The sequence below is a fragment of the Kitasatospora sp. NPDC004272 genome, assembly GCF_053603035.1.
Genome location: NZ_JBSGET010000068.1, coordinates 1 through 42,185, shown reverse-complemented (window position 1 = coordinate 42,185; position 42,185 = coordinate 1). Strand labels below are relative to the sequence as shown.

General features: G+C 75.5%; 42 protein-coding genes. 21 read left to right on the top strand and 21 right to left on the bottom strand.

Features of this window, described 5'->3' with window-relative positions; genetic code table 11:
• Positions 1–390 precede the first annotated feature (390 nt).
• The 3 genes from ctaD (at position 391) to ACWEO5_RS21540 (ending at position 3,617) form a co-directional block, all read left to right on the top strand.
• Positions 391–2,148, top strand: a complete 1,758-nt coding sequence (ctaD, locus tag ACWEO5_RS21550) for an aa3-type cytochrome oxidase subunit I (protein WP_452163904.1) — start codon at positions 391–393, stop codon at positions 2,146–2,148.
• Positions 2,149–2,276: 128 nt separating this feature from the next.
• Positions 2,277–2,858, top strand: coding sequence for a hypothetical protein (locus ACWEO5_RS21545; RefSeq protein ID WP_452163903.1), 582 nt, complete (start codon positions 2,277–2,279; stop codon positions 2,856–2,858).
• Between the two features lie 54 nt (positions 2,859–2,912).
• Positions 2,913–3,617: a sigma 54 modulation/S30EA ribosomal C-terminal domain-containing protein gene (locus ACWEO5_RS21540; protein WP_452163902.1), complete on the top strand. Its 705-nt coding sequence runs from the start codon at positions 2,913–2,915 to the stop codon at positions 3,615–3,617.
• A 31-nt stretch (positions 3,618–3,648) separates the two neighbouring features.
• Here the strand turns inward: ACWEO5_RS21540 and ACWEO5_RS21535 are convergent, their stop codons facing one another.
• Complete coding sequence (locus ACWEO5_RS21535; RefSeq protein ID WP_452163901.1) at positions 3,649–4,824, bottom strand: magnesium and cobalt transport protein CorA; 1,176 nt, start codon at positions 4,822–4,824, stop codon at positions 3,649–3,651.
• 390 nt (positions 4,825–5,214) lie between these two features.
• Here ACWEO5_RS21535 and ACWEO5_RS21530 point away from each other — a divergent pair, with 390 nt between their 5' ends.
• Together ACWEO5_RS21530 and ACWEO5_RS21525 are read left to right on the top strand one after the other, a co-directional pair.
• Complete coding sequence (locus ACWEO5_RS21530) at positions 5,215–8,139, top strand: FAD-binding and (Fe-S)-binding domain-containing protein (RefSeq protein WP_452163900.1); 2,925 nt, start codon at positions 5,215–5,217, stop codon at positions 8,137–8,139.
• A gap of 54 nt (positions 8,140–8,193) precedes the next feature.
• Complete coding sequence (locus tag ACWEO5_RS21525) at positions 8,194–9,141, top strand: HEAT repeat domain-containing protein (RefSeq protein WP_452163898.1); 948 nt, start codon at positions 8,194–8,196, stop codon at positions 9,139–9,141.
• A 67-nt stretch (positions 9,142–9,208) separates the two neighbouring features.
• Here ACWEO5_RS21525 and ACWEO5_RS21520 read toward each other — a convergent pair whose 3' ends face one another.
• Complete coding sequence (locus ACWEO5_RS21520; protein WP_452163897.1) at positions 9,209–10,129, bottom strand: LLM class flavin-dependent oxidoreductase; 921 nt, start codon at positions 10,127–10,129, stop codon at positions 9,209–9,211.
• Positions 10,130–10,209: 80 nt separating this feature from the next.
• Here ACWEO5_RS21520 and ACWEO5_RS21515 point away from each other — a divergent pair, with 80 nt between their 5' ends.
• Both ACWEO5_RS21515 and ACWEO5_RS21510 read left to right on the top strand, forming a co-directional pair.
• The gene (locus tag ACWEO5_RS21515) at positions 10,210–10,662 is read left to right on the top strand and encodes a MarR family winged helix-turn-helix transcriptional regulator (RefSeq protein ID WP_452163896.1); all 453 of its coding nucleotides are present in this window, start codon (positions 10,210–10,212) and stop codon (positions 10,660–10,662) included.
• A gap of 140 nt (positions 10,663–10,802) precedes the next feature.
• Complete coding sequence (locus ACWEO5_RS21510) at positions 10,803–11,525, top strand: beta-glucanase (RefSeq protein ID WP_344555475.1); 723 nt, start codon at positions 10,803–10,805, stop codon at positions 11,523–11,525.
• Between the two features lie 69 nt (positions 11,526–11,594).
• On the opposite strand, the gene asnB is transcribed toward ACWEO5_RS21510, so the two are convergent.
• From asnB to ACWEO5_RS21470, 8 genes are all read right to left on the bottom strand, one after another.
• A complete protein-coding gene (gene asnB, locus ACWEO5_RS21505; RefSeq protein ID WP_452163895.1) occupies positions 11,595–13,448 on the bottom strand; it encodes an asparagine synthase (glutamine-hydrolyzing) in 1,854 nt (617 codons plus the stop codon).
• Positions 13,449–13,645: 197 nt separating this feature from the next.
• On the bottom strand, positions 13,646–14,641 hold the full coding sequence (locus ACWEO5_RS21500; RefSeq protein ID WP_452163894.1) for an ATP-grasp domain-containing protein: 996 nt from the start codon (positions 14,639–14,641) through the stop codon (positions 13,646–13,648).
• Positions 14,638–15,231, bottom strand: coding sequence for a hypothetical protein (locus tag ACWEO5_RS21495; protein WP_452163893.1), 594 nt, complete (start codon positions 15,229–15,231; stop codon positions 14,638–14,640). The genes ACWEO5_RS21500 and ACWEO5_RS21495 overlap by 4 nt, the downstream gene beginning before the upstream one ends.
• Positions 15,228–16,529: a glycosyltransferase gene (locus tag ACWEO5_RS21490; RefSeq protein WP_452163892.1), complete on the bottom strand. Its 1,302-nt coding sequence runs from the start codon at positions 16,527–16,529 to the stop codon at positions 15,228–15,230. The genes ACWEO5_RS21495 and ACWEO5_RS21490 overlap by 4 nt, the downstream gene beginning before the upstream one ends.
• Positions 16,526–17,212 carry an HAD family hydrolase gene (locus ACWEO5_RS21485; RefSeq protein ID WP_452163891.1) on the bottom strand — a complete coding sequence of 229 codons (687 nt, stop codon included), beginning with the start codon at positions 17,210–17,212 and terminating at the stop codon, positions 16,526–16,528. The genes ACWEO5_RS21490 and ACWEO5_RS21485 overlap by 4 nt, the downstream gene beginning before the upstream one ends.
• A complete protein-coding gene (locus ACWEO5_RS21480; RefSeq protein ID WP_452163890.1) occupies positions 17,209–17,853 on the bottom strand; it encodes a PIG-L deacetylase family protein in 645 nt (214 codons plus the stop codon). Before ACWEO5_RS21480 ends, ACWEO5_RS21485 begins: the two co-directional genes overlap by 4 nt.
• Positions 17,853–19,016 (bottom strand): non-hydrolyzing UDP-N-acetylglucosamine 2-epimerase, encoded by a 1,164-nt coding sequence (gene wecB, locus ACWEO5_RS21475; protein WP_452163889.1) that lies wholly within the window; start codon positions 19,014–19,016, stop codon positions 17,853–17,855. The genes ACWEO5_RS21480 and wecB overlap by 1 nt, the downstream gene beginning before the upstream one ends.
• Positions 19,017–19,051: 35 nt before the next feature.
• Complete coding sequence (locus tag ACWEO5_RS21470; RefSeq protein WP_452163888.1) at positions 19,052–20,734, bottom strand: purple acid phosphatase family protein; 1,683 nt, start codon at positions 20,732–20,734, stop codon at positions 19,052–19,054.
• A gap of 277 nt (positions 20,735–21,011) precedes the next feature.
• On the opposite strand from ACWEO5_RS21470, the gene ACWEO5_RS21465 reads away from it, so the two are divergent.
• Positions 21,012–21,218: a DUF6011 domain-containing protein gene (locus ACWEO5_RS21465; protein ID WP_452163887.1), complete on the top strand. Its 207-nt coding sequence runs from the start codon at positions 21,012–21,014 to the stop codon at positions 21,216–21,218.
• Between the two features lie 7 nt (positions 21,219–21,225).
• Here ACWEO5_RS21465 and ACWEO5_RS21460 read toward each other — a convergent pair whose 3' ends face one another.
• A complete protein-coding gene (locus ACWEO5_RS21460; RefSeq protein ID WP_452163886.1) occupies positions 21,226–21,978 on the bottom strand; it encodes an adenosylcobinamide amidohydrolase in 753 nt (250 codons plus the stop codon).
• A 71-nt stretch (positions 21,979–22,049) separates the two neighbouring features.
• Between ACWEO5_RS21460 and ACWEO5_RS21455 the strand changes: the two genes are divergently transcribed.
• The 3 genes from ACWEO5_RS21455 to ACWEO5_RS21445 all read left to right on the top strand — a co-directional run bounded on the left by ACWEO5_RS21455 (position 22,050) and on the right by ACWEO5_RS21445 (position 23,871).
• Positions 22,050–22,760, top strand: a complete 711-nt coding sequence (locus tag ACWEO5_RS21455; RefSeq protein ID WP_452163885.1) for a TetR family transcriptional regulator — start codon at positions 22,050–22,052, stop codon at positions 22,758–22,760.
• Positions 22,761–22,870: 110 nt separating this feature from the next.
• The gene (locus tag ACWEO5_RS21450) at positions 22,871–23,071 is read left to right on the top strand and encodes a DUF1918 domain-containing protein (RefSeq protein WP_285740487.1); all 201 of its coding nucleotides are present in this window, start codon (positions 22,871–22,873) and stop codon (positions 23,069–23,071) included.
• Between the two features lie 41 nt (positions 23,072–23,112).
• Complete coding sequence (locus tag ACWEO5_RS21445) at positions 23,113–23,871, top strand: DedA family protein (protein ID WP_452163884.1); 759 nt, start codon at positions 23,113–23,115, stop codon at positions 23,869–23,871.
• A 79-nt stretch (positions 23,872–23,950) separates the two neighbouring features.
• Here the strand turns inward: ACWEO5_RS21445 and ACWEO5_RS21440 are convergent, their stop codons facing one another.
• From ACWEO5_RS21440 to ACWEO5_RS21420, 5 genes are all read right to left on the bottom strand, one after another.
• A complete protein-coding gene (locus tag ACWEO5_RS21440) occupies positions 23,951–24,697 on the bottom strand; it encodes an SAM-dependent methyltransferase (RefSeq protein WP_452163883.1) in 747 nt (248 codons plus the stop codon).
• Positions 24,698–24,714: 17 nt separating this feature from the next.
• Complete coding sequence (gene rsgA, locus ACWEO5_RS21435) at positions 24,715–25,776, bottom strand: ribosome small subunit-dependent GTPase A (RefSeq protein WP_452163906.1); 1,062 nt, start codon at positions 25,774–25,776, stop codon at positions 24,715–24,717.
• Between the two features lie 709 nt (positions 25,777–26,485).
• Positions 26,486–27,235: a PIG-L deacetylase family protein gene (locus tag ACWEO5_RS21430; protein WP_344555448.1), complete on the bottom strand. Its 750-nt coding sequence runs from the start codon at positions 27,233–27,235 to the stop codon at positions 26,486–26,488.
• Positions 27,236–27,282: 47 nt separating this feature from the next.
• Positions 27,283–27,939 carry an NADPH-dependent F420 reductase gene (locus tag ACWEO5_RS21425; protein ID WP_452163882.1) on the bottom strand — a complete coding sequence of 219 codons (657 nt, stop codon included), beginning with the start codon at positions 27,937–27,939 and terminating at the stop codon, positions 27,283–27,285.
• 150 nt (positions 27,940–28,089) lie between these two features.
• Positions 28,090–29,562 carry an MFS transporter gene (locus ACWEO5_RS21420; RefSeq protein WP_452163881.1) on the bottom strand — a complete coding sequence of 491 codons (1,473 nt, stop codon included), beginning with the start codon at positions 29,560–29,562 and terminating at the stop codon, positions 28,090–28,092.
• 175 nt (positions 29,563–29,737) lie between these two features.
• Here ACWEO5_RS21420 and ACWEO5_RS21415 point away from each other — a divergent pair, with 175 nt between their 5' ends.
• A complete protein-coding gene (locus ACWEO5_RS21415) occupies positions 29,738–30,418 on the top strand; it encodes a TetR/AcrR family transcriptional regulator (RefSeq protein WP_452163905.1) in 681 nt (226 codons plus the stop codon).
• 12 nt (positions 30,419–30,430) lie between these two features.
• On the opposite strand, the gene ACWEO5_RS21410 is transcribed toward ACWEO5_RS21415, so the two are convergent.
• Positions 30,431–31,069: a MarR family winged helix-turn-helix transcriptional regulator gene (locus tag ACWEO5_RS21410; protein ID WP_452163880.1), complete on the bottom strand. Its 639-nt coding sequence runs from the start codon at positions 31,067–31,069 to the stop codon at positions 30,431–30,433.
• A 59-nt stretch (positions 31,070–31,128) separates the two neighbouring features.
• Between ACWEO5_RS21410 and ACWEO5_RS21405 the strand changes: the two genes are divergently transcribed.
• Both ACWEO5_RS21405 and ACWEO5_RS21400 read left to right on the top strand, forming a co-directional pair.
• Positions 31,129–31,518, top strand: a complete 390-nt coding sequence (locus ACWEO5_RS21405) for a VOC family protein (RefSeq protein ID WP_452163879.1) — start codon at positions 31,129–31,131, stop codon at positions 31,516–31,518.
• Between the two features lie 27 nt (positions 31,519–31,545).
• Entirely contained in the window at positions 31,546–32,187 is a 642-nt protein-coding gene (locus ACWEO5_RS21400) for a DUF6629 family protein (protein ID WP_452163878.1), read from the top strand.
• On the opposite strand, the gene ACWEO5_RS21395 is transcribed toward ACWEO5_RS21400, so the two are convergent.
• A complete protein-coding gene (locus tag ACWEO5_RS21395; RefSeq protein WP_452163877.1) occupies positions 32,109–33,008 on the bottom strand; it encodes a winged helix-turn-helix transcriptional regulator in 900 nt (299 codons plus the stop codon). The two genes, ACWEO5_RS21400 and ACWEO5_RS21395, sit on opposite strands and share 79 nt — an antisense overlap.
• Before the next feature lie 86 nt (positions 33,009–33,094).
• Here ACWEO5_RS21395 and ACWEO5_RS21390 point away from each other — a divergent pair, with 86 nt between their 5' ends.
• From ACWEO5_RS21390 to ACWEO5_RS21370, 5 genes are all read left to right on the top strand, one after another.
• Positions 33,095–34,372, top strand: a complete 1,278-nt coding sequence (locus tag ACWEO5_RS21390) for an MFS transporter (protein ID WP_452163876.1) — start codon at positions 33,095–33,097, stop codon at positions 34,370–34,372.
• Positions 34,373–34,469: 97 nt separating this feature from the next.
• Positions 34,470–34,679, top strand: coding sequence for a hypothetical protein (locus tag ACWEO5_RS21385; protein WP_452163875.1), 210 nt, complete (start codon positions 34,470–34,472; stop codon positions 34,677–34,679).
• Between the two features lie 73 nt (positions 34,680–34,752).
• Complete coding sequence (locus ACWEO5_RS21380) at positions 34,753–35,466, top strand: hypothetical protein (RefSeq protein WP_452163874.1); 714 nt, start codon at positions 34,753–34,755, stop codon at positions 35,464–35,466.
• 73 nt (positions 35,467–35,539) lie between these two features.
• Positions 35,540–36,469 (top strand): DUF6895 family protein, encoded by a 930-nt coding sequence (locus ACWEO5_RS21375; RefSeq protein ID WP_452163873.1) that lies wholly within the window; start codon positions 35,540–35,542, stop codon positions 36,467–36,469.
• A complete protein-coding gene (locus tag ACWEO5_RS21370; protein WP_452163872.1) occupies positions 36,466–37,503 on the top strand; it encodes a serine hydrolase domain-containing protein in 1,038 nt (345 codons plus the stop codon). Before ACWEO5_RS21375 ends, ACWEO5_RS21370 begins: the two co-directional genes overlap by 4 nt.
• Here the strand turns inward: ACWEO5_RS21370 and ACWEO5_RS21365 are convergent.
• Complete coding sequence (locus ACWEO5_RS21365) at positions 37,500–38,174, bottom strand: polysaccharide deacetylase family protein (protein WP_452163871.1); 675 nt, start codon at positions 38,172–38,174, stop codon at positions 37,500–37,502. The genes ACWEO5_RS21370 and ACWEO5_RS21365 overlap by 4 nt on opposite strands.
• A gap of 290 nt (positions 38,175–38,464) precedes the next feature.
• On the opposite strand from ACWEO5_RS21365, the gene ACWEO5_RS21360 reads away from it, so the two are divergent.
• Positions 38,465–39,568 (top strand): calcium:proton antiporter, encoded by a 1,104-nt coding sequence (locus ACWEO5_RS21360; protein ID WP_452163870.1) that lies wholly within the window; start codon positions 38,465–38,467, stop codon positions 39,566–39,568.
• 57 nt (positions 39,569–39,625) lie between these two features.
• Here ACWEO5_RS21360 and ACWEO5_RS21355 read toward each other — a convergent pair whose 3' ends face one another.
• Positions 39,626–40,987 (bottom strand): SGNH/GDSL hydrolase family protein, encoded by a 1,362-nt coding sequence (locus ACWEO5_RS21355; RefSeq protein ID WP_452163869.1) that lies wholly within the window; start codon positions 40,985–40,987, stop codon positions 39,626–39,628.
• Positions 40,988–41,245: 258 nt separating this feature from the next.
• Positions 41,246–41,623, bottom strand: coding sequence for a PRC-barrel domain-containing protein (locus tag ACWEO5_RS21350; protein ID WP_344555420.1), 378 nt, complete (start codon positions 41,621–41,623; stop codon positions 41,246–41,248).
• A gap of 219 nt (positions 41,624–41,842) precedes the next feature.
• On the opposite strand from ACWEO5_RS21350, the gene ACWEO5_RS21345 reads away from it, so the two are divergent.
• Positions 41,843–42,103: a GlsB/YeaQ/YmgE family stress response membrane protein gene (locus ACWEO5_RS21345; protein ID WP_452163868.1), complete on the top strand. Its 261-nt coding sequence runs from the start codon at positions 41,843–41,845 to the stop codon at positions 42,101–42,103.
• Positions 42,104–42,185: the final 82 nt, after the last annotated feature.

Sequence of the window (42,185 nt, the reverse complement as noted above, 5' to 3'; positions counted from 1 at the left end):
TCGAGCCACGCGGCCCCATCGAGACCGAAGCAGCACGCCGCCTCGCCGACGACCTCAACGATCAGTAATCAGCTAATTACCCCACACTTTCTGAGCCGTCCCCCCGCTGCCCGAACCGGCCGCCGCCGCCCGGCGGAGCACCGGCTCCCGGCGGGCCGTCAGTCCCCGTCCGACCAGGGCCTTTCGGCGCGGGACCGCTCCGGGAGGCGGGCCCTCGGGCCGCCGCCGGCGGGACCATCGGCCCTGGGGCGGCGGGTCGGCCGCGGACGAGCATGGAGCGCCGCCGCTCGGCGGGGTCGCGCCGCTCCCCGGACGCCCCGCCGGGTGGTGCGGCGCATCCCGGGCCCCGACGGGCCCGGCCCCCGGACGCGGCACGAAGGAGGGCGGCCGATGGCTGCCATCGAGGCGAGTCGGGGTACGGCCGAGGCCGCACCCCGACGCACACCGGGCAGCACGCTGGTGCGGCTGCTCACCACCACCGATCACAAGACGATCGGCACCATGTACCTGGTCACGGCGTTCGCGTTCTTCCTGGTCGGCGGCGTGCTCGCCCTGGTCATGCGCGCCGAACTCGCCCGTCCGGGAACGCAGTTGCTCTCGAACGAGCAGTTCAACCAGGCGTTCACCATGCACGGCTCGATCATGCTGCTGCTGTTCGCGATGCCGCTGTTCACCGGCTTCGCGAACTGGATGATGCCGCTGCAGATCGGCGCCCCGGACGTCGCGTTCCCGCGGCTGAACGCGCTGGCGTACTGGATGTTCCTGTTCGGTTCGCTGATCGCCGCCGCCGGTTTCCTCACCCCGCAGGGCGCGGCGGACTTCGGCTGGTTCGCCTACGCGCCGCTGAGCGACGCGGTGCACTCCCCGGGGATCGGCGCCGACATGTGGATCATGGGCGTGGCGTTCGGCGGGTTCGGCAGCGTGCTGGGCGCGGTCAACTTCATCACCACGATCATCTGCATGCGCGCGCCGGGCCTGACCATGTTCCGGATGTCGATCTTCGTATGGAACGTGCTGCTGACCGCCGTGCTGATCCTGATGATCTTCCCGGTGCTGGCCGCCGCGCTGTTCGCGCTCGAAGCCGACCGCAAGTTCGGCGCGCACGTCTTCGACCCGGCCAACGGCGGGGCGATGCTCTGGCAGCACCTGTTCTGGTTCTTCGGCCACCCCGAGGTGTACGTCCTGGCGCTGCCGTTCTTCGGCATCGTCTCGGAGGTCATCCCGGTGTTCTCCCGCAAGCCGATGTTCGGCTACTCCGGCCTGATCGCGGCCACCATCGCCATCGCCGGCCTGTCCGTCACCGTCTGGGCCCACCACATGTACGTGACGGGGCAGGTGCTGCTGCCGTTCTTCTCCTTCATGACCTTCCTGATCGCGGTGCCGACCGGCGTGAAGTTCTTCAACTGGGTCGGCACCATGTGGAAGGGCTCGCTGAGCTTCGAGACCCCGATGCTGTGGGCCACCGGCTTCCTGGTCACCTTCCTGTTCGGCGGCCTGACCGGCGTGCTGCTGGCCGCCCCGCCGCTGGACTTCCACGTCTCCGACTCGTACTTCGTGGTCGCGCACTTCCACTACACGCTGTTCGGCACGGTGGTGTACGCGATGATGGCGGGCTTCCACTTCTGGTGGCCGAAGATGACCGGGCGGATGCTGGACGAGCGCCTCGGCAAGATCTGCTTCTGGACGCTCACCGTCGGCTTCCACGCCACCTTCCTGGTCCAGCACTGGCTGGGCGCCGAGGGCATGCCGCGCCGCTACGCGGACTACCTGGCCTCGGACGGCTTCACGGCCCTGAACACCGTCTCCACCATCGGCTCGTTCCTGCTCGGCCTGTCGATCCTGCCGTTCCTCTACAACGTCTGGCGGACCGCCAAGTACGCGCCCAGGGTCGAGGCCGACGACCCGTGGGGCTGGGGCCGCTCGCTGGAGTGGGCCACCTCCTGCCCGCCGCCGCGGCACAACTTCACCACCCTGCCGCGGATCCGCTCCGAATCCCCGGCCTTCGACCTGCACCACCCGGACGTCGCCGCCGCCGACTACCTCGACAACCACGGCACCCCGGCCCCGCACCTGGACGGGACCGCCCCGGCCCACTACGACCGGCCCGCCCGGGGAACGCGCCGCCTCCCCGCCCCGCCCGCCGACTGACGGGCCCCAGCCGCCGTCCGCGGTCGCCTCCCCTCCCCGGCCACGGAGGCGACCGCGGACGGCACCCCTCCTTCCCTCTCCGCCCCGCCCCTCCCTCCCGCCCCGGACGTCCTGGAGGTCGAACCGCCGTGGCCCACCCCGTCCTCGCCCTCGGCACCGCCGCACTGACCACCGCCGGCAGCGCCTGGTACCTGCCCGCGCTGCTCGACCTGCGGGCCGGGCCCGACCGTCCGCGCGCCGCACGCCTCGCGGCCGCCGCCTGCCTGGCCTGGTGGTCCGCACTGGCCGTGACCGCGCTGCTGCTCACCACCCCGCTGCCCTGGTACGCCCCGCTCGGCGCGGCCCTGACCGGCGCCCTCACCGGCACCGCGCTGCGCTGGGCGGCGGCCGCCGAACACCGCGCCGAGCAGCGCGAACAGGCCCGCACCTGGGACGCCCTGCTCCGCCCCGACCCCCCGCACCTCCCCGCCCGACCCCCGGCCGCCCCGCCCGCCCCCACCACCGCCGTCCGCCTCACCGCGGCCCTGACCGCGATCGCGGCCGCCGCCTCGGCCGCCGCCACCCTGCTCGCGGGACGGCCCGGCCCGACCGCCCCGGCCGTCCTGACGGTCGCCGCCTCGGTGGGGCTCTGCCTGCTGATCCTGCTGGTCTCCCTGCACCGCCCCCACCCGCACCGGCCCGCCCGCTCGAACCACCCGACGACGGACTGACCCGCCGTCCCGCTCGCCCCTCCCCTCCCCTCCCTCCCGGAAGGAGCACCCGCCGTGTCCACCTCCTCCCTCCCCCTGCCCCTGCCCCTGCCCGGTGACGCGCTCGCCCTGGCCCGGGCCCGGATCACCGCCGCCGGCCGGGACGCCTCCGCCCTGGTCGAGGCCGTCCGGGTCCGGCTCACCGCGGGGCCGGAACGGGTGCTCGCCCAGGTCAACGCGGAGGTCGACGGGCGCCGGGTCCGGGTCCAGCTCGCCGCCCGGACCGCGGGCGAGGCCGCCGAACGGCTCGCGGAGGGCCTGCGCCAGCGGGTCCGCTCCGTCTCCGCGAGCTGGCGCCCCCGCCCTTGGCCGGCCGCCGCGCCCACCCCGCCGGCGTCCTTCTCCACCCGCATCGTCCGCGTCAAGTCGCCCGTCCTGGTGTGGTGTTCACCCGACGCGGCGGTCCGCACCCTGGACGCGATGGACTACGACATCCACCTGTTCACCGACCCGGCCACCGAGACCGACGCCGTCGTCCACCGGATCGGCCCCACCGGCTACCGCCTGGCCCGCACCCTCCCCGCCGGCCCGCCCCGCCACCGCGCCACCCCGCTCACCCTCAGCCCGCACCCCGCCCCGCCGCTCACCGACCGGCAGGCCGCCACCCGCCTGACCACCGCCGACCTGCCCTACCTCTTCTACACCGACCCGGCCACCCACCGCGGCCGCGTCCTCTACCGCCGCCTCGACGGCCACCTCACCCTCCTCACCCCGGCCTGAAAACCCGCACGCCGCACTCCGCCGGTGTCGGCTACAGCCAGTTGCGGCGCTTGAAGATCAGGTAGAGGCTGACGCAGACCACGCCCATCAGGCCGATCGCGAAGGGGTAGCCGAAGACCCAGTGGAGTTCCGGCATCTCCTCGAAGTTCATGCCGTAGACGGTGCCGATGAGGGTGGGGGCGAAGAGGATGGCGGCCCAGGAGGAGATCTTCTTGATCTCGTCGTTCTGGGCGTGGCCGGCTTCGGCGAGTTGCTTCATCTCCTCGTTCTGGCGCTGGGAGACGAGGGTGGCGTTGACGGTGAGGATGTTCTGGAGCATCTGGCGGAAGCCGTCGACGCGTTCGGCGGCGTAGGTGGCGTGGTCGGCGACGTCGCGCAGGTAGCGCTGGAGTTCCTCGTCGGTGCCGTACTTCTGGAAACCGCCTTCGAGGGCGCGCAGGATCTCCAGCAGGGGGCCGGTGGCGCGCTGGAACTCGATGACCTCGCGGGAGAGTTCGTAGATGCGGCGGGAGACTTCGGGGTCGCCGCCGAAGACTTCGGTCTCGATCTCGTCGATGTCGTGCTGGAGGCCGGCGATGACGGGGGCGTAGCCGTCGACGACGGCGTCGAGGACGGCGTAGAGGACGGCTTCGGGGCCGAGGGCGAGCAGGTCGGGGTCGGCTTCGAGGCGGCTGCGGACCATGGAGATGTCGGGCGACTGGGAGTGCCGGACGGTGAGGACGAAGTCGGGGCCGACGAAGAGGTGGATCTCGCCGAAGTCGACCTCCTCGACGTCGTCGAGGTAGCGGGCGGCGCGCAGCACCACGAACAGGGTGTCGCCGTAGCGTTCCAGTTTGGGGCGCTGGTGGGCGACGATGGCGTCTTCCAGGGCGAGTTCGTGCAGGTCGAACTGTTCGGCGGCTTCGATGAGTTGGGCTTCGGCGGGGCGGTAGAGGCCGATCCAGGCCATGGTGCCGGGCTTGCCGGGGAGTTCGCGGTAGATCTCGGCGAGGCCGGCGGGGGCCTCTATCCGGTGGCCGTCGCGGTAGACGGCGGCGTCGACCACGGAGCGTTCCAGGGCGCCGGGCTGGTCGGTGTCGTGGCCCTGGTCGGAGCGCGGGTCCATGGAGTGTTCGGGGGCCGCGGCGCGGTCGGCGGGGCGCCGGGCGGGGGTGCGGCTGAAGGGTCGCTTGCTCGCGCGCACGGCGCGCACACGCCAGTCGGACACGGCGGTACCTCCACGGGTCTGTGTCGCCGGTCCCGGGCCGAGGAGCGGGGCGGAGCGGGACGGGCGGCGGGCCCCGGTGGCGGACGCGGCGCGGGGCGGTGCCGGTGCGGAACGCGGGGTTCAGCGGGCGGCGCGGCGCGGGCGGTGCTGCCGGGGGCCGGGAACGGGTGGGAACTTCCCGGAGCGGGGCCGACTTCGGCCCGGACTACTGCACTCCACCGCTCTCACCTCCTGCGCCTCCCGGACGCCCGGGGGGCGTCGTGACCGCGGCCCAGTCTAGCCCCGCGCGTCGTGCGGCCGTTCCGGCCGGTCGGGGTGCCAGGCTGGGCGCGGCGGGTCGACGGACCGTCCCCGCCCCTCCCCCGGACCTCCGCGAGAAGGACCTGCGCCGTGCCGCTCTTCGTCCCGTCCCCGCAACTGCTGCGCCCCGCCGAGCTGTTGGACTCGCCGGACAAGGTCCCGGACGCGCGGGCGGCCGGGACGCCGGAGCCGCTGCGGGCGGGTCTGACGGAGCTGCTGGGCGGGGCGAAGGTGCTGAGCAAGGTGTCGGACCTGGTGAAGTACGCCTCCGACGCGAGCCCGTACCGCTTCGTGCCGCAGGTGGTGGTGCTCGCCGAGACGGTCCAGGACGTGGCGGCCGTGTTCGGGTACGCGCACCGCAACGGCCGCACCCTGGTGTTCCGGGCCGCGGGGACGTCGTTGAACGGGCAGGCGCAGGGCGAGGACGTCCTGGTGGACGTCCGCCGCGCGTGGACCGGTGTCCGGCTGCTGCCGGACGGGGTGCGGGCCCGGATCGCACCGGGCACCACGGTGCTGCGGGCGAACGCGGCGCTGGCCCGGCACGGGCGGCTGCTGGGGCCGGACCCGGCGAGCGGGCGGGTGGCCACGGTGGGCGGGGTGGTGGCGAACAACGCGTGCGGGATGACGGCGGGCACCACCCGCAACTCGTACCGGCTGCTGTCCGAGGTGACGTTCGTGCTGCCGTCCGGCACCGTGGTGGACACCGGCGCGGCGGACGCCGACGAGCGGCTGCGGGAGGCCGAACCGGCGCTCTGCGAGGGCCTGTTGGCGCTGAAGCGGGAGGTCGAGGCGGACCCCGCGCTGGTGGCCAGGATCCGGGCCAAGTACGAGCTGAAGAACACCAACGGCTACCGGTTGGACGCGCTGCTGGACGGCGACACCCCGGCGGCGATCCTGCGCGGCCTGGTGGTCGGCTCCCAGGGCACCCTCGGCTTCATCGCGGACACGGTGTTCGAGACGGTGCCGCTGGAGCGCCGCACCTCCACCGCGCTGCTGTTCTTCCCGTCGCTGGCGGCCGCGGCGGCCGCCGTGCCGGACTTCACCGGCCTGGGCGCCCGCGCGGTGGAGCTGATGGACGGCAACACGCTGCGCGCGCTGGCCGCCGTCCGGGGCGTCCCGGCCGACTGGGCCGGGGTCCCGCGCGAGGTGACGGCCCTGCTGGTGGAGTTCCGCGCCCCGGACGACGAGACCCTCGACGGGTACGAGCGGGCCGCCCGCCGGGTCGTGCGGGGACTGGACCTGGTCCGCCCGGTGGCCTCCGCCGACAACGAGTTCACCCGCGACCGGGCCGTGGCCGCCGGGTACTGGCACGCCCGGGAGGCGTTCGTGACGGCCGTCGGCGGGTCCCGCCCGTCCGGCACCACGCTGATCACCGAGGACTTCGCCGTCCCGCCCGCCCGGCTGGCCGAGGCGTGCACGGCGCTGCTCGAACTGCAGGCCGCGCACGGCTTCGACGCGGCGGTCTCCGGGCACGCCGCGCACGGCAACCTGCACTTCCTGCTGACCTTCGACGCCGCCCGCCCCGAGGACGTCCGCCGCTACGCCGCCTTCATGGACGCGTTCTGCACGATGACCGTCGAGCGCTTCGACGGCGCGCTGAAGGCCGAGCACGCCACCGGGCGCAACCTCGCGCCGTACCTGGCGCTGGAGTGGGGCGAGCGGGCGACCGCGCTGATGTGGCGGATCAAGGAGCTGTTCGACCCGCACGGCATCCTCGCCCCGGGGGTGGTGCTCAGCCGCGACCCGGAGATCCACCTCAAGGGCCTCAAGTCGATCCCGACGGTCGAGGCGATCGCCGACCCGTGCATCGAGTGCGGCTTCTGCGAGGCGGTCTGCCCCAGCCACGACCTGACCACCTCGCCGCGCCAGCGGATCGTGCTGCGCCGCGAGATGACCCGGCAGCAGGAGGGCTCGAAGGTGCTGGACGAGCTGCTCGACTCGTACGGCTACGACGCCGTGGACACCTGCGCGGGCGACTCCACCTGCAAGCTGGCCTGCCCGGTCGGCATCGACACCGGCGCGCTGATGAAGGAGTTCCGGCACCGGCGGCACTCCGCCTTCGAGGAGCGGAACGCCGCGACGGCCGCGGACCGCTTCGCGCTGCTGGAGGCCGCCGCCCGCACCGGGCTGACCGCGGCCGCCCACCTGCCCGACCGGCTGCTGGCCGGCGCCACCGGCCTGGCCCGCGCCGCCGTCCGGCCCGACCTCGTCCCGGCCTGGCTGCCGGAGATCCCGTCCGGCGCGGCGAAGGCGCTGCCGCCCACCGGGCCGCGCGCGGAGGCGGCGGCCGTCTACTACGTGGCCTGCGTGAACCGGATCTTCGACTCCACCGGCGGCGGGCGGCACGCCTCGCTGCCGCAGGCGGTGGTGGACGTCTCCCGGCGGGCCGGGAAGCCGGTGTGGATCCCCGCCGACCTGCCGGGGACGTGCTGCGCGACCATCTGGCACTCCAAGGGGTACGACGACGGCAACGCGCTGATGGCGAACCGGATCGTCGAACGGGCCTGGGAGTGGACCGGCCACGGCGAGCTGCCGCTGGTGGTCGACGCCTCCTCGTGCACGCTCGGCATCGCCGAGGAGGTGCTGCCGTACCTGACGGCGGAGAACCGCGAGCGCCACGCCGGGCTGACCGTCGTCGACTCCACCAGCTGGGCGGCCGGCCTGCTGCCGCAGCTGACCGTCACCGCCCCGCTGGCCAGTGCCGTGCTGCACCCCACCTGCTCGATGCGCCACCTGGACGTGGTCGGCGACCTGGCCGCCGTCGCCGGGGCGGTCAGCGGCGAGGTGGTGACCCCGGTGTACGCCGAGTGCTGCGGCTTCGCGGGCGACCGCGGCCTGCTGCACGAGGAGCTGACCGCCTCGGCGACCCGGCAGGAGGCCGCCGAGGTGCTCGCCCGGAACTTCGACGACCACCTGAGCGCCAACCGGACGTGCGAGATCGGCATGGACCACGCCACCGGCCGCACGTACCGCTCCGTCCTGATCGCCCTGGAGGCGGCCACCCGCCCGGCCTGACCGGCCCGGTAATCCCGTGGCGGGCGCCCGCCCGGACCGGCCACACTCGGCCGGGTGAGCGACGAGACCTGGGCCCCGGACGACGACCTGCGCGCGGCGGCCGCCCTGCTGTCATCCGCCGAGCCTTCCCAACGGGCCGCCGGCTACCGGCGGCTGGCGGCGCGCACCGCGCCCGGGGCGGACGCGCTGCGGGCCTGGGCGGTGGCCACCGTGCTGCCCCGGGCCGGGCGGGAGCCGGACGGGCCCGCGCTGTCCGTGCTGGTGGACGTGCTGGGGGCGGCGCAGGACGAGCGGGCGCTGCCGGTGCTGCTGGACCTGGCCGGGCACCCGGACGGGGCCGTCCGGCTGGCGGTGGCGAAGGCGCTGCCGTTCGTGGGCGAGCCGGTCCGGGACTCGCCCCGGGTGCGCGCCCTGCTGGCGCTCAGCCGGGACGCGGCCCCGCCGGTGCGGGACGCGGCGGTGTTCGGGCTCGGCACCCAGGGCGAGGCGTACGGCCCGGCGGTCCGGGCCGCGCTGCACGAGCGGCTGGACGACGAGGACGAGGAGGTCGCCGAGGAGGCGGTGCGCGGCCTGGCCAACCGTCAGGACGCGTCGGTGCTGCCCCGGCTGATCGACCTGCTGGAGACGTACGTGGAGCCGCACCCGCTGACGCTGTCCGCCGCCGCGGTCCTCGGCCGGCCCGAACTGCTGCCGGTGCTGGCCGAGTTGGCGGTGGAGCGGCCGGAGGACCGGCGGATCGCGGCGGCCCTGGAAGCCTGCGACCCGGCCCGGCGCGAGGAGCGTTCCGCGCTGGCCTGGCGGCTGCTGGAGGAACTGGCCGTCCGGCGCCCCGACCTGGACGCCGCGCTGGCCTGGGACCGCTTCTCCACCGACCTGCGCCTGGAGGTCCACCACCCCGCCGAGCCGGGCAGCTACCTCCTGGACGGCCTGCTGCGCCGCGCCGGGCACGACCCGTCCCGGGCGGCCGCCCTGGTCGACGCCGACTTCCCGCCCACCGCCTGAACGCCCACCGCCCGAGCGCCCACCTCCCGAACGCCCACCGCCTGAACGCCCACCGCCCGAGCGCGCGTCACTCCCCGCGCAGCGGCCGGACGATCTCCTGCACCAGCCACTTCGCGACGCCCGGCGGGTAGGGCGCGCGCAGGCTCAGCACCAGGTGGGTGAAGCCCGCGGCGATCAGCTCGGCGAGCACGGCCCGGTCCCGGGCCGGGTCCTGGTAGGAGACGATGTACTGCACGGAGCGGGTGAGCGTCGCGGGGTCGCGGCCGATCGCGGCGCAGTGCGCGTCCAGCACGCGGGCGCGTTCGGCGACGGCGGCGACGTCGTTGTGCGGCGGGCCGGGGACGTTCCAGATGTCGGCCCGTTCGGCGACCAGGCGCAGCAGTCTCGTCCCCCAGCCGCCGATCAGGATCGGCGGGCCGGGGCGCTGCACCGGGCCCGGCCGGTTGTGGTTGCCGGTCAGGGTGGTCCAGCGCCCGGCGTAGTCGAACGCCTCGCCGCTCCACATGCCGCGCAGCACCTCGACGGTCTCGGCGAGCCGGGCGATGCCCTCGCCGGGTGGCACCAGGTCGAGGCCGTAGCCGGCGTACTCGGCGACGGCGGGGTTCTCGCCCGCGATGCCGCCCGCCCCGGCGGGCTGGTGGGTGCCGCCGACGCCGAGGCCCATGACCAGCCGCCCGCCGGAGAGGACGTCGACGGTGGTGGCCATCTTGCCGAGCAGCGCGGGGTGGCGCAGCGGGTTGGCGGTGACCAGCAGGCCGAGCCGCAGCCGCCGGGTGCGGGCGGCGAGCGCGCTGAGCAGGGTCCAGCCCTCCAGGACGTCGCCGTCCTTGGGGCCGACGAGGGGCATCAGGTGGTCCCAGAGCCAGGCGTCGGCGAGTTCGGGGAGTTCGTCGGCCTCCTCCCAGACCCGCAGGATCTCGGGGTAGCCGACGCGCATGGGTGTGGTCTTGACGCCGAAGGTGACCTCCGGCGGGGTGAGTCGGTCCATGTTTCGTCAGCCTAGCCGATCGTCAGCGCTGCTGACTATCGCCCCCCGTGAACATCAGCGGCCCCAGCTATCCTCGCCCCATGACCAGCGACGCCCGCCCCGAGCAGCTCACCGACCGGCTCGGCTACCTGCTCAAGCACGCCCACCTGCGCTACACCGAGACCTCCGCCCGGGCGCTCGCCCCGCTCGGCACGGACGGGCGCGAACTCGCCGTGCTCGCCGTACTGGCCGCCGGTACCCCGCTCTCCCAGCAGGAGGCCGCCGGACGGCTGGGCGTGGACCGCACCACGATGGTCGCGCTGGTCGACGCCCTGGAGGCGAAGTCGCTGGCCGAACGGGTCCGCAGCCCCGCCGACCGCCGCAAGAACACCGTCCGACTCACCGACCGGGGACGGCAGTTGCTCGACCGGGCGGAGGAGGTCCGGCTGCGCACCGAACGGGAGTTCCTGGCCGCCCTGCCCGCACCCGACGCGGCCGCCCTGCTCGCCGCCCTGCGCGTCCTCGCCACCGGGGCCGACGACCGGGAGTCCTGAAACCGGCGGTGGCGTGCCGCAGTGTGCCACCGCACGCCCCGGCGCACTTCCGCGCGCCCGGCGACCGGGGGATGACGCGGCGTTTCGCCGGGAATGCCCCGGGTTGCCCGTCCTCCACCGCACCGCCGGAGCGTGACCGAATGACCACCCCGCCGTCCGACCCGTCCCCGCCCGCCGACCCCTCCTCGGCGCCCGTCGTGTTCGACGCCCCGTTCTCGGACCGTTCGCAGTGGGCCGCCGGGGCCTCCTCCGCGTACCCGCCGGGCGGGCGCAACACCGGCGACAACAAGCTCGACCACCTGGTGCCCGGCTACGGCCCGGACGGGGACCGGTTCACCGCGCTGCGGGAGAACGCGGGCAGTTGGCGCACCCCGCTGGTGACCACCGAGGGCACCGCGGGCGGCTTCGAACTGCGGCCCGGCGACCGGCTGGAGGCCCGCTGCCAGGTGACGGCGGACCAGGGCGTCTGGCCCGCGATCTGGACCTGGGGGCGGGACGCCGCCCCCGGCCGGCCGCAGACCGGCCACGGGGAGGTGGACGTGCTGGAGTACCACGACGACCACCCGCGGCTGCTGGAGCTGAGCAACCACGTCCGCCCCGGCGACCCGGCCTACCTGGACGGGCTGGTGACGCCGGGCCGCTGGTTCGCCGTCGCCTGCACCTTCGGCACCGACTCGGTCCGCTGGGAGCTGGACGGCCGCGAGGTGCACGCCGACGGCCGCGGCGTCGGCCCCGACTGGCGGGCCTGGATCATCGTCAACCTGTCCGTCGCGGGCGGCCGCTACGGCCACCGCCGCCCGCGCCCGAACGCCCGCCGACTGTCCTGGCGCTGCCGCGGCCTGACCGTCCGCCGCCCGCGGTGACCCCGGAGGGCCGGCGGCGGCCCGCACCCGTCCGGCCCCGCCCCGCCGACGCCCCGAGGCTCCCGTGCCCTACAGCTCCAGCGACACCCGGTGCCGGCGCAGCCAGCCGTCGAGCAGCAGCACCACCTCGCCGGCGTTGCGCAGGTCGGTGCCGGGCGCGTCGGCGACGGCCGTGCGGGTGGCGGCGAGGTCGAGCAGGTCGCGGGCGGGGGCGTCGCGGTCGGCCAGCAGTTCGCCGAGTTCGGCGCGCAGCGCCTCGGCGTAGCGCGGGTCCTGGGTGGAGGGGTAGGGGCTCTTGACGCGCTGGGCGACGGCCTCGGGGAGCACGTCGCGGGCGGCGGCGCGCAGCAGGGACTTCTCCCGGCCGTCGAAGTTCTTCATCGCCCAGGGGGTGTTGAAGACGTACTGGACCAGGCGGTGGTCGCAGAACGGGACGCGGACCTCCAGGCCGACGGCCATCGAGGCGCGGTCCTTGCGGTCGAGCAGGCTCTGCACGAAGCGGGTCAGGTGCAGGTGGCTGATCTCGCGCATCCGGCGTTCGTGGCCGCTCTCCCCGGCCAGCCGGGGGACTTCGGCGAGCGCCTCGCGGTAGCGGGCGTCCCGGTAGCCGGGGAGGTCGAGCTTGGCGAGCAGGCCGGGGGCGAGCAGGGAGTGCGGGCCGAGCCGGGGGGTGCCGCCGGTGAAGCCCTTGGCGAGGACGTACATCCAGGGGAAGCCGTCGTGGGAGACGGCGTCCGGGTGGTGGAACCACAGGTAGCCGCCGAACACCTCGTCGGCGGACTCGCCGGACAGCGCGACGGTGGACTGTTCGCGGATCGCCTTGAACAGCAGGTAGAGCGAGGTGTCGCCCTCGCCGAGGCCGCTCGGCAGGTCGCGGGCGGCGAGCACGGCGTCCCGGTTGCGGCGGTCCATCAGGTCGGCGGTGTCCAGCACGATGTCGCGGTGCGCGGAGCCGACGTGCTCGGCCAGCGCGTGCGCGTAGGGGCCGTCCGGGGTGCCGCGCAGCTGGTCGGGGACGAAGTTCTCGGTCTGGCCGGTGAAGTCGACGGCGAAGGAGCGCACCGGGCCCCGTCCGGCGGCGGCCAGGCCGCGGGCGGCGAGCGCGGTGATCACCGAGGAGTCGAGGCCGCCGGAGAGCAGGGTGCACAGCGGGACGTCGGCGATCAGCTGGCGGGCGACGATGTCGTCGAGCAGTTCGCGGACGGTGGCGATGGTGGTGGGCAGGTCGTCGGTGTGCTCGTACGACTCCAGCGCCCAGTAGCGGCGTTCGGTGATGCCCTGGCGGCGGACCCGCAGGGTGTGGCCGGGCTTGAGTTCGCGCATGCCGCGGTAGACGGCGTGGCCGGGGGTCTTGGTGAGGGCGAGCAGTTCGGCCAGGCCCTCGGCGTCGACGACGGCGCGCGCCGCGGGGTGGGCGAGGATGGCCTTGGGTTCGGAGCCGAACAGCACGCCGTCGGGGGTGGGCCAGTAGTAGAGCGGTTTGATGCCCATCCGGTCGCGCACCAGCAGCAGTTCCTCGGTGCGCGGGTCCCAGAGCGCGAAGGCGTACATGCCGTTGAGGTGCTCGGTGAACGCCTCGCCCCACTCCAGGTAGGCGTGCAGGGCGACCTCGGTGTCGCTCTCGGTGCGGAAGGCGTGGCCGCGGGCGGTCAGTTCGGCGCGCAGTTCGCGGTAGTTGTAGATCTCGCCGCTGTAGGTGGTGACGAGGACGGTGCGGCCGTCGTGCTCGGCGGCCATCGGCTGGCGGCCGCCGTCGAGGTCGATGACGGCGAGCCGCCGGTGGCCGAGGCCGACGTGGGTGTCGAGCCAGACGCCGGCGGCGTCCGGGCCGCGGCAGGCCATGGTGGCGGTCATCGCGGCGAGGGTGGCGTGTTCCGTGCTCAGGTCCCGGTCGAACGAGACCCATCCGGTGATCCCGCACATGCGAGGTGGTGGCCCTTCCTCGAAAGAGCCGGCGCCGCGCCGCCCCGGTGGTGGTGGCGGGGGCGGGGCCGTCTCCCGTACGGCCGCGCCGGCGCCACGACGCTAGGCGCGATGGGTGCATTCGACAACCAAGTGTTGGTCATGTACGCACAGTTCGGGCCATCCGCGCTCCCCGCCCCACCAGCGCCGACGCCCCCTCAACCCCCTTCGGCCACCCGCACATCTGGCCCGAACCCGTGCACCCGGTGCTCGGTGAAGCTGCGCACCGTGGTCACCCCCGGCTCGTAGCGCAGCGCCGCCGGGTCCGCCGCCCCGCCGAGCAGCAGCCGCAGGTACTGGCCGACCAGGTCGGCGCCCGCCGCCAGCGAGATCGGCAGGCCGCCGGAGCAGCGCGGGTTGACCTCCACCACCCGGGCCGGCCCGTCCGCCGCCAGGAAGCCCTGGACGTTGACCAGTCCGGTCAGGCCGAGCGCCCCGGTCAGCCGCTCCACCAGCTCGTCCACCCGCGGGTCGGCGAAGGTGGTGCCCCGGGTGGCGATGCCGCCGCGCACCTGGGTGCGCCAGCGCGGGACGGCGGCGTGCACGGTGCCGTCCCGGCCGATCAGGCAGTCCGCGGTGAACTCCCGTCCGGGCAGCAGGGTCTGCACGATCGGTTCCGGGACGCGCCGCAGCAGGGTGGGGAAGTCCGCCGGGTCGTGGACCGCGTGCACGTCGCGCGAGCCCCGGCCGCGGCGCGGCTTGACGATCCACGGGCCGGGCAGGGCGCCGGGCCCGCCGAGGGCCGTGCCGGGGGCGGGGATCCCGGCGATCGCCCCCGCGAAGGCCCACTTGTCCAGGCAGGCGGTGACGGTCCGCTCCCCCGGGAACCAGGCCGCGATCCCCTTGTCGGTGAACTCGCGCTCCCGTCCGGCGAGTTGCTCCAGCTCCTCGCCGACCGTCACCACCACGGCGGCGCACCCGCGTTCCACCGCGACGCCCAGCAGCGCCGTCCCGAACCCGCCGTCCCGCGCCGACGGCAGTACCGCGCCCTCGTACCCGAGGTGCAGCCCGGCGCCCTGCGGGTCCGCGTCGCCGACCACCGGCACCATCCCGGCCCGCGCGACCTCCCGGGCCAGCACCACCCCGGCCGGGCCGCCGCCCCCGGTCACCAGCACCCGCACGGTCATCTCCGCCTCCCGCTCGTCCGTCGTCAACTCGCTTCCCCCGCACGCCTCTCGATCCGCAGCGCGACCATCAGCAGCACCGCGAGCAGCAGCATCAGGTACGACCACAGCGTCCCGCCCCAGTCGTGGAAGCCGACCATCGTGGGGATGCCGTAGTCCTGGCCGACCCACAGCACGGCCACCAGCCGGGCCAGGTTCGCCGCGGTGAACAGCGCCGCCGCGGCCGCCGCGCCGACCAGCCGCCGGCGCAGGCTCCCGCCGAGGACCAGCAGCGACACGCCCGCGCAGGCCGCCGCCACGGTCAGCGCCGAGCAGGACGGGCTGATCCGGATGAAGAACGGCTGGTGGCCGTGGAAGCCGTGCACCAGGTCGGTGCCGGGCAGTTGGCGGGCCGACGTGAGGCCGCACCAGCGGGCCGCCGCCGCGGTCGCGGCCGCCTCGGCCCGGGTGACCGGCCCGGCCGCCCAGCGGCCGAGGGCGAGGGTCGCGGCGACGACGGCCAGCACCCGCAGCACCGGGGCGACCGGCCGGGCCGGGCCGACGGCCGACCGCGCCCGCACCGCGCCCGCCGCCGCCCCGTCCACCCGCACCGCTCCCGCCCGCGCCTTCCCCGTCCTCACAGCCCCGCTCCGATCGCCGCGTTGGGCGCCGCCGCGGTGCGCTCGGTCTTCACCCAGGAGTACGCGGAGCCGATCCGGCGGTCGATCAGGGCCCGGGTGCACAGCAGCACGGAGAGCACGAACAGCGCGGGGAACAGCAGCAGGAGCAGCACCTCCCGGCGCCTGGTCCCGGCCCGGATCAGGCCGCCGCCGATCTCCAGCACCGGCCCGGCCAGCATCAGCGGGGCGAGCGGCCACAGCGGCACGGTCAGCGCCAGCCCCGGCCAGGACGCCTCGACGCCCGCCAGCAGCAGCGCCACCGCGCACAACACCGGCACGTGGTACAGGTACAGGAACATCAGCGCCTCCGCCTTGCCGGCCGGGCCCAGGTGGCGGGAGCGCAGCAGCGGGCCCCGGTGGTCGGCGCAGACCTGCTGGTGGCCGCGCGCCCAGCGGTAGCGCTGGCGCCAGTAGCCGCGCAGCGTGGTGACGGCGAGTTCGGTGTCGACGGCGTCCTCGGTGTAGCCGACCCGGTGCCCGGCGAGCCAGACCCGGACGGTCAGGTCGGTGTCCTCGGTGACGGAGTCGGTGTTCCAGCCGCCGAGCGCGCGCAGCACCGGGGTGCGCACCGCGCAGTTGGCGCCGCCGTACGCGGGCAGGCCGAAGGCGCTGCGCCGTCCGGCCATGTTGACCAGGTAGCCGCACAGGTAGTCGACGGCGACCAGCCGGGCGATCAGGCTGTCGCCGGGGTTGCGGACCACGCAGCGGCCCTGCGCGGCGGCGGTGCCGGGGTCGTCGAAGACCCGCACCAGGGCGCGCAGGCAGCCGGGTTCGGGCTGGTGGTCGGCGTCGAAGACCACGGTGATCTCGCCGCGGACCAGCTCCAGCGCCTCGTTCAGCGCGGCGGACTTCCCGCCGGCGGCGTCCGCGGCGCGGCGCAGCACCCGCCAGTTGGGGTGCCCGGCGGCGGCGCGCTCCAGCCGGTCGCCGGTGTCGTCGGCGGAGCGGTCGTCGACGAACACCACGTCGAGCCGGTCGGCCGGGTAGTCGAGGGCGGCCAGCGCCCGGGTCAGACCGTCGACGACCCTCGCCTCGTCGTGGCACGGCACCAGCACCGTCACGCTCGGCAACTCCCCAACCTCGGTGGCCGGTTCGGTGCGGGCGTGCAGCGCGCCGGCGAGCAGCACCAGGTGCCGCAGCAGGTACAGGCCGAACACGGCGGCGAGCAGCGCGGCGAGCGCGTGGTGCGCCCACACCGGGCGCCAGCAGAGCAGTCCGGCCGCCGCCAGGGCGGGCAGCAGCCGCCAGGGCCTCCTCACAGCGCCTCCCGCACGAGGTCGAGCGCCTCGGCGGCGGTCGCGAGGGAGGCCGATTCGGCTCCGGTGTCGGCCTGTCGGCGGTACTCGCCCTGCCGGACCCGGATCACCGGGATGCCCAGCCGGGCCGCTCCGGCGACGTCCTTGTCCGGCCGGTCGCCGACCATCAGCACTTCGCCGGGGGCGCGGCCGAGCAGTTCCAGGGCGCGCCGGAAGCCGTCGGGGGCGGGTTTGCGGGCGGCCCGGCCGCCGGGCAGTTCGTCGGTGCACACCACCTGCGGCAGCAGCGGCGCGAGGCCGGTGGCGGCGAGTTTGGCGCGCTGCTGCGGCGGGTTGCCGTCGGTGAGCACCACCAGCGGGACGGCTTCGGCGAGCCGGGCCAGCCGCTCGGCGACGCCGGGGTGGGGGTCGAGCAGCGCCGGCCGGAACGCCCGGAAGACGCCGACCAGTTCTGCGGCCAGCTCCCGGTCCGCGATCCCGATCCGCTCCAGCGCCCGGTCGACGATCCGCCCCCGGTCGCTGCCCTGCGCGCACACCTCGTCCAGGGCGGCCCGCAGCGGCGCGCGCAGCGGGGCCGGCCCGGCGGCGGCGACCGCGTCCCAGGCGGCGGCGAGGAAGGCGGCCTGCGGGTAGAGCGTGTCGTCCAGGTCCAGCAGGACGCCCCGGCAGCGCGGCCGCGCCGTCATGCCGTCACCTGGCGGGGCACGGTGACCGCGCCGACGCCCAGGCTGAGCAGGCTGCGGGTGGCGGTGAACGCCTCGGCGGCCTCCAGGCGGCCCTGGAAGCCGCGGAAGCGGGCCTGGGCGGCGAGCGCGTCGAGGTCGACCCGGCGGGAGCCGACCACCTGGGAGAGGTGGTGGCGCAGCAGGGCGAGCTTGCCGGGGACGTGTCCGGTGACGTCGCTGTAGACGGTGGGCTGAAAGTCCAAGGTGGTGGGGCCTTCGTAGTGCAGCAGGTGGGGGTGGGTGCGGGCGGCGGCGACGGTGGCCCGGGCGGCGGCCCGGTGGTCCTGGTGGGAGTCGGCGGGGGCGTGGGTGAGGACCAGGTCGGGGCGGAAGTCGGTGAGGACGTCCTCGATCCGCCGGGTGAGTGCGGCGTCGTGCGTCAACTCGCCGTCGCGGAAGCCGCCGCGGTACAGCTCGGCACCCAACTGCCGTGCGGCGGACTGCTGTTCGCGGTCGCGGAGTTCGGGGTCGCCGGGGCCGAGCCGCCCGTCGGTGAGCACCAGCAGGGCGAGCCGGGCGCCCTCCTCCCGGGCCTTCAACAGCGTTGCGCCGCAGCCGAGTTCGATGTCGTCGGGGTGCGAGCCGATGGCGAGGATCCGCATCAGCCCTCCCCGGGTTCGCGCAGCGCGAGCCGGTCGGCCCGGTACGCCTCGACGACCAGCTCCGCGATCCGCTCGCCGGTGCGCCCGTCCCCGTAGGGGCAGGGGAGTTCGGCGATCCGGTGCTGTTCGGCGGGGTCGAGCAGCCGCCGGGCGGCGGCGAGCGCCCGTTCGGGGTCGAGGCCGACGAGTGCGGCCTGGCCGAGCGCGACGCCCTCGGGCCGGGGCGTGCTCTCGCGCAGCACCACGGCGGGGACGCCGAACCAGCCGGCCTCCTCCTGGAGTCCGCCGGAGTCGGTGGCGACCAGCGCCGAGGAGGCGGTCAACTCCAGCATCCGCCGGTGCGGTTGGGGTTCGATCAGCTCGATTCCCGGGTGTTCCAGGGCCGTTCGGAGCCCGTGCGCGTCCAGCCGGTCGGCGGTGCGCGGGTGCAGCGGGAACACCACCGGGCCGTGCCGGTCGGCCAGTGCGCGGACGGTGGCCGTCAGCGCGGCCAGCCGCTGGTACGCGTCGACGGTGCCGGGCCGGTGCGCGGTGACCAGCACGCCGCGCCGCCGCTCCACCGGCACGGCTCGGACCCCCGACGTCCGCAGCACGTCGAGCACGGTGTTGCCGACCACGTGCACGGCGGCGGCGGGGACGCCCTCGCGCAGCAGGTTGGCGCGGGCGCCCTCGGTGGGGGCGAAATGCAGGGTGGCGAGGTCGGCGGCGACGGTGCGGTTGCTCTCCTCGGGCGAGAGCGGGTTGTGCGAGCGCAGCCCGGCCTCGACGTGCGCGACGGGGACGCCGTGCCGCCGGGCGGCGAGGGCGACCAGCGGCACCGTCCAGGTGTCGCCCTGGACGATCGCCAGGTCGGGCCGGGGCCCGGCGGCGAAGTGGGCCAGCGCGTGGGCGAGCAGGCCGCCGGTGCGGGCGGGTTCGTCGCCGGTCAGCTCCCAGGCGGTGTCGGGCGGGACGCCGAGGTCGGCGAAGAAGGTTCCGGCCATCCGCCGGTCGTGGTGCTGGCCGGTGGCGATCACCCGGACGCCGGCCCCGGCGGCGCGCAGGGCGTGCACGACGGGGGCGAGTTTGACGATCTCGGGGCGGGTGCCGGCGAAGACGGTGAGCTGCGGGGCCCGGCCGGGACGGGTGGTCCCGGCCGGGGTCCGCCGGTGTGCGGCGTTCATCAGGTAATCAGGTGATCCGATGCGTCAGGAGACGGTCAGGCGACGGGGAGGTCGAGGCCGCTGCGGTGCTTCTGCCAGGCGGCGTAGCCCGCGTACCCGGCGCCGGCCGCGAGCGCGGCGCCGGCGAGCAGCGCGCCGGAGCCGAAGGCGGGGGTGTCGACGGTGGCGGCGGTGCGGGTGATGGTGATCCGGTCGATCTCGGTGCCGGCCTTGGCGCCCTCCACCGAGATGCCGCGCACGGTGAGCGTGGCGGTGCCGCCGGGGGCGGCGGGCTTGACGTCCACGGCGAGCAGGTTGTGCCCGCGGTAGCGCACCCGGGACCAGTCGACCGCCTCGGTGACCTTGCCGCCGGAGCCGAAGTACCCGGCGGTGACGCCGGAGACGTCCTTGACGTTACCCGCGTAGCTCTCCGCGCCGTTCGCCGGCAGGCTATACAGGCTGGCGCCGCCGCCGCCCGCCACGATGTACGTGGTGCCGTCGGTGACGGGGTCGACGCTGTCGCCGACGGCCGCGGTGCGGGTCGGCCTGCCGCCGCGGATCGGGTCGGTGCGCTCGTACATGTGGTTGTGGCCGTTGATGACCAGGTCGACCGCGTACTTGTCGAACAGCGGGGCCCACTTCTCCCGGACGCCGCCGTCGGAGACGTGGTTGGTGGTCACCGCGTAGGCGCAGTGGTGGAAGAAGACGATGACGAAGTCGATCGTCGGGGTGGCCCGCAGGTCGGCGAGGGTCTTCTCCAGCCAGCTGGTCTGGGCGCCGCCCGAGTAGCCGCGGTTGGCGGGGATCTCGTAGGAGACGTCGTTGGCGTCCAGCGACAGCACCGCGACGTTGCCGTAGGTGAAGGCGTACACGCTGGGGCAGCCGGTGGGGCCGCTGGTGGGCAGGTCCAGGCGCTTGGCGTGGCCGCCGTAGCCGTTGGGCGAGTACCAGGACTCCATGTCGTGGTTGCCGGTGGCGACCATCCACGGCACCGACTGGGCGACCGGCTCGATCTGCTTCAGGTAGCTGTCCCACACCCCGGGGTTGTAGCTGTCGGTCAGCTTGCCCTGGCCGCTGGAGTCGGCGTAGCAGATGTCGCCGGCGAGCAGGTGGAAGACCGGGTTCTGCGCGGTGATCTGCGCGTTCTCCAGCGCGGCCTGGCTGCTGGCGCCCTGGTCGCCCATCGCGGTGAAGGTGAACGGCTTCAGCGCGGAGCCGCTGCCCGCGGGGCCGGTGGTGAAGGAGTTCACCGGGCCGGACGCGGCCTCCAGGCCGTCGTGGCCCACCGCGTAGTAGTAGGTGGTGTCCGGCGAGAGTTTGTCGAGCGCGGCGTGCCCGTAGTACTGCTCCAGCGGGGCGCCGGTGCCGTAGTCGCTGTGCAGGTTGCGGATCTCGGCCTGCACGGTCTGGCTCAGGTCGGTGGGCGAAGTGCCCACCCGCAGGACGGGGTTGGCGACGGCGGACGGCACCTGCCAGCCCACCCGCATCTGGGTGGCCGGGTCGTTGCCGAACGCCAGGTGCCGGCCGAACGGCACCACGGCCGAGCCGGGCGTGTCGGCGTACGCGGTGCGGCTGAGCAGCATCGGCCCGGCGGCGGCGGCCGCGGCACCGAAGATGCCGGCCCGCAGCACGCTGCGCCGCGACAGGCCCTTGCGGACGTCCTGCCAGTACTCGTACTGCTCGGCGATGGTCATCTCGTCGGCCCGGCGGCGCGACACCCGGAAGCCGGGAAGGTCCACGGGATTTCCCCTTAGCTGGTCTCTGGTGGTGCGGAAGCGGAACCTCGCCTTCGCCTGATGGAGGTTCATCCCCGGAGATGACCCGCCCGCAGACAACCGGTGAACAGTCGTACGATCCGACCGGACGGACCGGTGAAGATCGCCTGGACGAAAGCTGGAGGTCCCTGGGCACTCCCCGGGCCCGGCTGGCCACTCACCGCGCCCGACCGGCCGCTCACCGGGCCCGGCCGGGCACCCCCCTGTCGCGGCCGCTACCGCCCGGTGGTGAACTGGGACGGTGAGCGACCAGCCCCGCAGCAGCGAACCCCCGATCCCCGGCACGGCCGTCGAGCGCCGCCCGGCCCCCGTGGTCCGCTGCCGCCGCTGCCACCGCCCGCTGCGCAACCCGGAGTCCCGCTGGGAGGAGCTCGGCCGGCACTGCGCCGACGCCCCCGCCCCGACCCGGGTCTACACCATCGACCAGGACCGGCTGCCGGGCACCTGAGGGCGGGTCAGACCACCGCCACCGTCCCGGCCGTCAGCACGTCCCCGCACGCGCAGCCCGGCAGCGTCGCCGGGTGGGTCGGCGGGCCGTCCCACCCGGCCCGGCGCTCCCGGTCGGCGCGGGCCCCGGCCAGCACGGCGCGGTGGACGGCCCGGGCCAGCCGGGAGCCCCACGGCGAGCGGGGGCCGCCGAACGGCTCGGGGGCCCGGCCCGGGCGGGCGGTGCGGACGGCGACGCAGAGCGCGTCGGAGGGGGTGCCGGAGCAGTCGTACCCGGCCTCCAGCAGGGCCTGGACCTTGGCCTCGGTGGCGGTGGTGAGCAGGTTGACCAGCCCGGCGTCGGAGACCGGCGCGGGGACGACCGCCAGGATGTTGATGGTGCCGGGCGCGTACCCGGACGGGAGGTCGGGCGCGGCGGCCCAGGTCGGGACGCCGATGCCGGTGGTGACCACGGCGGTGGCGCCGCCGTCCTCGGCCCAGGTGCAGGCGTCCACCTCGGCGGCCGTCATCAGTCCCGTGCCGGGCCCGGACAGGCCCTGCGCGGCGGCGAGTTCGGCCAGGTGCTCGGCCGGGTCCATCCGCCCGTACCCGGCCCGCACCTGCGCGTTGAGCACCCAGTGGCGTTCGCCGAGCCCGCCGCCGAGGACGCCCGAACCGGCCATCCGCCAGCCCGGACCGGCCCGCCAGACCAGCAGGTGCCGACAGGCCCCGTCCTCGATCCGCCCCGCCCGCTGGACCCTGACCACCTGCTGCTCGTTCATGGTCCGACACCCAACCACACCGGTCCGGTCGGGATTCGCCCCGGTCCGACCGGATGCGGCAGAGTGGCGCCATGACCCCGCAGCGCGCCGCGTCCGCCGCCCCCGCCTCCCGCGCACCGGCCGCCCCGGCCGCCGGGGCCGCCGGGGCCCGCCGCCGGCCGGTGCAGCAGCGCAGCCAGGAGCGGTACGAGCGGCTGCTGGACGCCTGCGCGGGGCTGCTGGACGAGGTGGGGCCGGCCGGGCTGACCACCAAGGAGGTGGCGCTGCGCGCCGAGGTGCCGATCGGCACCCTCTACCAGTTCTTCGCGGGCAAGGAGGGCCTGCTGGCCGCCCTCGCCGAACGCAACCTGGCCCGCTTCCTGGACGGCCTGGCCCGCCGGGTCGCCGCCGGTCCGGGCGCGCCGGGCCCGGCCGCCTTCGCCGACCACGCGGTGGACGAGTTCGTGGCGATGAAGCGCGCCGTGACGGGCTTCGGGCACCTGGACTTCGGCCTGGTCGACGCCGTCCCCGCCGAGGTCGACGACCTGCACCTGCTCGACGCCGAACTGGACAACAACGCGGCGGTCGCCGCCCGGCTGCGCGCGATCGGCGGCGAACTGTTCGCGGCCCCCGGGTACGCGCTGGTGCTGCGGGTGGCGATGGAGTGCGCGGACGCGGTGCTCAAGCTGGCCTTCCGGGCCGACCCGGCGGGCGACCCGGTGCTGATCGCCGAGTGCAAGCGGCTGCTGCACGGCTACCTGGCCGACGCCCCGCCCGCGCCTGCGCCCCCGCCCGCGCCCTGAGCGCGCCCGCCGCCCGCCGCCGCGCCGCCCGCCTTTGCGCCGTCCGGGTGCCCGCCGCACAGTGGAGGGGGAAGCTCAGTGCCCTGTCCGTCCGCCCGCGGGAGTGTCCGATGCAAGCCACGGTGGGTGACCACGTCCACATGTACAGCAGGTCGGTCGGCATGACCGACCGCCGGGGTGAGATCGTCGAGGTGCGCGGCACCGACGGCGAACCGCCGTACCTGGTCCGCTTCGAGGACGGCCACGCCGGACTCGTCTACCCCGGCCCCGACTGCGTCGTCGAGCACCGCCTCGGCGAGGAGCAGCGCTGACCCCCGGGCCCCGCCGGGCCCGGTAGGAGGAGTGCCCGACCTTGTCGCCGCCCCTGCCCGGCCCGCTGGCCCACCTCGCCCCGCTGCTCGACGACTACGGCTACCTGGCGGTCGGGGTGCTGGTGTTCCTCGACAGCTGCGTGGTCCCGGTGCCCGGCCAGACCATCCTGGTACTGGCCGCGGTGTACGCGGGCGCCGGGCAGCTCTCGCTGCCGGTACTGCTGCTGGTCGCCTTCCTGGCCTCGACCGCCGGCAACACCCTCGCGTACGTGCTGGGCCGCACCGGCGGCCTGGCCGTCGTCCACCGCTGGGGCCGGTACGTCCGCCTCACCCCGGAGCGGATGGAGCGCGCCGAGTCCTTCTTCCGCCGCCGGGGCGCGCTGGTGGTCACCGGCGCCCGGTTCGTCGACGTGCTGCGCCAGACCAACGGGCTGATCGCGGGCACCACCGAGATGCCCTGGCGCCGCTTCCTGCCGGCCAACGCGCTGGGCGCGGCGCTGTGGGCGGGCGTGTGGACGGCGGTCGGCTACTTCGCGGGCAGCAACATCGACGCCCTCTACCGGCAGGCCGTCCGCTACCAGGTCCTGCTGTTCGCGGTGCTGGCCGTCCTGGTGCTGCTGCTGGTCGCCCGCACCTGGCTGCGCCGCCGCCGGCGCCCGCCCCGGGACGCCGCCGCCGGCCGCATCCCGCACCAGGCCGACCCGGACGGCGCCGACCCCGGCACCGGCAGCGACGCCCACACGGATGCCGACACCGCCACCGACCCCGACACCGACACCGACGGGAACGGCCGGACCTGAGGACCGGCCCAGGAAGGCGGAGCGCCCCGGGCGGGGCCCGGACGGAACGGAGGTCCGGGCCCCGCCCGGGGCGGCGCCGTCAGCGCTTCATGAGGGCGAAGACGCCCCAGCCGAGGTACTCGCGCCCGTAGCGCGCGTACCGGGCGGGCTCGGTGGTGAGCTCCTCCCGCACCTCGGGGGCGAGTTCGTCGTCCGGGTTCCGGTCGAGCCAGCGGCGCATGGAGAGCCACTGGGCCGCGGCGTAGCGGTCCCAGCTGTCCTGGTCGGCCAGCACCATCTCCACCACGTCGTGGCCGAGCTCCCGGAACCGCTCGATCAGTTCCGGCAGGAGCAGGAAGTCGGCGACGGCGGTGGCGTGGCACGCCTTGGCGGTCTCCTCGTCCGGCGGGGTCCTGCGCCAGAACGGTTCGCCGATCAGCATCAGCCCTCCGTCGCGCAGGCTGCGGTCGAGCAGTTCGACCGTTCCGGCGACGCCGCCGCCGATCCAGGTGGCGCCGACGCAGGCGGCCAGGTCGACCGGCTCGTCCGCGACGTGGCCGGCGGCGTCACCGTGGACGAACCCGACCCGGTCGGCGACGCCGAGTTCGGCGGCGCGGGCCCGGGCCTGCTCGGTGAAGAGCGTGCTGATGTCCACGCCGGTGCCGGTGAAGCCCAGGTCGCGCGCCCAGGTGCACAGCATCTCGCCCGAGCCGCTGGCCAGGTCGAGCACCCGCGTCCCGGCGGGGAGGCGGAGCGACTCGCCCAGGGTGGCGAACTTCTCGGCGGTCAGCGGGTTGTGGATGCGGTGGCCGCTCTCGCGGATGGTGAAGATGCGGGGAAGGTCCATGACCGGGTTCCTTTTCGTCAGGCCTTGAAGTGGGGGGACTGCTTGAGGGTGCGAATGTCGCGCGAGATCTGCTTCCTCGGCCGCTCCAGTTCGGCGCGCAGCCGCGCGTCGGTGCGGGAGGCGGCGTGGGTGTTCTCGCGCTGCAGCCGGTGGTAGCTGTCGAGGCGCCGTTGCGGGAGGCGGCCGTCCGCGACGGCCGCCAGCACCGCGCACCCGGGCTCGGCGCCGTGGGCGCAGTCCGCGAAGCGGCAGTGCCGGGCCAGCTCGGTGATCTCGGCGAACGCCTGGTCCAGGCCCTCGTCCGCGTCGTGCAGGCCCACGCCCCGCAGGCCCGGGGTGTCCAGCAGGACCCCGCCGTGGGGCAGCGGCCGCAGTTCCCGCCACGAGGTGGTGTGCCGGCCCTTGCCGTCGCCCGCGCGCACCGCGCCGGTGGCCAGCAGGTCCTCGCCCAGCAGGCGGTTGCCGAGCGTGGACTTGCCCGCGCCCGAGGGCCCGAGCAGGACGACCGTGCCCGACAGGACCGCGGTGAGGGCGCCCAGGCCCTCGCCGGTGGCGGCGCTGGTGACCAGCACCTCCACCCCCGGAGCCGCTCCGGCGACCTCGGCGGCCGCCCGGTCGGGGTCGGCGCAGCGGTCGGCCTTGGTGAGCACCACCACCGGGGTGGCGCCGCTCTCCCAGGCCAGGGCGAGCATCCGCTCGACCCGCCCCGGCTTGAGCGGGTCGGCGAGGGAGACGGCCACCGCCACCGTGTCGACGTTGGCGGCCAGCACCTGGGCGTGCGAGGTGCGCGAGGCGGTGGAGCGGACCACGGCGGTCCGGCGCTCCAGCACCTCCACGACGACGGGGGACGCGGCCGCGGTGGCGGGCCGGACGGACACCCAGTCACCGGTGCACGGCGTCAGCCGGTCACCGCCGCCCGGGGGCGGCACGAGCGCCGCACGGACCGGGCCGGTCTCGGCGACGACCTCGCACCGGCCGCGCTCGGCCCGCACCACGCGGCCGGGTACCAGCCCCTCGTCCCTGGCCGCGGCGAAGGAGCGCTCGCGTTCGCCGTCCCAGCCGTAGTCGGCCGGGGTCAGTACGCGCGGGGGGCGGGGAGGTTCGGAGCAGGATGGAACATGGTGATGTGACAAAGGAGGAGACCCTCTGGGAAGGGGTCTCGCCGGACGGCAGACGTGCCGGGGGCACTCCCACGACGGGGAGGCGGGCAGGGAAAGGTCAGGACGAGACCCGGGAGATGCGGACGAGTCGGGCACCGCGCACGGCGGTGGTCACCATGACCGTCATCTCGCATCTCCTCCGATCTCTCCGGGTGGCACCGATGGCCACGTCCCGACCACCGTAGCACCTCGGTGCGGGTCGGCACCGGTGGAAATCCGCGCGGGCCGGTGCTGGTCCCGGTGGAGCCCGCGAGCCGCACCGCCTACGCCCTCACCCACGCGGTGGCGCTCGTCGGCTTCGTCGCCGCGGCCGCGGCCGTGTCCGTGTCCGTCGGCGCCGGGGTCGGGTGGCTGGCGACCCGGGCGGTCTTCGGGGAGGCGGACCCGGCACCGGTCTTCGCCCTCGTGGTGCTCGGCGTCGTCCCCCGGCTCGCGGGGTCCACCCCGCGGGGCTGCCCGGGTCACCGCTGCGGTCGCCACCGGCAGCCGGGCGGCGGACGGCACCCCCTGGTGGCCGGTCGGCACCGGCCTGCTGCTCACCGCCGTCCTGCTGGCGGCGGCCGCGTTCCGGCGACGGCAGCTGTGAGCGGGCCCCCGGGGAGGGTTTCTCGCCCCGACCGGGCGCAGGTCAGCGGAAGTTCACCACCTCGAAGGCGGCCGCGAAGCGGGTGCCGAGCCGGGCCCCGGCGGCCCGGCCCATGCCCTCCAGGAACTCGGCGGCGTTGGCCATGTCGCCGCCGAGGCCGTCGAGGTAGGCGCGGTGGGCCTCCAGCGAGGCGACGCCGGCCGCGAAGGTGTCGGTGGTGTCGGCGGCGTGCAGCCCGTCGGGGGACCCGGCGGCCCAGAGCTGGCGGACGCCGTTCCAGGGCTGGTGGCCCTCGGCGGTGAGCTCGCGGAAGACCCAGCGGTTCCCGGCGTCGCGCACCGCGTCGAGGGCGGCCCGGCCGACGGCGATGTGGTCGGCCTGGTTGGGGAGGACGCCGCCGTAGGTGTCGCGGAAGTTGGTGGTGATGACGATGTCGGGGCGGTGCCGGCGGATCGCCCGGGCCAGGTCGCGGCGCAGCGGCAGCCCGTACTCGACGGTGCCGTCGGGGTGGCCGAGGAACTCGACGGTGTCGACGCCGACGATCCGGGCGGACTCGACCTGTTCGCGTTCGCGGACCGGGCGGCACAGCTCCGGCTCCGTGCCGTCGATGCCCGCTTCGCCGCTGGTGACCATCAGGTAGCTGATCCGCTTGCCCTGGCCGGTCCAGCGGGCGACGGCGGCGGCCGCGCCGTACTCCATGTCGTCCGGGTGGGCGACGACGGCGAGCGCGGTGTCCCAGTCCTCGTCGAGCGGCTGGTACGGGAGCGGGGCCCGGTCGGTGCGGTCGCTCATGGTGTGCTGCCTTTCGTTCGGGCCCCGCCCCCGGCTGCCGGGCGGGGTCAGCGCGCGGTGCGGATGGCGTAGTTGAAGTCGGCGTGGCCGTAGTGGCGCATCAGCCGCAGCCAGAACGGCATCAGCATCTCCAGGCCGCGGGCGGCGTCGATCCCGCCGAGGTCGAGGACGGCGGCGGCGGGCCAGCCGAACTCGGTGAGCAGGGCGACCACCTCGGCCTTGCCCCCGGCGTCGTCGCCCGCGACGAACAGCTGGTGCTCGCCGGGGACCCGGCCGGGGTCGACCATGACCTCGCAGTTGACGGTGTTGAGCGCCTTGACCACCCGGGTGGCGGGCAGCGCGCGCTGCAGGCGCTCGCCGACGCTGTCGTCGTTGACCGGGTCGAGGGTGACCTCGCCGGTCGGGGAGAACACCAGCGGGTTGGAGACGTCCAGCAGGGTCTTGCCGGCCAGGTTCTCCGCCCCGGCGAGTTCGACCGCGGCGAGGGCGACGGTGCCGCCGGTGGCGTTGATGACGAGTTCGCCGAAGGCGGCGGCCTCCGCGAACGTCCCCGGGTGGGCGAGCGGGCCGGAGCGGGCCGCCCAGTCCTCCGCCGCGGCGTTGCCCTTGCTGCGCGAGCCGAGGGTGACCTCGTGGCCGAGGGCGACCAGCTTGCCGCCCAGGGTCTGCCCGACCGTTCCGGTGCCGATGATTCCGATCCGCATCCGCCTGCTCCGTCCCCGCGTCAGATCGTCGACTCGTCGTCGATTCGAACGCACCCTACAAGAAGGCGCCCTGACGGGTGATCAACTCTGCGGGACCGCCGTCCCCTCCCGCGACCGGCGGCCCCTTCTCCCCTCCACGGTAGCCGGGCTCTAGGCGGGGTGCTCCTCGGTGCTGTGGGAGTCGGTGAGGGTGAGCGCGCCGCCCGCGGTGACCAGGCCGACGATGACCGCCAGCACGGCGTAGGTGATGCGTTCGCCGTGGAAGAAGGAGTGGACGAGGGTGTTGCTCCAGGTGCCGGCGGGGAGCTGGGTGGTGACCAGGGCGGCGATCAGGGTGCCGACGACGGCGGTGCCGACGCTGCTGCCGACCTCCTGGGCGGTGTCGTTGAGGGCGGTGCCGATCGAGGTGCGGTTCTCGGGCATCTTCTCGACCAGGGCGATGGCGCAGATGGTCATGACGGTGCGCAGGCCGATGGTCATCACGACCATGCAGAGCGCGATGGCGGCGTAGCCGTGCGAGACGCCCCAGGCCAGGCCGGCCAGTGAGCCGGCCAGGCAGGCGGCGCCGACCAGGCAGGCGACGCGGTGGCCGAAGCGCTTGGCGAGCCATTCGGACAGCGGGGTGGCGGCGAGCATGGTGACGATGATCGGCAGGTTGGCCAGGCCGGCCTTGACCGGGCTCCAGCCGTAGGCGTACTGGAAGTGCAGGATCAGGCCGAACATGACGGCGGCCATCGCGATGGCGGTGCCGATCTGGGCGATGGCGGCGCCGCGGACGGTGCCGCTGGTGAACAGCTTCAGGTCGAGCATGGGGGCGGCGGTGCGGCGCTCGTGCCGGACGAACACCGCGCCCGCCAGCAGGGCGCCGAGGATCGAGCCGATGGTGGCGGCGGAGGCCCAGCCGTGGTCGACGCCGCTGGTGAGCGAGTAGCAGGCGAGACCGATGGCGGCGACGCTCAGCACGGCGCCGGGCAGGTCGAGGCGGTCGCGGGTGAGGTCCTCGGGCCGGTCGGCCGGGACGCCGAGGCGCACGCCGATGGCGGCGATCAGCGCGATCGGGGCGTTGACCAGCAGCAGCCACTGCCACTTGACGTGGGCCAGCGCGGTGCCGCCGAGCAGCGGGCCGAGGACGAAGCCGGACATGCCGACGACGATCATCACGGTCATCGCGCGCATCCGCAGCGCCGCGTCGTCGAAGAGCCGGAACACCAGCGAGTTGGTGATCGGCGCCATCGCGGCGGCGGCGACGCCCAGACCGGCCCGCAGGGCGATCAGCTGCCCGGCGCCGGTGACCAGGGCCACGCCCAGGCTGAGCAGGCCGAACACGGCGAGGCCGGCCAGCAGGACGCGGCGGCGGCCGAGCCGGTCGGCCATCGATCCGGCGGTCAGCAGCAGGCCGCCGAAGGTCAGCGAGTACGCGCCGGTGACCCACTGCAGCGCGGTGGTGCCGCTGCCGAGGTCGCGGCCGATGGTCGGCAGGGCGATGGACAGCAGCGTGTTGTCGACCATCTCGACGAAGAAGGCCAGGCAGAGCGCGGCCATCGGGATCCATGCCGCGCGCAGCGACGGATAGGTACGCGGCGCCGCTGCTGGGGCGGCGGCGGTGGTTGCGGTGCCGTTCATGGCGGCCTCCTCTCGGGGCGGGTGTCAGGGCGGGTGTCACACATTATCGAACCGAGTTCGATACTAGAACCACGTTCGATAATCTGGCAAATGTGGTTGGATGAAGGGCATGACACCTCCGCGCCAGCGCCCCGCCGACCGCCCGTCCCGGGAGCGCCGGCGCGCCTCGCACTCCATCGAGGCCGTCCTCGGCGCCGCGGTGGAACTGCTGGACGAGGCGGGCGAGCCCGCCCTGACCATCCGCGGCCTGGCGGGCCGGCTCGGCACCGGCGTCGGCAGCGTCTACTGGTACGTGTCGGGCCGGGACGACCTGCTGGACCGCGCCGTCGACCACGTGCTCGGCGGGGTGCTGGCCGAGTTCGAGCGGCACCCCCGCACCGGCGACCCGGTGGACGAGCTGCGCGCGATGGCCGTCACGCTGTTCGAGGCGGTGGTGGACCGCCCCTGGCTGGGCTCGCGCTTCATGCGCGGCATCGACGCGGAGGGCAACTCGCTGCGGCTCTACGAGGAGCTGGGGCGGCAGCTGCTGCGGCTCGACCTCACCCCGCTGCAGCGCTTCCACGCCGTGACGGCGGTGCTCGGCGTGGTGGTCAGCGCCGCCGCCGACCTGGGCCAGGAGCCGCCCCAGGCGGTGGTGGACGGCCTGGTGGAGCGCGAGGAGTACCTGGGCCGCTACGCCACCGTCTGGCGCGCGCTCGACCCCGGGGAGTACCCGTTCCTGCACGACGTCGTCGACGAGTTCGACGGCCACGACGACAAGGCGCAGTTCCTCGCCGCCCTCGACCTGACCCTGGCCGGCCTGCGCCTGCAGGCCGGCCGGGCGCCGGGGACCGACGCCCCGGCGGAGGGTTCCTGAGCCTTCCGGCGGTCAGTCCCGCCGCGGTTCCCCGCCGGGCGCCTCCCCGGGGGCGGTGGACAGCGACAGGCCGCCCGCGGCGCCCAGTTGGACGATGCCGCCGTGGAAGGCGCCCCCGGTGACGGTGTTGGCGACCACCACCTCCGGCGGCCACCCGGCCCCGCCCGCCGCCGCCCGGTTCGCGCCGGTGTCGGCCGCCCCGCCGTCCGGCGCCGCGCCCGCGTGCAGGCGCAGCAGCAGTCCGTGCAGGACGGCGCGTTCGGCGGGGTCGAGCGGGGCGAGGAAGGCGTCCTGGAGGGCGCGGGCCTCGGCCTGGAGGCCGGCGAGCCGGGTGCGGCCGGCCGCGGTGAGGGTGAGGGTGAGGCGGCGGCGGTCGGCGGGGTCGCGGGTGCGGTCGATCCAGCCGCGGGCGGCGAGCAGGTCGGCGGCCTTGGCGAGGTCGCTGGGGTCCAGGCGCAGGCGCGCGGCGAGTTCGCGCTGGGTGTGCGGGCCGAGGTCGGCGAGGGCGGCGAGGGCGGCGTGGTGGTAGAGCCGCAGCCCGTCGGCGGCGAGGCTCTCGGCGAGGCGGGTGCGGGCGTCCTTGCCGGTGCGGGAGAGCAGATAGGTCGTCAGTTCGCGGAGCGAGGGCGGGGTTTCAGTGGGATCGGCCATGGAGCAATCATAGGTTCGGCCCTATAGTGGGTGTGAACCCACTGTTTTGGAGGTCCCCCGTGGACGCACTGCACCCCCGCCTGCTCGTCGCCGACTTCCCCGCCTGCTTCGCCTTCTACGACGCCGTCCTGCCGCCGCTGCTCGGCGCCCACCGCGTCCAGGGCTCCGCGCGGGGCCCCTACGCGCACTGGGACGTCGGCACCGAGGCCGTGCTGGTGCTGTTCGACCGGGCCGTGATGGCCCGCACGCTCGGGGCGGACCCGGGCCCGCCCGGCGGCGACGCGTTCGTCTGCCGGGTCCCGGACGTGGACGCCGCCTACGAGCTGGCCGTCCGCAGCGGGGCCGCGGCGGTGCTGCCGCCCACCGACCGGCCGGAGTGGGGCGAGAAGATGCGCACCGCCCACCTGCGCGACCCGGAGGGCCGACTGATCGAGTTCCAGTCGTACTGACTGCCCGTCGGCTCGTACGCTGGCCGGATGTGCTGGAGCGCGGAGGCCGACCTGGCCGCCGGGGCCGTCGTGGCGGCGGTCGGCGTCGGCGCGGCGCTGCGCGCCGGGCCGACCCGGCGGCTGCCGCTGGCCGCGCTGCCGCTGCTGCTGGGCGCGCACCAGCTGGTGGAGGCGGGCGTCTGGTCGGGCTGGGCCTGGGCCCGGACGGCGTGGGCGGTGATCGCGCTGCCGCTGCTGCCGCTGTACGTCCCGGCCACGGTGTGGTGCGCGACCCGCCGCCGCGGCGCCGGGTGGTTCACCCTGCTGGGCGCGGCGGTGGCCGGGCCGCTGGCGCTCGCGCTGGCCGGCCGCCCGGTGGCGGCGGTCCGGCACGGCCACACCCTGGGGTACGCGGTCGGCGTGCCGGCGCCCGGGCTGCTGCTGGCCGGGTACCTGGTGGCGGTGCTGGGCGCACTGCTGTGCTCGGGCGACCGGTACCTGCGGCTGCTGGGCGGGGTCGCCGGGCTGGGCGCGCTGCTGTGCGGCCTGCTGTGGCGGCTGGCGTTCGTCTCCACCTGGTGCGCGCTGGCCGCCCTCGCCTCGGTGCTGCTCTACCGCTGGTCGGACTTCAACTGGTCGATCAGCGCCAGGACTTCGGCCACCGAACCGCCCGGGTCGGGCACCGGGTAGAGCACCGCGCGCACGGTGCGGGCGGCGTCGACCACCAGGGTGAGCCGCTTGAGCCGGTCGGCGCCGCCGGCCCGGAAGGTGGGCAGCCGCAGCGCCCCGGCCAGCCGCAGCGCGGCGTCCGAGAGCAGCGGGAACGGGATGCGCTGGTGGGCGGCGAACGCGGCCTGCTGGTCGGGGCGCTGGGTGGAGACGCCGTGCACGGTGGCGCCGCGCTCGGCGAAGGCGTCGAGGCGGTCGCGGTAGGTGCAGGATTCGAGGGTGCAGCCGGCGGTGCCGGGGATGTCGTCCCAGCCGGGCGGGTAGCCCTGGCTGCCGGGGGCGTAGGCGCCGGGGAAGCAGTACAGCACCGTCCAGGGGGTGCGGGCGACCGGGTCGGTGAGCGGCGGACGGGTGCCCTCCGAGGCGGCGGGCAGGGCGAGTTCGGGGATCCGGGTGCCGACCAGGGCGTGCACCCGGCGGGCCTCGGCGGAGTCGGGGCCGGCGGTGGCGGTGAGCGTCCCGTCGCCGAGCAGGTGGCGGCCGCCCCAGTCCTGCAGGGCGACCAGCACGGGCAGCAGCCCCCAGCCCTTGTCGGTCAAGTGGTAGGCGTAGCGCGGCGGGTGGGCGTGGTAGAGGCGCTTCTCGACCACGCCGTCCTCGACCAGGGCGCGCAGCCGGGCGGTGAGCACCTTGCGGCTGATGCCGAGCGACTCGTGCAGGGCGTCGAACTGGTGGGTGCCGCCCGCGAGGTCGCGCACCAGCAGCAGGGTCCACCAGTCGCCGACCACGGACAGCGCCTGGGCGATGGAGCAGTCGGTGTCGCCGACGTCGGTGTAGCGCATGCGACCACCTTGCCACTGCCGGACCCGCACCGCCTATAGTGAGTTCCCCAAGGGAACTCACTAGCTGCCACCAGGGACGACACCGCATGAGCACCACCGGCACCACCAGCACCGACCGACCACTGCGGGCACCCGCCACCGCCCCGGCGAGCTCCTTCTGGCGCTACTGGACGGCCACCACCGTCAGCGGCCTCGGCGACGCCGTCACCGCCGTCGCCCTGCCGCTGACCGCCGTCACCGTGCTGCACGCGAGCGGCTTCCAGGTCGGCCTGGTCACCGCCGCCGGGTACGTGGCCTGGCTGGTGATCGGCCTGCCGGCCGGCGTCCTGGTGCAGCGCCTGCCGCTGCGCGGCACCCAGATCGCGATGGACCTGCTGCGCGCCGCCGCCATCGCCTCCGTCCCGCTGGCCGCCGCGTTCGGCGTGCTCGGCCTGCCGCACCTGGTCGCGGCGGCGCTGGTGGTCAGCTTCGCGAGCGTGGTGTTCGACGTCGGCAACTCCACCTTCCTGCCCGCCGTGGTGCCGCCCGGGCAGCTCACCGCCCGCAACAGCCTGACCTCCGCCACCCACGCGGCCAACCAGCTCGCCGGGCCCTCGCTCGGCGGCCTGCTGGTCCAACTGCTGGGCGCCGCGACGGCGCTGGTGACCGACGCGGTCAGCTTCCTGTGCTCGGCCGCGCTGCTGCGCACCCTGCCCCGGGCCGCCGCCGAGCGCCCCGCGCCGAACGGCGACCGGCCGTCCTTCCGGGCCCAGATCCGCGAGGGCTGGCGGTACGCGACCCGGCACCCGGTGGTGGGCCCGTGCCTGGCCGAGGCGACCGCCTGCAACTTCGTCTGCGGTGCGCTGATGGCCGTGGTCCCGGTCTTCCTGGTGCGCGCCGTGCACGCCCCGGCCGGGCTGGTCGGCGTGCTGATGGCCGCCGAGGGCGCCGGCAGCCTGGTCGGCGCGGCGTTCACCCCCCGGCTGGCGGCCCGCTTCGGCACCGCCCGCACCCTGATCATCGGCTCGCTGTTCGGCGTGCTGGCCGCCCCGCTGATGGCGCTGGCCCCCGGCGGCGCCGGCCTGCTGCTGTTCGCGCTCGGCAACGCCGGGTTCGGCGCCTCCGTGGTGGTGCTCAGCATCCTGACCCGCACCTACCGGCAGACCACCACCCCGGCCGCGCTGCTGCCCCGGGTGATGGCCACCGTCCGTTTCGTCTCCTGGGGCGCCATCCCGGTCGGCGCGCTGGCCGCGGGCGGCGCCGTCTCGCTCTGGGGCCCGCGCACCGCGCTCGCCCTGGCCTGCGCGCTGACCGTGCTCTCCCCCGTCCTGCTGCTCTCCTCCCGGCTGCGCGGCGCCCGCGACCTGACCGACCTCGCCGCCTGAACCCCGCTGCGGGTGCAAAGGTCGGTTCGTGCTCGTACCGTCGAAAGGGGGGCGTCACCCGAACGGGCGATGAAATCCAGACGAGGAGGCACACCTGATGCTTACTCAGTTCCGGACCGAAACGGCGCCGCGGTCACGCACGGCGACGTCGACCGAAGCCGCCGCGTTGGCGAGCCTGATGGTGGAGGACGAGGCCGCCGTGTCCGACGCGCCCACGTACTCGCCCGAGGCGGTGGGAGCCGGGCTCCTGGTGCTGGGGCTGCTGCTCTCGCCCAAGCCCCCGAAGGAAGCGAAGCCGACCCGGTGACCGGGACGGCCTGACGACCGGGCCGGTCCGCCCCCGCGGACCGGCCCGGCCCCGCACCAGGAGGAGCCCCGCCATGCCGTTCGCCGAGACCCCGCTGCGCGACGAGTACGCCGCCGCCGTCGAGCACCTGGCGCGCCGCACCCTCGACGCCCTCCACGACGACGCCGCCCCGCCCCCGGAGGCCCCCGGAACCGGCCGGACGCTGCTGGCCGCGGCCCGCGTCCTCGGCCCGGACCTCTTCGCCCCCCGACTGCTGGCCGGCGCCGGACCCGACGGCCCCACCGCCGCCCTGCTCGCCGAGGCCCGCCGCACCCTCCCGCCCCCCGCCGCCCCGTCCGCGGGCGCCGCCCTGGTGATCGCCTGGCAGGACTGGGCCGCCGGACGGCTCCTCGCCCGCACCCCGTACGGGGACGGCGCGCCGATGCCGCCCACGCCGCCCGCCCCCGGGGAGAGCGGCTGGCAGACCTGGTCGGTGCGGATGTCCCAGCTGTCCGGGCTCGCGCTGCCCGGCCTCGACGGGCCGGTGCACGACAGCGCCCGCACCCACGTGCTGCCCCTCGCCCGCGGCACCGTCCGCGCCCTGCTCCGCCGCGACCAGACCACCGCGGCCCGGCTGGCCCGCTGGCTCGCCTGGACCGACGCCGAGGGCCTCGCCCCGCGCCTGGAGGTCGCCCCCGTGCTCGACCGGATCCGGCTGGCCGGCGACGGCAGCGCCCGCACCGCGCTGGGCCTCGCCATCGCCCACCGCCTGCTCGCGGCCCCCGGCGGGGGGAGGCCCGCACCGTGACCGGCACGCCGCCCCTCGTCCCCGCCCGCCGCCCGTACCCGCGCACGGCCCCCGGCCCCGGAAGGCGCACGGCATGACCGACACCCACGTCCTCGGCACCGCCCAGCGGCTCGGCTCCCGCGCGCTGTCCTGGCTGCACGCCGCGCACCGCGACGGCCTCGGCCGGATCCCGGACAACACCCTGATCGACTTCGCCGACGCCGACAACGCCTACAAGCCGCTCGGCGAGGTCGCCCTCGCCGCCTCCCTCGTGCTGCGCGACGGCGTCAGCGGCCCCGCCGACACCCGGACCGCGCGCGAACTGCTCGACGGCTGCTGGGCCCAGCTGCGCGAGGGCGACCTGCTGTACGAGCGCCAGCTCCACCACTTCACCATGACCGACCCGCTGGAGACCTACGGCCACTTCGCCCGGGCCGGCTACCGGCACCCGCAGCTGGAGGAACTGCTCGACTCGCTCGCCCGGCTGCGGGCCGCGCACGCCGAGGAGATCCGCCCCAACCGCCGCCTCGGCGTCGCCAACGCCCGCCGGGTCGTCGGCCTCGACCACCGGCCCGACTGGGAGGCGCTCGCCCTCGGCACCTGGCTCGGCGCCCGGCCCGAGCCCTGGGCGGTGAACTGGATGACCGGGTACGACATCACCCACACCGTCTTCCACCTCACCGACTGGGGCGCCCGCCCGGACGGCCTCCCCGAGCCGATGCGCGACTACGTCCGGGACTGGCTGCCGGTCTGGCTCGACGTGTGGGCCGAGGTCGGCCAGTGGGACCTGGTCGCGGAACTGCTGGTGGTCGACGCCTGCTGCGGCGAACCGACCACCGGACGCCAGGGCTGGGACGCGCTGGCCGCCGTCCAGCACGAGGACGGGCTGCTGCCGCGCGACAGCGACCCGGTCGACGGGGACCGGGAGCGGGTCTTCCTGGACCACCAGCACACCGCCGTCGTCGCGGTGGTGGCCGGCGACGTCACGCTCGCCCGGGCCCTGCGGGCGACGGCCGCCGGGTGAGCGGGCTGGAGGCCGCGCTCGCGGCGGCGGTGCGGGCGGCCGGGGAGTCCGCCGCGACCGCCGTCACGGTGGCCGTGCTGACCGGCGACCGGGCGGAGGTCCGCTGCTCCGGCCGGACCGGCCGGGAGCCGGACGCGCCCGCCTGCACCCCGGACACCGTCTTCGAACTCGGCTCCGTCAGCAAGACGTTCACCGCCCTGCTGCTCGCCGCGATGGCGGCCCGCGGCGAACTCGCCCTGACCGAACCGGTGGACGACCTGCTGCCCGCCGACTGGCCCGCCCCGGCCGTCCGCCCCGCCGGGGCCGGCCCGGTCCGGCTGCTGCACCTGGCCACCCACACCTCCGGCCTCCCCCGGCTCCCGCCCGGCCTGCTCGCCAGCGCCCTCCCGGCCTGGAACAGCAACCCCTACGCGGCCTTCGGCGAGGAGCGGCTGCCCGCCGCCCTGGCCGCGACCACCGTGCGCACCGCCCCCGGCCGCCACTACCGCTACTCCAACTACGGCGTCGGCCTGCTCGGCCGGGCCCTCGCCGAACGCGCCGGCCTGCCCTACGGCGACCTGCTCGCCGACCGGGTCCTGTCCCCGCTCGGCCTCACCGCCACCACCTGCGCCCCGGACGGGCCCCGGCGGGCGACCGGCCACCGGCACGGCCGACCGCTCCCGCCCTGGCGGATCCCCGCCCTCCCGGCCGCGGGCGCGGTCCGGGCCGGCGGCGCCGACCTGCTGCGCTACCTGCGCGCCCACCTCGACCCCGCCCCCGCCCACCTCGCCGCCGCCCTGCGCGACGTCCAACGCCCCCGGCTGCGCCTGCCCGGCTCCGAGGACCTGCTCTGCCTGGTCTGGAACCGCCGCCGCTCCGCCGGACGGAACGTCTACTTCCACTCCGGCGGCACCCGGGGCTGCACCGCCTTCGTCGGCTTCTCCCCCGACGGCCCGGTCGCGGTCGCCGCCCTCGCCAACGCCGGCCCGACCCTGAACGGACGCTTCGTCCAAGCGGGCTACGAGGTGCTCCGGGCCGCCGGGCGGAGCACCTAGTCGGACAGCCGGACGAAGCGCCGCCCCGCGTCGAGCAGCGCGGGCAGGGCCCGGGCGTAGCCCTCGCCGGTTCCGGCGTCCGGGTGGTTGAAGTGGCTGATCACGATCGATCCGGGCGGGGCGGCGGCCAGGGTCGCCGCGACCTGCCCGGGGGTGAAGGTGGCCCCGCCGTCCCCGTTCACCGCGAACCCGGCGACCCGCTCGCCGAGTTCGCCCACCAGCGCCAGCGCGACCTCGTCGTAGTGCGCCGTCCCCGAGCGGAACCAGCCCGGTGCCCGCCCGAGCAGCCCGGCCAGCTTCGCCCGGTTGTCCGCCACCTCCCGGTACGCGGCGGCCGGATCGGCCGTCCCGGTGATGCCGTACGCCGAACGGCCGGTCACCGACAGCGGGCGGTGCGCGGTGCCGTGGTTGCCCAGTTCGAACAGCGGGTCGGCGGCCAGTTCCGCGAACGGGCCCGGGTTGGCGTCCACCCAGCGGGAGTTGAGGAACAGCGTGGCGGGCACCCGCAGCCGGCGCAGGGTGCCGATCAGCGCGGCGTCGTAGCCGTTCCCGCCCGGGCCGCCGCAGGCGTCGAAGGTCAGCGCCAGCGCCCCGCCCGGGACGTCCGCCACCACGCCCGGCAGGTCGGTGCCCCACTGCTGCGGCAGCTGCCCGGCGTGGCGGGCCAGCACCTGTTCCCGGGACGGCGGCGCGGGCGGCCGGGCCGGATCCGGCGCCCCGGGCGGGGCCGGGGACGGGGACAGGGACGGGCCCGGGGACGGGGCGGGGGCCGACGGACCCGCCGGTGCTCCGGGAACCGCCGCCCGGCGCGGCGCCGCGCAGGCCGCCGCCGCGAGTCCGAGCGCCGCCGCCACTACCGTCCGCCGTCCGACCATCTCCGCAGCTCCTCGCCGTGCACCGGGACCACCGCCACGAGTGTCACTTCCGGGCCGGGCCGGTGCCATCTGCCAAGCTCGGCCGTATGGCTTCCTCCCCTCGACCGCACTACCTGCAGTGGACGACCGTCGCCCCGGTGCTGGCGTTCCTGCTGCTCCTGGCCACCTGGCACCGGGACCTGCCGTGGCCGGTGGTGGCGCTGGTGGCCTGCTTCCTGGCGGTGTCGGTGGTGGCCGCCGTGCACCACGCGGAGCTGATCGCGCACCGGGTCGGCGAACCGTACGGCTCACTGGTGCTGGCGGTGGCCGTCACGATCATCGAGGTGGCGCTGATCGTCACGCTGATGGCGGACGGCGGGGACAAGAGCGCCGGGCTGGCCCGGGACACCGTGTTCGCGGCCGTGATGATCACCTGCAACGGGATCCTCGGCCTGTCCATCCTGGTCGGCGCCCTGAAGTACCGGGTCGCGGTGTTCAACGCGGAGGGCACCGGCGCGGCGTTCGGCGCGATCGCCACCCTGGCGACGCTGAGCCTGGTGCTGCCGACCTTCACCACGTCCGAGCCGGGCCCGCGGTTCTCCACCACCCAGCTGGTGTTCGCCGCGACCGCCTCGCTCGTCATCTACGGCCTGTTCGTCTCGACCCTGACGGTCCGCCACCGGGACTACTTCCTGCCGGTCACCCCGGCGGGTGAGGTGGTCGACCCGATGGACGAGCACTCCGAGCCGCCGACCATGCAGGAGACGCTGGTCAGCGTCGCCCTGCTGTCGGTCGCCCTGGTCTCGGTGGTCGGCCTGGCCAAGGGCGTCTCCCCGACCATCGAGCGCGGCGTGGCCGCCGCCGACCTGCCGGGCGCGGTGGTGGGCGTGGTGATCGCCCTGCTGGTGCTGCTGCCGGAGTCGATCGCCGCGGTCCGGGCCGCGGTCCGCAACCGGGTGCAGATCAGCCTCAACCTGGCCCTCGGCTCCGCGCTGGCCTCGATCGGCCTGACCATCCCGGCGGTGGCGATCGCCTCCACCTGGCTGTCCGGCCCGCTCGAACTCGGCCTGGGCGCCAACCACATGATCCTGCTCGCGCTGACCGTCGCCGTCGGGACCCTGACCGTCATCCCCAAACGCGCCACCCCGCTGCAGGGCGGCGTCCACCTGGCGATCCTCGGCGCGTACCTGGTCCTCGCGGTCAGCCCCTGACCCGGGGAGCGGCCCGCGCCGCCCTCCCGGGTCGTGCTCCGGTGCCCGGCCGACGGGTCAGCGGGCCCCGGGGCCGAAGAGGCGGAGCGGGACGGAGTCGGCGAGGGCCTGGTAGCCGGCCGGGTTGAAGTGCAGGTGGTCGCCGACGTCCAGGTCGGGGCGGAGCCGGCGGGGGGCCTGCGGGTCGCGGGCGGCGCGGTCGAAGTCGAGCACCGCGTCGAACTCCCCGCTGGTGCGGATCCAGTCGTTGACCGCCTGCCGCGACGCCTCGCGCAGCCCCGCGGCGTCGTCGTACTGGTTGCCGCCGAAGGGGGTGAGGGTGGCGCCGTAGACCGGGAGGCCCTGCGCGTGGGCGCGGAGCACGATCTGCCGGTACGCGTTGATCAGGTCCGCGGTGACGGCCTGCTGGGCCGCCGGGGTGGCGTCGGCGGTGCCGATGTCGTTGACGCCCTCGGAGACGACGAGCGAGCTGGCGCCGGGCTGCGCGAACACGTCGCGGTCCAGGCGGGACAGGGCGTTGGGGCCCAGCCCGTCGTTGAGGACCCGGTTGCCGCCCGCGGCCTGGTTGAGCACCGCGGTGCCCGCGGTGTCGGCGTGCTGGGCCAGCCGGGCCCGGAGCCGGTCGGGCCAGCGGTCGTCGCCGTTGTCGGTGGAGCCGCGGCCGTCCGCCAGGGAGTCGCCCAGGACGACGGTCGCCCGGTCGGCGGCCGCGGCCCGCACCTCGACGGCGCTCAGGAAGTACCAGTGGTTGACCTGGGCGGCGCCGTCCAGGTCGGCGTCGTCGAGGTGGTCGCCGCGCAGCATGTACGAGGTGGTGCGCGAGCCGGGGTGCGAGGTGATGCTCGTCGACTGCTGGCCGGCGGCCAGGTAGACCGTGACGGTGAGGGTCTCGCCCGCGGCGACGGGGAAGTCCAGCGGGTCGGTGACCATCTGGGCGCCGACCGGCACGGTGACCCCGGGCCGTCCGCCGAACGTCACCGGCCGCGAGCTGCCGGGCACGATCGCCCGCGCACCCGACCGGCCGTCGACCGGGCGGGCCACGGACACGGCCGTCACCGGCAGGGCGGCGCCGCCGAACGCGTTGGAGAGGTGCAGCCGCAGGGAGGGGCCGCCGAGCGTGACGTGCACGGTCTGCCGCAGGGTGGTGTCGGCGAACACCGTGCCGTCCTGCGTGTACGGGGCCGGCGGCATGTTGCCCGGCTCGGTCAGCTGCGGCATGGAGGTCCAGGTGTCGACCCAGTGCTCGTGCCCGTGGCCCGCCGCGTCCGCCGCGGCGGCGGGGCGTGCGTCGGCGGGCGCCGCCGCTCCGGCGCGGTCGGCCAGGGACCCGCCGAACGCGGCGGCCGTCACGGTGAGGGTCACGGTGGCGGCGACGGCCACCGTGCTCGTCGTCCAGCGGCGCAGTGCGGTTGTCTTCACGTACGGCCCTCTCCCGGTCCTGCCCGGCACGGCCGTGGTGCCCCCGTGCGAACCGGGCGGCGTGCGCTCCACGAGACCGGATCGAAAAGTTTCGAAGCCTGCCGGGCATGGGTTTTCATTGCGGACGGGCGGTAGCGTAACCGAGTTCGGGCGGGATCGGACCCCACCCGTTCGGAAAAATTCTCGAATCTTTCGAAAACGAAACCCATAGACCCGGCGGCCACCAGGCTCCGCCGGGCCCGGGCCGGAGCGGGCCGCTCAGGGCAGCCGGTTGCCGTAGAACGGGGCGTAGTAGAGGGCGAGTTCGGCCCGCAGGTCGAGGTCGGTGTGCCGTTCGGCCGCGACCAGCGGCGGGGCGGCCCCGATCTCCTCCTTGGTGCGGTCGACCCGGACGGCGCGCCGTTCCAGGTCGACCTCGCGGACCGTCACGGCCGGGAGCAGGACGCGGTGGTGGAAGATCCAGGGCGCGGTGTCGACCACCAGGTACTGCGGGCCGAAGTCCTCGGCCATCCGGTCCACCTTGCCGATCGCCCCGTCCTCGGCCTCCACGTGGAACCCGACCAGGTCGACGCCCACCCGGTGCCCGGACGCGTCCCGGTAGGTCCAGACGTCGACGTCGCGCCGCTGCTCGCTCATGCGCTGCTCCTTCCGCTCGGGCGGCCCCGGCGGGGCGGACGTTCCGCCCCGCGGCCGCCCGGGGCGGTTGCCCGAGGGGCGGGGATCCATGCCGGGCGGGGCGGGCGCGGCGTCCGGCGCGACGTCCAGGGAACTGACAGGCATTACCGGCGGTTCGCCGGGCAGGCGGGTGGTGCGGCGCCACCGGGGCCGCGACATCCGCGAGACGAGGAGGAACCCGTGTCGATCCTGTGGGCGATCATCGCCGGTCTGATCATCGGCCTGCTGGCGAAGCTGGTCATTCCCGGCCGTCAGCCGATCCCGCTGTGGCTGACCATCCTGCTGGGCATCGTCGGCGGCATCATCGGCAACTTCCTGGCGAGCGCGTTCGGCGTCGCCGACACCGACGGCATCGACTGGATCCGGCACTTCTTCCAGATCGGCGCCGCCGCCGTCCTGATCCTGCTGGTCACCCCGTTCTGGTCCCGTTCCCGGGCCTGACCCGCACCCCACCGGCCCGGACCGCGCCTCCGCGCGCCGTCCCGGCCAGACGCCGGCCCCCGCCGAAAGCCACAACGGAAGA

What these genes read in the sequence shown, in the direction of transcription:
- ctaD (WP_452163904.1), top strand. Translation starts at nt 391, where the DNA reads ATGGCTGCCATCGAGGCGAGTCGGGGTACGGCCGAGGCCGCACCCCGA.
- ACWEO5_RS21520 (WP_452163897.1), bottom strand. Translation starts at nt 10,129, where the DNA reads ATGGACCGACTCACCCCGCCGGAGGTCACCTTCGGCGTCAAGACCACA.
- ACWEO5_RS21515 (WP_452163896.1), top strand. Translation starts at nt 10,210, where the DNA reads ATGACCAGCGACGCCCGCCCCGAGCAGCTCACCGACCGGCTCGGCTAC.
- ACWEO5_RS21510 (WP_344555475.1), top strand. Translation starts at nt 10,803, where the DNA reads ATGACCACCCCGCCGTCCGACCCGTCCCCGCCCGCCGACCCCTCCTCG.
- asnB (WP_452163895.1), bottom strand. Translation starts at nt 13,448, where the DNA reads ATGTGCGGGATCACCGGATGGGTCTCGTTCGACCGGGACCTGAGCACG.
- ACWEO5_RS21485 (WP_452163891.1), bottom strand. Translation starts at nt 17,212, where the DNA reads ATGACGGCGCGGCCGCGCTGCCGGGGCGTCCTGCTGGACCTGGACGAC.
- ACWEO5_RS21480 (WP_452163890.1), bottom strand. Translation starts at nt 17,853, where the DNA reads ATGCGGATCCTCGCCATCGGCTCGCACCCCGACGACATCGAACTCGGC.
- wecB (WP_452163889.1), bottom strand. Translation starts at nt 19,016, where the DNA reads ATGAACGCCGCACACCGGCGGACCCCGGCCGGGACCACCCGTCCCGGC.
- ACWEO5_RS21460 (WP_452163886.1), bottom strand. Translation starts at nt 21,978, where the DNA reads ATGAACGAGCAGCAGGTGGTCAGGGTCCAGCGGGCGGGGCGGATCGAG.
- ACWEO5_RS21455 (WP_452163885.1), top strand. Translation starts at nt 22,050, where the DNA reads ATGACCCCGCAGCGCGCCGCGTCCGCCGCCCCCGCCTCCCGCGCACCG.
- ACWEO5_RS21450 (WP_285740487.1), top strand. Translation starts at nt 22,871, where the DNA reads ATGCAAGCCACGGTGGGTGACCACGTCCACATGTACAGCAGGTCGGTC.
- ACWEO5_RS21440 (WP_452163883.1), bottom strand. Translation starts at nt 24,697, where the DNA reads ATGGACCTTCCCCGCATCTTCACCATCCGCGAGAGCGGCCACCGCATC.
- ACWEO5_RS21430 (WP_344555448.1), bottom strand. Translation starts at nt 27,235, where the DNA reads ATGAGCGACCGCACCGACCGGGCCCCGCTCCCGTACCAGCCGCTCGAC.
- ACWEO5_RS21425 (WP_452163882.1), bottom strand. Translation starts at nt 27,939, where the DNA reads ATGCGGATCGGAATCATCGGCACCGGAACGGTCGGGCAGACCCTGGGC.
- ACWEO5_RS21420 (WP_452163881.1), bottom strand. Translation starts at nt 29,562, where the DNA reads ATGAACGGCACCGCAACCACCGCCGCCGCCCCAGCAGCGGCGCCGCGT.
- ACWEO5_RS21410 (WP_452163880.1), bottom strand. Translation starts at nt 31,069, where the DNA reads ATGGCCGATCCCACTGAAACCCCGCCCTCGCTCCGCGAACTGACGACC.
- ACWEO5_RS21400 (WP_452163878.1), top strand. Translation starts at nt 31,546, where the DNA reads ATGTGCTGGAGCGCGGAGGCCGACCTGGCCGCCGGGGCCGTCGTGGCG.
- ACWEO5_RS21395 (WP_452163877.1), bottom strand. Translation starts at nt 33,008, where the DNA reads ATGCGCTACACCGACGTCGGCGACACCGACTGCTCCATCGCCCAGGCG.
- ACWEO5_RS21390 (WP_452163876.1), top strand. Translation starts at nt 33,095, where the DNA reads ATGAGCACCACCGGCACCACCAGCACCGACCGACCACTGCGGGCACCC.
- ACWEO5_RS21385 (WP_452163875.1), top strand. Translation starts at nt 34,470, where the DNA reads ATGCTTACTCAGTTCCGGACCGAAACGGCGCCGCGGTCACGCACGGCG.
- ACWEO5_RS21380 (WP_452163874.1), top strand. Translation starts at nt 34,753, where the DNA reads ATGCCGTTCGCCGAGACCCCGCTGCGCGACGAGTACGCCGCCGCCGTC.
- ACWEO5_RS21375 (WP_452163873.1), top strand. Translation starts at nt 35,540, where the DNA reads ATGACCGACACCCACGTCCTCGGCACCGCCCAGCGGCTCGGCTCCCGC.
- ACWEO5_RS21360 (WP_452163870.1), top strand. Translation starts at nt 38,465, where the DNA reads ATGGCTTCCTCCCCTCGACCGCACTACCTGCAGTGGACGACCGTCGCC.
- ACWEO5_RS21350 (WP_344555420.1), bottom strand. Translation starts at nt 41,623, where the DNA reads ATGAGCGAGCAGCGGCGCGACGTCGACGTCTGGACCTACCGGGACGCG.